Here is a 57,671-nt window from a genome sequence, read left to right on the forward strand (position 1 = left end):
AAATCCGTCCTGGCCTGGTAACTTTTTTGCTTCGATTCTTTGAGTCCGGCAAGCTCCCAGAGTTTCTGCCACGAGGTTACAATAGCAAAATCACGCGTTTACAGCGTTACACTTTCAGGCACCGTCGACCGGACCATAATCACCGCTACTATTGTAGTGAATCTGTGATCACCTGATTTCGCCAGAAACTCGCTCCATAGCGCTTCCTCCATTGGCGGCTAATATTCGTCTTTCCACCGCCGCTGCCTCTATTTCTCTGCCGGACTTTCTGTAGAATTCGGCGACATTATTTAAACTTACGATCACATTGGGATGCGTCCGGCCAAGAGCTCTCTCCAGGATGGACAGGGAACGGATAAAGAGCGGCTCGGCCCCCGCGTATTGTCCCTGGGCCTCATAAAGTTTCGCAAGATTATTCAGGCTCAAGGCCACATGCGGATGATCAGGCCCAAGCGCTTTCTCCCAGATCGCCAGCGAGCGCTCAAAGAGCGGTATAGCCGCCTCGTATTTGCCCTCGGCATAATAAAGTTTCGCCAGGTTATTCAGAGCTGTTGCCACATTTGGGTGGTCGGATCCAAGTGCTTCCTCGCTGATCGCCAGCGAACGCTTTAAAAGTGGCTCGGCCAGGGTGAAGTCGCCGTCAGCGATATATAGCTCCGCAAGATTGTTCAGACCTTGGGCGACACTGGGATGATCGGGCCCGACCGCCCGCTCCCAGATCGCCAGCGAACGCTTGTAAAGCGGCTCGGCTCTGGCGTAGCTGCCCTGCGCGCGATAGAGTCCCGCAAGGTTATTCAGGCTAATGGCCACATCAGGATGATCGGGTCCGGCGGATTGTTCCCAGATTGCGAGGGAGCGTTGATATAACGGTTCGGCTTCCGCATAATGCCCCTGGATCTTGTAGAGTAGCGCAAGATTATTGAGACTCGTGGCCACATCCGTATGGCCGGGCCCAAGTGTTTTTTCCCAGATTGCCAGCGAACGTTTGTAGAGCGACTCGGCCTGCGCATATCGTCCTTCGACGCGATAAAGCTCCGCCAGATTGTTCATCCCTTTAGCCACTGTGGGGCTATCGGGCCCAAGCGCCTTTTCCCAGATTGCCAGCGAACGCGTGTAGAGCGGCTCCGCTTGCGCGTACTCACCCTGACCATGAAAGATTAAGCCGAGATTGTTCAATGTCTGGGCCACATTGGGATGATCGGGGCCCCATTCCCTTTGAGCGATATCAAGCGCTCTTTTAACCAGCGCTACCGCCTGGTCGTATTGACCATTCTGATAGAGTGACCTCGCTTCGGCGTTGAGACTTGCCCATTCCCCATTCTGGGCATGGATAAGAGATGAGAAAGCTAATAGAAAAGAAATAATGACGAACGGAATGACACGCGCTTTCATTTCACCGGACTACCAGGCTGTGGCAGAGACCAGCGGCGTATTTAATCTCCGCAAAGATCTCCGGTAAAGAATAATCAAGCACGAGAGAATCATTAATTCGAGGGAATCTAGAGGGATCAGCAGATTCGTGTTTTAATCTTCCACCATCCTTCCGGGATGGTGGAAGTAAAAAAAGCGTGCTGACTATTTCTTGCTTACGGAAATTTATGCGACAGAACCCATAAAGCCCCCGTTAACAAGACGCCGTCTTGCCATAAAGCCTATCAGGCCCAGTCCCGCCAGCAGCATGGTATAGGTTTCCGGTTCAGGAACCACCGCGACAGTAGCAAATCCCGGCACATCGGTGAGTATCGTTCGCCCATTGAGTGCCTGAATCTCACGTGCATCACCATTGGGAAAAAGCGAACTGAAAGCATTAATTTGAGCCGCGGACATATCTAGCGGTTGCGCCAGGTCAACCCATTTTACGCCCTCCGAGAATGGAGGCGTTGTGAGTGATCCATCGTAGCGAAAGGAGTTCAGATTATCCGGAATCAGCGCATTCAAATTGAAGTGATCGACTGTGAGCGTATCCGTTACGGTCTGCGGCAAGTTAGAGAAAATCGGGTCAAGCGCCTGATTGAATGCCCCCTCCTCGACCCATCTGCCTACGACAAGCAAGTTATTTTTGGAATCGGCAAATACCATATGCATCTCCATGGGAAATTTATAGCCGTTCTCCAAATGCTCCGCAGGTGCATGAAAGTGGAACTGGGACAACCTGTACGTATCACCGCCAACCGTCACCGATCCGGCACCTGGATCAACAAGATTGGCTCTGGCGGCGGTTTTGTCCACGCCAGGCGAGCCATTATTGATTACCTTCAGCTGAGTATCGGAATTCAACGTAAATAAAAGAGGAGATAAGTTTTTGACAAAAGTTGTGTTATTCGTGGTGATGTTAATGGGGCTTTGTGCCTCCATCGCAGCCAGATTATCCGCCAGCGTATCTGCCTGCGCGGCAGGTAATGTGCAGAAAAAAACAGCGGAAACCAGTGCAGCCGATTGTGTCAATTTAAAATAAAATGATTTATTCATAAGAAAGTCCTCGTAAGATTATGACATTCGATATGGAAGGACAGAAATGACGTTATGCAATCCAAAAATAACATGCGAACTGTGAAAAAAGCGTCGTCTTAATGTAAAAAATTCGTTAACCCTTCCGGTTATACGGAGATATCATTATTTCTCCATATATATCAGTAATATGTCGGATGAATATCATGATGGCGGTGTGCTTCATTCCGGATTCCAATTATCAAAAGCTCCCATTGGAACCGGATTTCAGCGGATTGCGTTATTGGAGAGATGGGTTTCTTGGAGGAATGAGCCGCAGCATGGGCCCGACATCGGCTTCTTATGCCATTGATGTCATAGTCAGTGCCGCGGCGCGGCGTAACAGCGCATCAGATTCTCGACTCCGGGTTGTGCCAGCATCCATCTGGCGCGATGAGGGCCTCGGCTGCTTTGGGTCCCCAGCTCCCCCGTTTATAGGGAAGGGCCCGATGATGCGTTGTGAGAACGGGATCAAGCGTCGCCCAGGCAGCTTCTACCGCTTCCTGGCGTGTAAACAGAGCACCATCGCCGATCATGGCGTCATGCAATAGCCGCTCGTAAGGCGATTCATGCCCGAAGTGTTCTTCGACCAGGCAGAGTTCCCGCTGATCGCCAATAAATTCCTTGCCGGCGCGCTTGACCCGGGCGGCAATGGCAATGGCGGAGAGGGGAGAAAGCCGGAAACGCAAGTAATTGGCGCTGCAATTTTCCGGTCCCGAATCGGCGAAAAGCCGTTGCGGGGGCGGCTTCAGTTGGACAATAACTTCCGCTGCCGTCTCTGCGAGAAATTTCCCCGAGCGCAAGTACCACGGAACGCCTTCCCAGCGCCAGGAGTCAATGAAAAGGCGCAAAGCGCAAAACGTCTCGACGTCGGAATCCTTGGCAACACCCGCTTCCTTGCGATAACCGGCATACTGTCCACGCACCACGTCGTCTGATATTACCGGGCGCATGGCCTGAAGAATATTGGCTTTCTCGCCCTGAACCGATCCAAAACCCCTGTAGGAAGGGGGCTCCATGGCGAGCAGCGCGACGATCTGGAAAAGATGATTCTGTATCACGTCGCGAAGGCAGCCCGCGGATTCGTAAAATCCACCGCGGCCCTCCACGCCAAAATTCTCGGCGAGCGTTATCTGGACGCTGGCTACGTAGTTCCGATTCCATATCGGCTCAAGGAATGAATTGGCGAATCGGAAATAGAGAATGTTCATGATCGCCTCCTTTCCGAGAAAGTGATCGATGCGAAAGATCGCGTTTTCTGGAAATACCGAGCGCGCGACGCGATTGAGCTCGCGCGCTGAGGCCAGGTCGCGTCCGAATGGCTTTTCAACGACTACTCGCGCATGATCCGCTAAACGGGCGGCGCCGAGGCCTTCTATGACAGTCGCGAAAAGAGAAGGCGGAATAGCGAGATAATGCGCCGGGCGCCGGGCATCACCCAGCGCCGCCTTGATAGTCTTGAACGTCTCCGGGCTATTGTAATCTCCACTTACATACCGGAGCAGGGAAAGCAGGTGATTCAGCGCATTCTGGTCATCAATTTCTCCGGCCTTCCTGATGGCCGCAGCCGCTTTGTCGCGGAGTTGCGCGACGCTATAATTCGAAGAGGCCACGCCGACCACGGGCACATTGAGAGAACCCTGCTTCGCCATCGCATAAAGCGCCGGAAAGATTTTTTTCTGGGCAAGGTCACCCGTTATCCCGAACAGCACCAACGCATCGGATGGGACCGCACTGCCGCCCGCCTCTTCCATCTCACCCTCCCGCTTTTTTCTCGCCATGGCCGCCAAATTGCTTCCTCATGGCAGAGAGCAGCCGGTCTGCATAGTCGGCATTGCCACGGGACTCAAAGCGGCTGAAAAGCGCGGCGCTAATCACTGGCACAGGCACACCTTCGTCGACTGCAGCCAGCGTTGTCCAGCGTCCCTCGCCGGAATCCGAGACGCGTCCCGAAAATTCGGTGAGTTCGGCATCGTCAATCAAAGCCTCGGCTGTCAGATCGAGCAGCCAGGACGCCACGACGCTGCCTCGCCGCCAGACTTCGGCGATTTCCGGCAAATCCAGCTCATATTGGTAAAATTCGGGATTGCGCATCGGCGTTGTCTCCGCATCCATGTCTTGCACCCGTTTGCCGGCATTGGCGCTATGCAGGATATTCAAACCCTCGGCATAAGCCGCCATGAGACCATATTCGATCCCATTATGGACCATCTTGACGAAATGACCCGCGCCATGCGGTCCGCAGTGCAAGTAGCCCTGCTCCGCCGTGCCATCGCTGTCTTGGCGGCCAGGCGTGCGTGGAGCCGCGTCAATGCCCGGTGCGAGGGCAGCAAAAATCGGGTCGAGGTGATCGACGATTTCTTTTTCACCTCCGATCATCAAACAATATCCACGCTCAAGGCCAGCGATGCCACCGCTTGTCCCGACATCGACGTAATGGATTCCGCGTGAACGCATCTCGGCGCCACGCCTGATATCGTCGTGGTAATAAGAGTTGCCTCCGTCAATAATGATGTCACCCGCCTCAACCAGCGACGCAATTTTCGAAAGAATCTCATCAACCAGTGCCGCGGGAACCATTAACCATATGACGCGCGGTGTAGCCAGACGAGCAACCAACTCCTCAAGCGAGGATGTTCCGACGGCACCTTGCGACCGTGAAGTCTGGACGGCTTCAGCGCGAGGATCGTAAACCACACACTCGTTTCCGGCCTTCATCAGACGTCCCACCATGTTAATACCCATGCGCCCCAAGCCGATCATCCCCAGTTGCATCTTGACCTCCTGTTTAAGAATTGAATTTAAGTGGCACTAGCGCAGAAGCAAAGGTCGGAAGAATCCATTAGGGAACTTCCGGGTGTTCCCACTCCCCAAGGTTGCCGGCAATGTGCTCTATAAGGGGCCTATTCAGAGATTCCGTAGTGTGGAATACATATAGCAGCGCATGATTGCAATCAGATTACTGGGTGTACGGGGTCTGCCACCCATTCGTTATCTGAGGTGGTCTAGACATTCGTCGCCGTAGCAAGCGCGTCAGCAACTATTGTCTGTGCTTCCTCAAGAATACGGTGCAGATGATCGACACCACTGAAACTCTCGGCATAAACTTTGTAGATGTCTTCGGTACCGGACGGACGCGCTGCAAACCACCCATTCCTGGCTATCACCTTAATACCGCCAATAGGGGCATCATTGCCCGGTGCGTGGGTGAGAACGGTCTCAATTTTTTCGCCCGCCAAGTCTGCGGAACGTATTTGTTGTGGCGAAAGCCTGGCCAGAATCTTTTTTTGTTCCGGAGTGGCTGGCGCGTCAACACGTTCAGAGACGGATTTGCCAAACTCGCGCTCCAACTCCTGGTATAGCTCACCGGGATCACGGCCCATGCGCGCGGTAATTTCCGCCGACAGCAATGCCGGCGTGATTCCATCCTTATCCGTCGTCCAAGCCGTGCCGTCGAGGCGAAGGAAAGATGCGCCCGCACTTTCTTCGCCGCAGAAGCCGAGGAAGCCTTCGTGCAGACCCTCCACAAACCACTTGAAGCCGACTGGCACCTCATAGAGCCGTCGACCAAGTTTTGCGGTGATACGATCGATCATCTGGCTGCTCACTACCGTTTTGCCCACCGCTACGTTACCGTTCCACGCCGGGCGATGCTGAAAAAGGTAGTGAGTGCTGACGGATAGATAATGATCCGCCGGCAGCAGGCCCATACTCCGGGTAACGATCCCGTGCCGGTCATGATCGGTGTCGCAGGCGAAGGCGATGTCGAACTGATCTTTCAGATCAATCAGCCCATGCATGGCGTAAGGGGAGGATGGGTCCATGCGAATCCGGCCGTCCCAATCCAGTGTCATGAAGCGGAAAGTCGGATCGACGGCCTCATTGACAACGGTCAGATTCAACCCATAGCGTTCCGCGATCGCACCCCAGTAGTGTACGCCGGCACCGCCGAGTGGATCCACCCCCATGCGGATATTCGCGCCACGTATGGCATCCATATCAATGACCTGGCCGAGGTCATTGACGTAGGTATTGAGAAAGTCATACCGATGCGTTGTAGGGGCATGCAACGCCTCCTCGAAACGTTGCCTTTTCACCCCGTCGAGTCCGTTCTTCAAAAACTCATTGGACATGGATTCGATCAAGGCAGTAATCTCGACACCCGCCGGGCCGCCGTGGGGCGGATTGTATTTAAAACCACCGCTTTCGGGTGGGTTGTGGGAAGGGGTAATAACTATACCGTCGGAGAGTCCTTTCGTCCGCCCGCGGTTATAAGTCAATATTGCGTGAGAAACCGCCGGAGTGGGCGTATATTCCCCATTGGTGGACAGCATGACCTCGACCCCATTCGCGGCCAGTACCTCAAGTGCACTGGCATATGCCGGTTCGGAAAGAGCGTGTGTGTCGATACCCAGGAATAACGGACCATTAATATCCTGCTGTTTACGGTACTGACAAATAGATTGCGTGGCGGCAAGCACGTGCCATTCATTAAAGCTTGTTTCAAAGGCCGAGCCGCGATGCCCCGAAGTGCCGAATGCAACTCTTTGCGCCGGCACCGACCAGTCGGGGATTTGCGTGTAGTAGGCGGTAACAAGTCTGGGTACATTCAGCAGCATTGATGACTGGGCGAGTTTTCCCGCAAGGAAGCTGACTTTCCTGGTTGTCTTTTGATTTAGGATCATGCTATCTCACTGTGACGGTACCGGAAGCAAAATTGCGTGGGTGAATTTTACCTGTTCAGGTTTGGCTGCTTTGACGCGTGCCGACTTTCATGACGGCGCTCCCTTGAGTTTACCGTAACGCCGCATCAGTGCGTTTGTCGAACTATCATGTGTCAATAGCGGCTCGCTTGGACTTTCCAGTTCCTGGACAATGCGCTGAGCGAGTGCTTTACCAAGTTCAACACCCCATTGATCAAATGAATCTATATTCCAGATCGCCCCTTGCGTAAAAACGCTATGTTCATAGAGCGCAACCAACGTTCCAAGCGTATGGGGTGTCAGACGCTCGGCCAGGATGGTGTTGGTCGGACGATTACCTTCAAAGCTCCGATGCGGGCACAGCCAGTCCGGCGTACCCTCGGCTTTTACTTCATCCATGGTTTTGCCGAACGCCAATGCTTCGGTCTGGGCGAACAGATTTGCCATCAGCAGGTTGTGATGATTATCCAGGGGATTCAGGGTCTGGCAGAAACCGATGAAGTCGCAAGGGATCAGGCGCGTACCCTGATGGATAAGTTGATAGAATGAGTGCTGACCGTTGGTGCCGGGTTCCCCCCAGATGATGGGTGATGTTTGATAGTTAACACGCGAGCCATCGAGTGTCACGTGTTTGCCATTGCTCTCCATTGTCAATTGCTGCAGATACGCCGGAAAGCGCTTGAGATACTGATCATAAGGCAGTACAGCTATCGTCTGGCTATGGAAGAAGTTGTTGTACCAGATCGCAAGCAGCCCCATGAGGACGGGCAAATTTTTGTCAAATGGCGCAGTGCGGAAGTGCTGATCCATTGCGTGAAAGCCCGCCAGCATGGCGCGAAAATTTTCGGATCCGATGGCAATCATGGTTGAAAGGCCAATTGCCGAGTCCATTGAATAACGTCCGCCTACCCAGTCCCAGAAACCGAACATATTGGCGGGATCAATGCCAAAATTCGATACTTCCTTGACATTGGTCGAGACCGCGACGAAGTGCTTGCGTACGGCGCGGACATCATTGAGTTTATCCAGCGTCCATTGACGGGCCGCGTGCGCGTTAGCAAGTGTTTCGGTCGTGGTAAATGTTTTCGAACAGACAATGAACAATGTTTCTTCGGGGTCGATGCCGGTTGTGGCTTCCTTGAAGTCCGTACCATCCACGTTGGATATAAAGCGGAAGACCATGTCACGCAAGCTGTAATGACGCAGTGCTTCATAGGCCATTACCGGCCCCAGGTCGGAACCGCCAATCCCGATATTGATGATATTGCGAATACGCTTGCCCGTGTATCCCTGCCACTGGCCGCTACGCAATTGATCAGCAAAAGCGGCCATCTGATTCAGCACCGCATGCACCGCAGGTACGATATTGAGCCCATCGACAACAATCAGTTCACTTTCGGGTGCGCGCAAGGCGGTGTGAAGCGCGGCACGCTGTTCCGTCGAATTGATTTGCTGGCCGCTGAACATGGCATCAATGCGTTTACGCAAACCGCATTCCCCGGCCAGCTGCACAAGCAGGCGCAGCGTTTCGCCGGTGATTCTATTTTTTGAGTAGTCAAGGTAAATGCCCGCGGCTTCTGCCGTGAGGTACTCGCCCCGCTTGGGATCATCAGCAAAAAGCTGACGCAAATGCAAATCCTTGATTACGTGGTAATGTGCTTCGAGTGCCTTCCAGGCGGGGTGCTCCGTCAGGGACATAGCCGCTACTCCCTCGCTGCGCATGCCTGCCGCATCAGTCGTGCTTTCATCGTTCGCGCTCCTGTCGGCATGGCTTGTTAGATCAAAGCCGGTAAAATTGCGATTCATACGTACATAAAGAGTTCCATGCACCCCATACTACTCACACCTACTTCATCCAAGCTTCGACAGCATGGAACAACGGTCTTAAAATCATAGTTCATCCAGAACCGGTTTGCTCAGAAGATTTCCGGTCTCACACTATCCCGCCGGAAGCAACGGGAGATTAAAAATATAGCACAGCAAGCATTAGGGAAATGTTAAGTAGTCGTGAGCAATTTTTAAAAGCCATGTGATAGGCCACCCGTTTGACGTCATGATTTACACCTGTCATGCATGCCCACAAACAGAGGGGTGCAGGGGTGCTCTAGCCCGTATATTTCACCGAAGGCTGGCGGCACAAACTGGATCGCAACGTTCTCATCAAATGCCATGATTCATAACGCCACGACAATTTTCAGGCCAGTTTGGTGAAAGATCCGGGCTACGTAGCGGCTTCCGTCGTTTTTTTTCTTTTTATCAGGCGCCACAGCCACATAACATAACCAGAAAGGGCATAAAGAAGGAATAGGCAAAATAGCACAACGGGAGGGTGGCTGGGAATCAGCACAAAGAAGAACAGCGCCAGAAACAGAACGGTAATGAAGGGTACGCTCTTGCGCAGATTAATTGCTTTGCCGCTGTAATAGGGGAGATTGCTGACCATTGTCAGTCCGGCAAACAGTGTGATACCCCACGCGAGCCATCGGATATCCGGCCCTGCTATTTCGAAGTCCAGCATTACCCAAACCAGTCCTGCAATCAGAGCGGCCGCAGCCGGAGTGGGCAGGCCTTGAAAAAATCGCTTGTCCACTATCTCTATGTTGGTGTTGAAACGTGCGAGACGCAACGCAGCACAGACACAGTAAATAAAAGCAGCAATCCAGCCCCACTTACCCATGCCCTTCAGGGCCCATTCGTATATCACCAGCGCGGGGGCAGCACCGAACGAAACCATGTCGGACAGGCTATCGTATTCCGCACCAAACTCGCTCTGGGTGTGTGTCAGCCGCGCTACCCGGCCATCCAGCCCATCCAGCACCATCGCAATGAAAATTGATACTGCGGAGTGTTCAAAACGACCGTTCATCGCCTGTACGATGGCGTAAAAGCCGGCAAACAATGCGGCGGTGGTGAATAAGTTGGGTAGTAAGTAAATGCCCCGCCGGCGCAATTTTGATTTGAGCATGAGACGTGGCAAATGAGGATCATGCATTATATGTGCAATACCGAAGAAGACCGATGCATGGTAAACGGTTATCTGCCGCTGGTAAACAGTAGTGAAATGAATAAACTAATATACCGGCAGCCAGGGAAGATGAGCGGCCCCACATCCGTGCGGATGCATGCGTGCTGTTGCGCGGATATTTCTAACCTAAATCCGGCAGCCGTAGCGAAATCATCCAAAGGGTGAAGGTAGAATGAGGTAAGAAACCATTGCTAGGCAAGTCGCTTAGTTGGCAAATGAGCTAAAAAAAAGCGATCAACCACCAAGCGCTTACGGTTCATTCCAGTCCGGCGATTCCGACGCGAAAATTATAACGACGGAGCATGGCGCCATCCGCCGGGCCACGATTCGAAGAGACGGAAGCCACCCATAAAACAAATAATGGGGGGCCTGCGGCGCTCGCTCCATAGCGTCCCGCTCCCGCTCATCTTCCGCTTTCCATCAATCCCTAATTCTTTGCCTGGTCAACCAGCTTGTTCTTCTTGATCCACGGCATCATATCGCGCAGTTTCGCACCAACCGTTTCTATCTGATGAGCGGATGCGAGGCGGCGGCTGGCTTTAAGCATGGGTGCGCCAGCGCGGTTCTCCAGAATGAACTCGCGGGCGTATTGACCTATCTGGATTTCATGAAGAATCTTGCGCATTTCAGCACGGGTTGCATCGGTAACAATACGTGAACCGCGCGAAATATCGCCATACTCGGCATTATTGGAGATGGAATAACGCATGTTGGCGATACCGCCCTCATAGATTAGATCCACAATCAGCTTGACTTCATGCAGGCACTCAAAATAGGCCATTTCCGGCGCATACCCTGCTTCAACCAGGGTTTCAAACCCCGCCTGAATCAAAGCGGTAAGACCGCCACACAGTACTACCTGCTCACCGAACAAGTCGGTTTCGGTTTCTTCGCGGAAGTTGGTTTCAATCACACCTCCCCGAGTTCCCCCATTTGCCGCGGCATAGGAAAGCGCCAGTTCGCGCGCTCTGCCAGACGTATTCTGGTGCACGGCAATGAGTGAGGGCACGCCACCGCCCTGCAGGTAGGTTGAACGCACCAAATGACCAGGTCCCTTGGGCGCAATCATGATGACGTCGAGATCCTCGCGAGGCGACACCTGACCATAATGGATATTGAAGCCATGCGCAAACGCAAGCGTGGCCCCCTTCTTGAGATGGGGTTCAATCTCCGAGCTGTAAACGGCGGCGATCTCCTCATCCGGCAGCAGTACCATCACGACATCCGCTTCCTTCACGGCTTCCGCTACTTCCTTGACGGTCAGGCCGGCCTTCTCTGCCTTGCTCCAGGATGCTCCGTTCCTGCGCAGGCCGACGGTAACTGTCACACCGGAGTCGCTCAGGTTATTGGCATGAGCGTGGCCTTGCGAGCCATAACCCAGAATGGTTACCTTCTTGTCCTTGATGAGCGACAAATCGGCATCTTTATCATAGTAAACGTTCATAATTTCCTTTCCGCCCAAATTAGAAGAGTGCCAAGAACTGGCGGGTGAGCACCCCGCTGCCCCATAGATCAAAAAAGATACTGTTATATTTTTAGTATTCGTTCACCACGACCGATGCCGGAGGCTCCGGTACGCACCGTTTCCAGAATCGTGCTACGCTCCATGGCTTCAACAAACGCGTCAAGCTTGGAGCCGGTGCCGGTCAGTTCGATGGTGTAGGATTTATCGGTAACGTCAATAATCCGGCCACGGAAAATATCGGCCATGCGCTTGATTTCTTCGCGATCGTTGCCGACGGCGCGCACCTTTATCAGCATCAGTTCGCGCTCGATGTGAACACCGTCACTCAAATCCACCACTTTGACCACTTCGATAAGCTTGTTCAATTGCTTGGTGATTTGCTCAATCACATCATCTGATCCAGCGGTAACCAGCGTCATGCGAGATAAAGTGGGATCTTCGGTGGCCGCCACGGTAAGCGACTCAATATTGTAGCCGCGGGAAGAGAACAAGCCGGCCACACGAGACAAAGCCCCCGCCTCGTTTTCCATCAACAGGGAAATGATATGTCGCATTTTTTAACCTAAGCCCGGCAGTGGTAGCGAACCCACCAAAAAAGTGGAAGTAAAGTGATGTAAAAAGTTATTGTGGATCATTTGCTAAAGTTGAAAAATGAGCGATCAGCTGCCAAAAGCTGCCAAAGGTAGGTTTATACCAGAATCATTTCAGAGAGGCCTTTGCCGCCAGGTACCATCGGGAAGACATTCTCGGTCTGGTCGGTAATGAAATCCATGAATACCAATCGGTCCTTGAGTTTAAACGCTTCCTTTAACGCACCTTCGACATCGCCGGGTTGTTCGATTTTCATGCCGACATGACCATAACTCTCGGCCAGTTTGACAAAATTCGGCAGTGCATCCATGTAAGATTCAGCATAGCGGTTACCATGGAAGAACTCCTGCCACTGACGCACCATTCCCATGTAGCGATTATTCAAATTAACGATCTTGAGGGGAAGGTTATATTGCTTGCAGGTGGACAGCTCCTGTATACACATCTGGATGCTGGCTTCGCCAGTCACGCAGGCTACCGCACCCTTAGGGTTGGCGAACTGCACCCCCATTGCTGCCGGAAGACCAAAGCCCATGGTTCCCAAGCCGCCGGAATTGATCCATCGGCGCGGCAAATCGAATTTGTAAAACTGCGCCGCCCACATCTGGTGCTGGCCGACATCCGAGGTAATGAAAGCGTTTCCCTTGGTCACTTTATAGAGTTTTTCAATCACCATCTGCGGCTTGATGATGGTGCTTGCACGATCATACTTGAGACAATCGCGCGCACGCCACAAATCAATCTGCGCCCACCATGCGTCAAGAGCGGATTGATCAAGCTTCTCTTTACCAGCCGTAAGTAATTTTATGAGTTCATCCAATACGTCGGAAATACTGCCGACAATGGGAACATCCACCTTCACGCGCTTGGAAATGGACGATGGGTCAATATCTATGTGTATGATCTTACGGTCTTCGTTGTAGAAATGCTTCGGGTTGCCGATCACACGGTCGTCGAAACGGGCGCCAACGGCCACTAGCACGTCGCAATGCTGCATGGCCATGTTGGCTTCGTAGGTACCATGCATTCCCAGCATCCCGACAAACTGTTTGTCGGTGGCGGGATATCCGCCCAGTCCCATCAATGTATTGGTGCAGGGAAAACCCAGCATGCGTACCAGATCAGTCAACCGTGTGGCGGCATCGCTCAAAATGACCCCGCCACCCGTGTACATCATCGGACGCTTGGCGCCCAATATGAGTTGTACCGCTTTTTTGATCTGCCCGGAATGCCCCTTGGTGACAGGATTGTAGGAGCGCATGCTGACCGTTTCCGGGTAAGTAAATCCGGTCTTCTGCTGGCTCACGTCTTTCGGTATGTCCACCAGTACCGGACCAGGGCGGCCGGTTGAAGCGATGTAGAACGCTTTCTTGATCGTAGTGGCGAGTTCGTTGATGTCTTTCACGAGAAAGTTATGTTTGACGCAGGGACGCGTGATGCCCACGGTATCGACTTCCTGGAATGCATCCAGCCCAATGGCATGAGTGGGCACCTGTCCGCTGATGATGACCAGCGGGATCGAATCCATATAGGCGGTGGCGATTCCGGTAACCGCATTAGTCACGCCAGGACCGGATGTTACCAATGCCACGCCTATTTTGTTGCTGGAGCGGGCGTAGCCGTCCGCCGCGTGCACGGCCGCTTGCTCATGACGCACCAAGACGTGCTTGACCTTATCCTGCTTGAACAACTCGTCGTAAATATACAGCACGGCTCCGCCGGGATAGCCAAATATATAATCCACCCCTTCTTTTTGCAAACAACGCACTGTAATTTCAGCGCCCGTTAATTCCGTGCTCATGCTTTCTTGGATCCTAATGTTGGGTGCCGGCAAAATGATAAATAAAACACTGAACAGTAACGGTTAGCTCATCGTTGGTCAACCCCTTGACAGCGGATCAAGCGGCATTGATGTTTACGCACGGACGCAATGGAGCGGGTCGTGCAAGTTAATCAAATAGATCTCCGCGATGAGGGTAGTGGAATCAAACCTCGCTTCTTTTTATTCCGTTTTTCTTATGTTTTCCGATGCGGGCATGCCGGCTTGGTGCAATCCGCGTAAAGTGCCAGTGAGTGCTCGTGTATGGTGAAGCCACGATCCTTGGCAATTCTAACTTGACGCTTCTCAATTTCCGCGTCATAGAATTCCTCTACGCGACCGCATTGCAGGCATACCAGATGGTCGTGGTGACTGCTGCTGGCAAGTTCAAACACCGCCTTGCCACTCTCAAAATGGTGGCGTTCAAGCAAACCCGCCTGCTCGAACTGTGTCAGCACCCGATAGACTGTGGCAAGACCGATATCCTCACCTTCACCGATAAGTGTTCTGTAAATATCTTCCGCCGATAGGTGCCGTACTGGACTGTTTTCGAACAGCCCCAGTATTCTAAGCCGCGGCAGCGTGGCCTTCAGGCCCATGGTTTTAAGATCATTCGGCTTGCTCATGGCTATATCCATCCTGTAAGTGATTTGCTGTATCATATAACGTTAAGTCTGCTTTGGAAACATACGCTGCCGCGATGCGCGCGAAAATACTCACGTTGCTTGTTTTGCAACTGCTCGCTGGATGTTCGTCTGTTCCATCTCTGGTCTACAAAATCGAGATTCAGCAGGGGAATGTTATTACCCAGGAAATGGTGGATAAACTAAAACCTGGCATGACCCGATCGCAAATACGCTTCGCGCTGGGTTCGCCAATGATTAGTGATGTTTTTCACGACAACCGGTGGGACTACGTTTATCGCCTTGAGCAAAAAGGTCATCTGGTTGAGCAACGGCAACTGACGGTGTTTTTCGAGGATGATAAAGTAGTGCGTGTGGGTGGCAGCTTTGCACCCACACTCGCTTTTGCTCCAACTCAACCCGTTGATCCAACCAGATCCATGGCTAACGTGGAAAGCGGCACTCCAGCCCCGGTTGATGCCACTGCGCTACGGGAGCCGGAGATGTCCAGCTTAAGGCAGGCACCTCCTTCGCAGGCCGCGATCCTGCCTCAGCCGGTAGATGAGGTGATCAAACCCATCGCTAACGAAGGCAATGGTCCCGCTTTGAGTGCTATTTCGCCAGGCGATATTCCGGCTTCAAGCAGTGTTCCGGCATCCAGCGATTCTTCGATGGTGAGCAAGGCTCCAGTTTCATCGGAACCGAAGCCGGTAGTTTCCAGGCAAACGCCATCGCAAGCGGGAGACAGGGGAAGTAGAGAAGCGGATCAGCCGAAAGAGTAGAGGTTAACCTGGCTAATCCAAGTTCGGTGGCTGGCCGCTCATTTTCGCTCATTTCTCATTTGTCTGGCTCGGTACGATGATTCACAGAAACTTCAGAATATAGATGACGACATTGAATATTGCCATTACCGGAAGTTCGGGCCGCATGGGGCGTGCTCTGCTGGAAGCGGTTGCGCGGACGCCGGACATGCGGTTGTCTGCTGCCCTTGAGCGGGAGGGGAGCCCTTATCTCAAGAAGGACGCCGGAGAGCTGATTGGCGCGCCATGCAACATTACCATTACCGATGATGTTTCCGCCGCGCTTCCCGGGAGCGATGTACTGATTGATTTCACTCGTCCTGAAGGAACCCTCGCGCATCTTGCGGTATGCCGCACGCTGGGCGTGAAAATGGTTATCGGTACCACGGGTTTTTCGACACAACAAAAGGAAGATCTCAAAGCGGCGTCAAGAGACATCTCCATCGTATTTGCGCCCAACATGAGCGTGGGTGTGAACGTGACGTTCAAGCTGCTGGAAGTGGCAGCCAAAGTGTTGAACGAAGGCTATGACATCGAAATCATAGAGGCGCACCATCGCCACAAGATCGATGCACCTTCCGGCACCGCGCTGCACATGGGTGAGGTAGTGGCACAGGCGCTTGGCAGAAATCTTTCGGAAGTCGCTGTTTATGGACGCGAAGGCAATACGGGTGAGCGAGCACCCGCCACCATCGGCTTTGCCACCGTGCGCGGAGGGGATATTGTAGGCGACCATACAGTGCTGTTTGCAGGGACCGGCGAGCGCATCGAAATTTCACATAAAGCGGGTAGTCGTGCGACCTTCGCCGAAGGGGCATTGCGTGCCGCCCGTTTTCTTGCGGACAAGCAAAGTGGTTTGTTTGATATGCAGGACGTGCTCGGGTTGCGCGGGTAGCTTCGGTTAACCCGGTTGGCAGATAAAACTGTCTAATGTTTTCCGGTTGATCGTACTGCCGCATTTCGTTGAAGGATGCGCCTTTTGGGCGTATAATCTCAGGTTCAGAGAAACGGGACAGGCGATAGCCTGTCCCGTTTTCCACGCCTTGTCAGTATTCCAGGAGCTACCCGTGTCACAACGCCCGCATGCCGTTCTCGCGCTCGCCGACGGCACCATTTTTCGCGGCATATCCATCGGCGTGGAAGGCATCAGCACGGGCGAAGTGGTGTTCAACACCGCTATGACCGGTTATCAGGAGATTCTGACTGATCCATCTTATTGCAGACAGATTGTCACACTGACTTATCCGCATATCGGTAATACGGGTACGAATCCCGACGACGTTGAATCCGGCAGGATTGAGCGGGTATATGCCGCCGGTCTGGTGATCCGTGATCTGCCTTTGCTCTCCAGCAATTGGCGGCAAACCCGGACTTTGCCGGAATATCTCAAGCAACAAGGCGTAGTGGCGATAGCGGATATTGATACCCGCAAGCTTACGCGCATCTTGCGGGAAAAGGGCGCGCAAGCCGGTTGTCTCATGACGGGCAATTTCAATGAAGCTGATGCGCTGGAGCATGCCAGAGAATTTCCCGGGCTGGTCGGAATGGATCTCGCCAAGGTGGTGAGTTGTGATCAGCCTTATGAATGGAACGAAGGTGAATGGGAACTGGGGTGCGGCTATCAAGTTCAGAAAAATTCGCGCTTTCATGTTGCCGCACTCGATTTTGGAATCAAGCGCAACATACTTCGCAAGCTGGCGCAGCGCGGCTGCAAGGTTACGGTACTTCCCGCGCAGACATCGGCGGATGAAATTCTGGCATTGCAACCCGATGGAGTGTTTCTTTCCAATGGGCCCGGTGATCCGGAGCCCTGTGATTACGCCATCGCCGCCACCAGGAAATTGCTTGAAAAGGAGGTGCCGATTTTTGGCGTTTGCATGGGACATCAATTGCTGGGACTGGCCAGTGGTGCCAGAACCATCAAAATGAAATTTGGCCATCACGGCGCCAACCATCCGGTGCAGGACCTGGATACGGGAAGAGTCATGATTTCCAGCCAGAATCACGGCTTTGCGGTAGATATCGAGACGCTGCCGAAGCATGCACGGGTTACGCATGTATCGTTGTTTGATGGCAGTCTGCAAGGATTTGAACTGATCGGCCAGCGTGCATTCTGCTTTCAGGGGCATCCCGAAGTCAGTCCCGGACCTCACGATCTGGATTATTTATTCGACAAATTTATCGGTTTGATGGAGGGGAAAAGGTGAGACGTGGATATGAAGCGTACGCAGGGTGCGCCGCTTTCACATTTTGCATTTCACCGTGCTATGCCTAAACGTACCGACATAAATTCCATCCTCATTATTGGTGCGGGGCCTATTATCATCGGCCAGGCGTGTGAGTTCGATTATTCCGGCGCGCAGGCGTGCAAGGCGCTGCGCGAGGAGGGTTATCGCGTCATCCTGGTGAATTCAAATCCCGCCACTATCATGACCGATCCCGAAATGGCCGATGCGACGTATATCGAGCCTATTATCTGGCCCATGCTGGAAAAAATCATTGCCGCCGAGCGTCCCGATGCGTTGCTGCCGACGATGGGTGGACAGACGGCGTTGAATTGCGCACTCGACCTGGCAAAGAATGGCGTGCTGAAAAAATATGGTGTCGAATTGATTGGCGCCTCGCGTGAGGCGATCGACAAGGCCGAGGATCGTGAAAAATTCAAACAGGCCATGAGCAGAATCGGGTTGGGTTCCGCGCGTTCCGCCATCGCGCACAGCCTGGAGGAGGCGTTGCAGGTACAAGCGATGGTGGGTTACCCCGCCATTATCCGTCCGTCATTTACCATGGGCGGTAGCGGCGGCGGCATTGCCTACAACCGCGAGGAATTTCTCGGCATTTGTGAGCGTGGGTTGGAGGCCTCGCCCACCAGGGAATTGCTGATTGAGGAATCGGTGATCGGCTGGAAAGAATTCGAGATGGAAGTGATACGTGACAAGAAAGATAACTGCATTATCGTTTGTACCATCGAAAACCTCGATCCAATGGGCGTTCATACGGGTGATTCCATCACTGTTGCGCCGTCTCAGACATTGACGGACAAAGAGTACCAGATCATGCGTGATGCATCGATCGCGGTGCTGCGCGAAATCGGTGTGGAAACTGGCGGCTCCAACGTACAGTTTGCGATTAATCCGCAAGATGGCCGTATGCTGGTTATCGAAATGAATCCGCGCGTGTCGCGCTCTTCCGCCCTGGCTTCGAAAGCAACCGGATTTCCCATTGCCAAGGTTGCGGCGAAACTTGCGGTAGGCTATACGCTGGATGAGCTCAGGAATGACATCACCGGCGGGGCGATGCCAGCCTCGTTCGAGCCGGCAATAGACTATGTCGTTACCAAGATACCGCGCTTCGCGTTTGAGAAATTTCCTCAGGCCAACGACCGTCTTACTACCCAGATGAAGTCAGTGGGCGAGGTCATGGCAATTGGGCGCACATTCCAGGAATCGTTGCAAAAAGCCCTGCGCGGACTGGAAATTGGCGTTAATGGACTGGACGAGAAAACAACCGATATTGAAATTATCGAAACCGAATTGAGCGATCCCGGCCCCGAGCGAATCTGGTATGTGGCTGATGCGTTTCGTTGCGGCATGGCATTGGATGAAATTCACAAACTTACCCACATTGATCCCTGGTTTTTGGCGCAGATCGACGATTTGGTGAAACAGGAGCAGTCTCTTGCCGGCAAGACGCTGGATACGCTTGATCCGCAGGCGCTGCGCAACCTGAAACGCAGCGGTTTCTCCGACCAGCGTCTGGCGAAGCTGATGAATACCACCCAGGTCGAAGTGCGCGCCAGGCGCCATCAACTCGATTTGCGTCCAGTATACAAGCGGGTTGATACCTGTGCTGCCGAGTTCGCTACCCGTACTGCTTACATGTACTCTACCTATGAGGAGGAATGCGAGGCGCTGCCCAGCGGCAGAAAAAAAATCATGGTGCTGGGTGGCGGGCCTAATCGCATCGGTCAGGGCATCGAATTCGATTACTGCTGCGTCCACGCGGCGCTGGCCTTAAGGGAGGACGGTTTTGAGACCATCATGGTCAACTGCAACCCCGAAACCGTTTCGACCGATTACGATACCTCCGACCGGCTATATTTTGAACCGTTGACCTTGGAGGACGTGCTGGAAATTGTCGCGGTGGAGAAGCCGCTGGGCGTCATTGTGCAATATGGCGGACAGACCCCGCTGAAACTCGCGCGCGATCTCGAGGCTAATGGGGTGCCCATCATTGGCACCAGCCCCGACATGATTGACTGCGCAGAAGATCGCGAGCGTTTTCAGAAGATGTTGCACCAGCTTGGGCTGAAGCAGCCATTAAATCGTACCGCGCGCAACCCGGAAGCGGCACTTGCCGCCGCAAATGAAATCGGATATCCGCTGGTAGTGCGCCCCAGCTATGTGCTGGGGGGGCGTGCCATGGAAATTATCCACGAGCAGATGTACCTGGAACGCTATATGCGCGAGGCGGTGAAGGTTTCGCACGATTCACCGGTGTTGCTGGATCGTTTTCTCAATGATGCCATTGAAGTGGATGTGGACGCGATTTGTGACGGAGAGGCCGTGCTGATTGGCGGCATCATGGAACACATTGAGCAGGCTGGTGTGCACTCGGGGGATTCCGCCTGTTCGCTGCCACCCTTCAGTCTTTCAACTGTCCTGCAGGATGAGTTGCGCCGCCAGACGTCAGCGATGGCGCGTGCACTTAAAGTGGTGGGATTGATGAACGTGCAATTCGCCATTCAGGATGATACGGTATACGTGCTGGAAGTCAATCCCAGGGCATCGCGCACGGTTCCTTTCGTGTCCAAGGCGACGGGATTGCAACTGGCAAAGATTTCCGCCCGCTGTATGACCGGGATGACGCTTGCCCGTCAAGGTGTCACCGGAGAGGTGATCCCGTCCTACTATTCAGTCAAAGAGGCGGTGTTTCCTTTTATCAAATTTCCTGGGGTGGACACCATACTCGGGCCCGAAATGAAATCGACGGGCGAGGTAATGGGCGTAGGACATACTTTTGCCGAAGCGTTCGTCAAGTCACAGTTGGCTGCTGGAGTCAAACTACCCAGCGCTGGCAAGGTCTTCATCAGCGTGCGCCAGTCGGACAAGCCCCGGGTGGTGGAAATCGCCCGCAATCTTGCGGAACTTGGATTCACCCTTTATGCTACTCGAGGTACCGCAACGGTGCTGATCGAAGCAGGACTGGTGGTAACGCCGGTAAACAAAATGGCGGAAGGGCGTCCCCATATCGTGGATATGATCAAAAATGGGGAAATGAATTTAATTATCAACACGGTGGAAGATAAGCGGAGTGCGATTCAGGATTCTTATTCGATCCGCCATGCCGTATTGCAGGCAAGGGTAACGTATTACACCACGCTGGCGGGTGCGCGCGCCGCGTGCATCGGTATGGCGAGCCTACGAGAGTTGCAGGCCTATCGCTTGCAGGAATTGCATGCAGCGGCGGTGCCGCCCGGTGCGGTTTAATGAAAAAAGCAATCGCCTGTCAATCGCACTGGATTCGTCATGCCGAAATCTTGCGAAATAGTCTGGACGATGACATCGTATACAATACAGGAAGGTGGTAATAGGCTATGAGTACAATTCCATTGACCGTGATTGGCGCGGGAAAACTGCGTGCCGAATTGCAAGAAATGAAAACCGTGCAGCGCCCCGCTGTCATCGCCGCCATTGCGGAAGCTCGTTCCCACGGGGATCTTTCAGAAAACGCCGAATACGAAGCAGCCAAGGAACGGCAAGGTTTTATCGAGGGACGCATTGCCGAATTGGAAAGTAAACTTTCCAATGCTCAAATCATCGATCCGGCGTTGCTGGATGCCAGTGGCGCTTGTGTATTTGGCGCAACGATCGATTTGCAGGACATCGCCAATGATACGGTAGTGACTTACCAGATTGTTGGCGACGATGAAGCCGATATAAAGGAGGGGAAAATCTCCATCAGCTCTCCCATTTCGCGTGCCCTGATTGGCAAGTATGCCGGAGATATAGCTGAGGTCCTTGCGCCCGGCGGGGTGCGGGAGTATGAGATTCTTGGTGTGAGATATATCTAATAAGCCTAATAAATTGGGCTCATCGGTTGCGGCCGCATGTCACGCTTGAAAGCTGCGTTTGGTTCGGCGTGATTCTCTTTTTTTACGGAATGCAGCGGTAGCCGGCTTTGCAATTTCGTCGGGTTTGGGACGATAGATTACCAGTATCTTGCCGATGTGCTGCACCGGCGCCGCTTCGAGGCGATGACACATTTCCTGGAGCAGCGCGTTCCTTATTTCCCGTCCATCGCTGAACACCCTGACTTTGATCAGTTCGTGACTTTTGAGTCCTTGATCCAACTCATGAATAACATTTTCCGACAAACCTTCCGCGCCTATCCGGACAATTGGCCGGATGGTATGGGCAAGCACCCGGAGCGCACGTCGATGATCCAGTGTAAGGGCTAGCATGAGATTTCTCGGAAACCGGCATTTTACGCGATGAAGCGCGCCAAAACCAGCAAAGCATGGATGAAAGAGCATGTGAATGATTTTTTTGTCCAGCAGGCAAAAAAAGAAGGTTATCGTTCACGTGCCGCGTATAAGTTGATTGAAATCGCCAGGCGTGATCATTTGCTCGGGCCAGGCATGACGGTGGTGGATCTGGGCGCGGCTCCCGGTGGCTGGTCGCAGGTGGCGGCGGAAAAGCTGGGCAGGAAGGGGAAAGTGATCGCGCTGGATCTCCTCGAAATGGCGCCGCTGCCGGGAGTGACGTTCATCAGGGGCGATTTCGGTGAAGCGTCCATTTTGGCGGAACTGAAAAAAGAATTGGGGAAGTATCCTCCTGATCTTGTAATTTCAGATATGTCACCTAATATAAGTGGCATAGGAGTGAGTGATCAGGCGCGCAGCATGTATTTAGCCGAGCTCGCGCTGGAGTTCTCCCTGGAACAATTGAACTCTGGCGGCAATTTTCTCGTCAAAGTGTTTCAGGGTTCCGGTTTTGAGGAGTTCCTAAGCGCGATGCGTGCCGGGTTCGGCAAGGTGGTAACACGAAAGCCGGAAGCGTCTCGTGGCCGCAGTAGTGAAATTTATTTGCTGGGCTTGGGTAAGCGGAGTTAAACCATTTTCATAGTTAGGCCAGATACGCCGCAGGAGATATATTTTACCGAAGCAAGGCGGCAGTGACGGCATTTATCCATGCTATTCGCTGTTATAAAACCTGAAATGGGTTTAGAATGAAATACTCAAGGATTTTGACGGCGCGAGCCAAGGAGCTATCTTGAACAATCTCATTAAAAACATGGCCATCTGGCTAGTGATTGCTTTGGTGCTGATGACAGTGTTCAACCAGTTCAGCACGCGGCAGACTGCGCAAGCTCCGATGGAATATTCTCAATTCATCGAGGAAGTGAAGCAGGGCAGAATCGCCAAGGTGACCATCGAAGGCCGCACGCTGAAAGGCACTAAATCCGATGGTAGACGATTCACTACCTACACACCCTCCGATCCTTGGATGGTCAGTGACTTGCTTAAGGCCGGCGTCATTATCGACGCCAAACCGGAAGAAGAGCCGTCGCTGCTGATGAATATTTTCGTTTCGTGGTTTCCGATGCTGTTACTGATCGGCGTGTGGATTTTCTTTATGCGTCAGATGCAGGGCGGGGGCCGGGGTGGTGGCGCGTTCTCATTCGGGAAGAGCAAGGCACGCATGCTTGATGAATCTACCAATCAAGTGACGTTTGCCGACGTAGCGGGTTGCGAGGAAGCCAAAGAGGAAGTTTCCGAGTTGGTCGATTTTTTGCGCGATCCCAGCAAATTTCAGAAGCTGGGGGGACGTATTCCCCGTGGCGTTCTAATGGTGGGGAATCCTGGCACCGGTAAAACGCTTCTGGCGCGTGCCATTGCAGGCGAGGCCAAAGTTCCGTTTTTCAGTATTTCCGGCTCCGATTTTGTGGAAATGTTCGTCGGGGTGGGTGCTGCAAGAGTACGAGACATGTTTGAGCAAGCGAAGAAGCATGCACCCTGCATTATTTTCATCGATGAGATTGATGCGGTTGGCCGTCAACGTGGTGCAGGCTTGGGCGGTGGTAACGATGAGCGTGAACAAACGCTGAATCAGCTGCTTGTAGAAATGGATGGTTTTGAAGGGGCCGTAGGGGTGATTGTCGTTGCGGCCACCAATCGGCCTGACGTGCTCGATCCGGCACTACTGCGCCCCGGTCGCTTCGATCGGCAGGTAACGGTACCGTTACCGGATATACGGGGACGCGAGCAGATATTGCATGTACATATGCGCAAGGTACCGATTGCGCCCGATGTGCATGCAGAAATCATCGCACGTGGCACGCCCGGGATGTCGGGTGCCGATCTCGCCAATCTGGTGAACGAGGCAGCACTGTTTGCGGCACGGAGTAGCAAGCGGCTCGTTGATATGGACGATTTCGAGCGTGCCAAGGATAAGATTTTCATGGGTGCGGAACGCCGTTCTGTGGTGATGCCGGAGCGCGAACGGCGCAATACGGCTTATCACGAATCTGGCCATGCGGTGGTGGCGCAACTGCTGCCTAAAACCGATCCGGTGCATAAAGTTTCCATTATTCCTCGCGGACGTGCGCTGGGCGTAACGATGCAATTGCCGACGGAAGACCGCTTCAGCATGGATCGCGAGGAGATCCTGCAGAACATTGCCGTGCTTTTTGGGGGACGTATCGCCGAGGAAGTGTTCATGGGGCAGATGACGACGGGTGCGTCCAACGACTTCGAGCGTGCCACCGAGATGGCCCGGCGCATGGTCACGCAATGGGGCATGTCCGATTCTCTGGGTCCAATGGTATATGGAGAGAACGAGGGAGAAGTCTTTCTCGGTCGCTCCGTTACGACGCACAAGAACGTAAGCGAAGCCACCATGCAGAAAGTGGACATAGAAATTCGTCGCATTATTGACGGACAATATGGCCTGGCACGCAAGCTGATCGAGGAAAACCGCGACAAGATCGAAGTCATGGCCAAAGCTCTGCTGGAATGGGAAACCATAGATTCCGATCAGATTGGCGACATTATGGAAGGTCGTGCGCCACGGCCGCCCAAACCCACCAAATCTGCGCCTCCGCCGCCGAAAGACAATACACCTCCGGCGGCACCGGCAACAACAGCGACTCCCGCTCAGGAAGTTTGAGTGTAGAGAGGATACGAAACAAATAAGGCGGGCTTGTCCCGCCTTATTTGTATGTATACTCAGTCAACCCTGGGTCTCCTCCCGTCAACGAACTCTTCGGTGTCCGCGGTCTTTTCCTTGAGGCAATTTCAAAATCTCGTTTCATCCCGCCCTCTGGTTATGGGGATCATCAATGTAACGCCAGATTCCTTTTCTGACGGTGGTTTGTTTGCTTCGACCGAGAGTGCTCTGCGCCACGCGGCGCAACTCATTGAAGAGGGTGCTGATTTGCTGGATGTTGGGGGTGAATCCACTCGTCCCGGCGGCACTCCAGTGAGTGTGCAAGAGGAACTGCATCGTATCATTCCGGTGGTGAAGGCCTTATCAAGCATGAACACGCCTGTTTCAGTGGATACATCCAAGCCGGAGGTGATGCGGGCAGCAATAGAGGCCGGCGCGATCATGATTAATGACGTGAATGCTCTGAGGGCGCCCGGTGCGCTCGAGGCGATTGCGGAAGGCGGTGTCGCGGTGTGCCTCATGCACATGCAGGGCGATCCGCTCAGCATGCAGGCTAATCCTCAGTATAATGACGTGGTAGCAGAGGTGAAGGACTTCTTGCGGCAGCGCCTGAACGCGGCGGAAGCTGCGGGCATACCATGCGAGAGATTGGTAATAGACCCTGGCTTCGGTTTCGGCAAGACACTGAGCCATAATATCGAATTACTGCGCCATCTCGATCAATTCATGGATATGGGTGTACCGGTGCTGGTGGGATTGTCGCGTAAATCCATGTTGGGAAAGATCACCGGCAATGAGGTGGGTGACCGGGTTCATGCCAGTGTTGCCGCAGCTTTACTGGCGAGAGCCAAGGGCGCTAGAATCCTGCGTGTACATGATGTCAAAGCGACTAGGGATGCGTTGGCGGTTTATGATGCGGTAAACATGGTTTAGCGTTTCAGGGATGCCGCCATTTAAAAACAGCCAGAAAATTGTCCCAATGCCTGCGTTATCCGATTGCATATGAAGATCATGTGTTCGCAAGGTAAAACACCGAGGTGAACGCCATGCGCGCCTCTCACTCAATTCTGACCACTTAAGGAATTTTTCGATGACCAGAAAATATTTTGGCACTGATGGAGTGCGTGGACGTGTAGGAGAAATACCCATCACGCCGGAATTCGTTATGCATCTCGGCTATTCTGCCGGCAAGGTTCTGGCTTCCTCCGACTGGCACTTATCCAAGGGTGAACGTCCGGCAGTACTGATCGGCAAGGATACGCGCATATCGGGATATATGCTGGAATCGGCACTGCAGGCGGGATTGTCCGCGGCCGGGGTGGATGTACTGTTATCCGGCCCCACTCCGACACCAGCAGTGGCTTATCTTACCCGTGCATTGCGTTTGCAGGCGGGGATTGTCATTTCCGCTTCACATAATCCGTTTGAGGATAACGGCATCAAGTTCTTTTCCGCCGCGGGCAGCAAATTGCCCGATGCTACGGAACATGAGATAGAGGCGGGATTAAATGCTCCCATCAAGTCGATGCCTTCGGCGCAGCTCGGCAAAGCACGGCGTGTCGATGATGCAAGAGGGCGTTATATCGAGTTCTGCAAAAGTACCTTTCCAAATCATCTCGATCTACGCGGCTTGCGCATCGTGATTGATTGCGCCCACGGGGCGGCATATCAAATTGCTGGGCACGTGCTGCATGAGCTGGGTGCGGATGTGGTTGCCATCGGGGTCCAGCCCGATGGTCTCAATATTAATCACGAATGCGGTGCAACCCATAGTGCCGCCCTGCGGGAAGCTGTCAGGCGGCATCGGGCCGATATCGGTATTGCACTGGACGGCGATGCCGATCGTGTAGTCATGGTCGATAATAAAGGTACCCTCTTTGACGGCGACCGGCTGATCTACATTATTGCCGCACACCGTCAGCAGAAGGGATTGCTCAAGGGGGGTGTGGCAGGGACTCTGATGACCAATCTCGCGGTCGAAAATGGTTTGAAGAAACTGAATATTCCCTTTGCCCGCGCTAATGTGGGTGATCGTTATGTATTGGAACTCATGCAGAAAGAAGGTTGGCAGCTGGGCGGTGAGGGCTCAGGCCATATTATTTGCACCGACAAGCACACCACGGGTGACGGCATTATTTCCGCGCTGCAAGTATTATATGCGCTGCGCGATACCGGCAAGACTTTGGCGGGGCTGACGCGCGGGGTAACGCTTTATCCGCAACAGTTAATCAACGTCAAGGTTCCCAAAGGATTCGATTCACGCGTCAATGTGGCGATCAAAATGGCGCAGGCGGAAGCTGAACGCGATCTGGACGGTAGCGGCCGCGTGCTGCTACGTGCATCAGGCACCGAGCCACTGATACGGGTAATGGTGGAAGGTGAATCTAAGCAGAAGGTTGAACATTGGGCGGAGAAGATTGCGGACGTTGTGCGGAGTGCCGCGGCGGATTAAGCAATTAAACAGTGGAAATGGCTGTTAATAAGATGTGCTCCCCGGAGCGTCGCAATTTTGTCACCCATATTTGCCTTTATGATCAAACCGTTCGATAGGCATAATCCATGAGTCGCAAATGCCGATTCGTGCCAATGTCGCAAAACGGTAATATGGGTGACTTAGTATGGTCATATTGCGTACCTGACGATATCTGATCAATTAAATGGAGAATGAAATGTTAAGATTGCCAACTGGAAAGGCGCTTGGGATATCGGCCGTACTGGGTATGTTAATCGGCGCTGCCGGCGTTGCAGGCGCCGCCGACGCGGTTGTCAAAATAGACGGCTCCAGCACCGTCTACCCCATAACCGAAGCGGTGGCGGAAGACTTTCAAATAGCCAAGAAAGGTAAAATTAGAGTAACGGTCGGTATTTCAGGTACAGGTGGCGGTTTCAAGAAATTTTGCCGTGGGGAAATCGATATTGCCAATGCGTCGCGTCCCATCCTGAAAAAAGAGATGGATGACTGCAAAGCAGCCGGCGTGCAATATGTCGAAATGCCAGTGGCGTTTGATGCGTTGACGGTGGTGGTAAATCCGAAAAATGATTGGACCAAAACCATCACTGTCGCAGAGTTAAAGAAAATCTGGGAGCCGGCTGCGCAGGGCAAAATCATGAGATGGAATCAAGTAAATCCGGCGTGGCCTGACGAGCCGATGAAACTCTATGGTGCGGGTGCGGATTCCGGCACTTTCGACTATTTTACGGAAGCCATCGTCGGCAAGGCTAAGTCGAGCCGTGGCGATTTTACCGCATCCGAGGACGATAACGTGCTGGTGCAGGGAGTGGCAAGCGACAAGAACGCACTCGGTTTTTTTGGTTACGCTTACTATGTCGAGAATCAGAAGAAGGTCAAAGCAGTCGCTGTTGATGGAGGCAAAAGCGGCGTCCTCCCATCCGCCAAAACAGTGGAAGATGGGAGCTATCAGCCCCTGTCTCGCCCAATTTTTATTTACGTCAACGTCAAGGCAGCTGAGAAACCTGAAGTCAAGGAGCTTGTCGAGTTTTATATGAACAATGCGGTAACACTGGTTAAAGAAGTTAAATTCTTCCCGCTACCTGCTCAAGCCTATAACACCAATCTGGAGCATCTCAGCAAAAAGAAGATTGGGACCGTATTCGGAGGCCAATCGGAAGTGGGTCTCAAGATCGAAGAGCTGCTCAAGCGTGAGGCCAGCTTTTAATTTCACATAGAACGATGGATTATCCAGCTTGGACCACCTCTGAATAAATTTGCGGATTTTGCCCGCAGTATGCACCACGGAAACCTATTCAGAGGTTCCGTAGCCTGAAAGTGATAGGTAAAGCAGGCGATCCAACAGGCGCAAAATTACCGGCCCGAGCGATGTTGTTTGGGTCTCCCCAAACTTTTCTTCTTAATCTTCTCTGGTTTATCAGAACCGGGCAGTTCCCTTGTGGAAATGTTCGTTTCGCATGCTTAATACAACCTGGCAGGCTTCTCAATACCGTCCTCGGTAGCAGTAAGACTGTATGCCACTTATCGGAGCATGCGGGAATCGCTGTTTTTCCGCATCAGCTAAAGAACCTCTTCCGGGGCTCTTGTGCGAGCGGCGCTGCATTGGTCATGATGTTCGTAGGTCTCGACCAGCCACTGATTGGTGCATTGAGTTGTCGCTCAATGAGAGCTATGGGAGAATGCGGCTTGCACAACACGAGTCGTGCGGAAAAAATGCTGGCTTCCGCAAATTTTGAGAATACTTGATAGCTTAGGCTACCCTTACGAAAGGAAGAAGTTGTGACTGTCATTCGTCTGCCGGATGGTTCGGAACGCAGGTATGAGCAACCGGTGACGGTGGGCGAAGTTGCGGCGTCGATCGGTGCGGGACTGGCTCGCGCCGCGCTGGCGGGAAAAGTGAATGGTAAATTGATGGACACATCCAGCCGCATCGAGACCGACAGCGATCTGGCCATTGTTACCGAGAAAGATCCGGAAGGGCTGGAAATCATTCGCCACTCCAGCGCGCATCTGCTGGCACATGCGGTGAAAGAATTATTTCCGGAAGCCCAGGTCACTATCGGTCCGGTGATCGAAGATGGATTTTATTACGATTTTTCCTACAAGCGTCCGTTTACGCCGGAAGATCTGGAGGCGATAGAGAAGCGCATGGCGGAAATCAGCGCGCGTAATCTGAAAGTAGAGCGCAAAGTGTGGGAGCGCTCTGAGGCCATTAATTTTTTCAAGAATCAGGGTGAGCATTACAAGGCTCAGATAATCGAAGCCATTCCTGGCGATGAAGATGTTTCACTCTATTCCCAGGGGAATTTTACCGACTTGTGTCGCGGACCGCATGTACCAACGACTTCAAGGCTCAAGGTATTCAAGTTGATGAAGTTGGCGGGCGCTTACTGGCGCGGGGACTCGCACAATGAAATGCTGCAACGGATTTATGGCACGGCCTGGACAAAAAAAGAGGATCAGGACGCCTATCTCCATCGTCTCGAGGAAGCGGAAAAACGCGATCATCGCAGGCTCGGCAAACAACTGGATTTATTTCATATTCAGGAAGAAGCGCCGGGCATGGTATTCTGGCATCCAAAAGGCTGGGTCATCTGGCAACAGGTGGAACAGTACATGCGGCAAGTGTTTCGCGATAATGACTACCTGGAAATCCGTACACCATCGGTGCTGGACAAAGGTTTGTGGGAGCGTTCCGGTCACTGGGAAAACTTTCGCGAGAACATGTTCATTACGCATTCGGAAGATCGTGACTTTGCCGTCAAGCCAATGAATTGTCCCGGTCACGTTCAAGTATTCAAGCAGGGATTAAAAAGTTACCGTGACTTGCCTTTGAGGCTGGCGGAATTTGGCTCGTGTCACCGGAATGAGCCATCGGGTGCGCTGCATGGTATCATGCGGGTACGCGCATTTACTCAGGATGATGCGCATATTTTCTGTGCCGAATCTCAGGTGCAGGATGAGGCGGTGCGATTTATTGACTTGTTACACAAGGTCTATACCGATTTCGGATTTAACGAGATCCTGGTGAAACTTTCAACCCGCCCGAAAAAGCGTGTTGGCTCGGAAGAACAGTGGGATAAGGCGGAAGCCGCATTGCAGTCGGCAATGAACCATAAAAAGCTCGATTGGGATTTGCAGCCCGGCGAAGGCGCTTTCTATGGACCCAAGATAGAATTTTCTCTTAAGGACAGCATCGGACGTGTGTGGCAGTGCGGTACGCTGCAACTGGATTTTTCCATGCCGGAGCGGTTAGGCGCTGAATACGTTGCCGAAGACAATTCCCGCCGCGTGCCGGTGATGCTCCATCGGGCGATCCTTGGTTCGCTGGAGCGCTTTATCGGCATTATCATCGAAAACCACGCAGGGGCGCTCCCGTTATGGCTTTCGCCGGATCAGGCGGTGGTGCTGAATATATCCGATGGACAAGCGGATTATGCCCGAAAAGTGGCCGATGAACTCAAGTACAATGGCATTCGAGTGCATGCGGACTTGAGAAATGAGAAAATAACTTATAAAATACGGGAGCATAGTTTACAAAAACTGCCCTATCAGATCATAGTGGGCGACAAGGAAGTGGCGGCGAAAATGGTTTCCGTGCGAACCCGCGAGGGTTCGAATCTCGGCCAGATGTCTTTGCAGACGTTGATTGAGCGGCTGAAAGCGGAAGCATCCATCAGAGCTGGCGCGGCTTGATTTATTAACAGACTTGGGGAACTACTATAGTTCAGGAAAAAGCAGCGCGTATCAATCTGGAGATTAATGCGCCGGAAGTGCGCTTGATTGGTGTGGAAGGAGAGCAGATAGGTGTAGTCTCTCTGGCGATCGCCAATAGCATGGCGGAGGAAGCCGAGGTGGATTTGGTCGAAATTGCGCCTACCGCCCAGCCACCGGTGTGCCGATTGATGGATTACGGCAAGTTTCGTTATCAGGAAAGCAAGAAAAAACACGAAGCCAAGCTCAAACAAAAACAAGTCCAGATCAAGGAAGTCAAGTTCCGGCCCAACACCGATGATGGCGATTACCATATCAAGCTGCGCAACCTGATCAGTTTCCTGGAAGAGGGTGACAAAGCTAAAATTACGTTGCGCTTTCGCGGCCGTGAAATGGCGCATCAGGAATTCGGTGTGCGCTTGCTGGAGCGGATAAGGGGTGATCTGGAGCCGCATGCGGTGGTGGAGCAGTTTCCCAGAATGGAGGGGCGGCAGATGGTAATGGTGTTGTCTCCCCGGAAAAAGGAAATAAAAGTAGCCAAGCCGAAGGAAAGCAAGCCGAAGGCGGAGACTGATGGCGCCACATCCGCAATGGATTCGGGTGCGGTACCATAGCGGCTGGAGGTCTGGAAGGTGACGTTAGCAGGGATTGTCGAGCTCTGCGTCGATAGCAGCAAGCCCGGCACAGATACGTGGCGGGTGAACAACAAGTGATTTCCGGGTCTTAAAAGCGTTCCAACAGGAAACACCCGGCGTCATATTAAAACAGGAGTCGTGTCATGCCAAAGATGAAAACCAAGAGTGGTGCGGCAAAGCGCTTTAAAGTGCGAGCCGGCGGCAGCGTTAAACGTTCGCAGGCATTCAAGCGCCACATACTTACCAAGAAAACCACGAAGAGCAAGCGCCAATTGCGTGGTACCGCTGGCGTTCATTGCAGCGATGTGGCGTCCGTGCGCGCCATGATGCCTTACGCTTAAGGAGAGACTGCCATGCCAAGAGTAAAACGTGGTGTAACGGCTCACGCCCGTCATAAGAAAGTGCTGAATCTGGCGAAGGGTTATCGCGGGCGCCGCAAAAACGTCTATCGCATTGCCAAGGAAGCGGTGATGAAAGCGGGACAGTATGCGTACCGTGATCGTCGCCAGAAGAAGCGTGAGTTTCGCGCCTTGTGGATCGCCCGTATCAATGCGGCTGCGCGCGAATGTGGCCTATCCTACAGCGTATTCATGAACGGTTTGAAGAAGGCCGCGATTGAAGTGGATCGCAAGGTGCTGGCTGATATTGCCGTATTTGATAAGCCGGCTTTCGTGAAAATAGTTGAACAAGCCAAGGCCAGCCTGGCCATATAGCCGGTCGTACCGAGAACCGCGAGGAGGCTAAAGGCAGATGCGCCTTGCCTCCTTTTTTCTTGTGGTAACTGAGCTCCCTATTGCGTTCTCATGAATAATCTGGATTCCCTCCTTAGTGAAGCTATTAGTCTGTTCAATGGCATAGATGATGCCATTGAGTTGGAGCAGGCCAAGGCATGCTATCTCGGCCGCAACGGCAGGCTAACCGAATTGCTGAAGGGATTGGGCAAGCTACCACCGGAAGAACGGCCTGCAATGGGTAGCCGCATCAACCAGGCAAAGGAAACGCTGGAAGCAGCACTTAAGCTCCGTCGTGATGCGATACAGGAAAAAAAGATGGAGGCGCAGCTGATCGGTGAGACACTGGATGTGACGCTGCCCGGCCGTGGCCTGGGAATGGGCGGCTTGCATCCGGTAACACTTACGCTGGAGCGTATCCAGTCATTATTTCGTTCGATTGGTTTTGTGGTGGCATCGGGCCCTGAGATCGAAACCGACTTCTACAATTTCACCGCACTTAACATTCCTGAAAATCATCCGGCAAGGGCGATGCACGACACTTTCTACGTCGACGATGGCAGTAGCGGGAATAATGAGCATCATGAGCATTTGCTGCGTACACATACTTCGCCGGTACAGATACGGTATATGCAAAACAATCAGCCGCCCTTAAAGGTAATCGCGCCCGGGCGGGTATATCGTTGCGACTCGGATCTGACGCATACCCCCATGTTTCATCAGGTAGAGGGTTTATGGGTGGATGAAAACGCCAATTTCGCGGCGCTAAAGGGTGTACTGGCGGATTTCATGCAACATTTTTTCGAGCGCGACGATTTGCCGGTGCGCTTCCGCGCTTCTTTCTTCCCGTTTACCGAGCCGTCTGCGGAAATGGATATTGGTTGCGTGATGTGCCGTAGTAGTGGTTGCCGTATATGCAGTTACACAGGCTGGCTGGAAGTCCTGGGTTGCGGCATGGTGCATCCTAACGTTTTTAAACATGCTCATATAGACAGCGAAAAATATATTGGCTTCGCTTTTGGCATGGGAGTGGAGCGGCTGGCGATGCTGAGGTATGGCGTGAACGATTTGCGCTTATTTTTCGAGAATGATTTGCGATTTCTTAAGCAGTTCAATTAGAGCGCTTCAGTCAATCGATCCAAATTCAATCCCGATTCCGGTAATCGCTGACTCTGTCATTGCCTCGGTTCTCAGAATAGGGTGGGCATAAAAATTTCGCTGCACTCTGTAGACGGATACTTGTGACACATTAAGGACTATTTTTCAGGCGCATGAGATTTTCATTAAACGAGACAGGCAACCGCACGGCGGACGCTCTCGTGGATTCAGATTGGTGGCAATACCCATAGAACATGAACCGTTTCTTTCGCGGCAAACCAGGCGCTCATGAAATTTTCTGAAAATTGGCTTCGTACTTTTGTTGATCCACCATTATCCACCCGTGATCTCGCCCATGCGTTGACCATGGCGGGTCTGGAAGTGGAAGCCATCGAGCCTGTCGCCCCGGCTTTCAACAAGGTGGTGGTGGCCGAAGTCCTGTCCGTGGAAAAACATCCGGATGCCGATCACCTCAATGTCTGCCAAGTGAACGCTGGCTCCACCGCGAGTAACGAGCCGCTACAAATCGTCTGTGGTGCGATGAATGTTCGTGCCGGTATAAAAGTGCCATGTGCTTTAGCTGGTGCGCAACTACCCAAGGTTGTCATTGAGCAGACGAGGATACGCGGGGTCGAATCCTCCGGCATGCTGTGCTCAGCCAGGGAGCTCGGTTTGGAAGAAACCGAGGCGGGTTTGTTGCTGCTCCCTGGCGATGCGCCAATAGGTGTGGATTTCCGCGATTATTATGAACTGGATGATACCCTTATTACACTCAAGCTGACACCCAACCGTGCCGATTGCCTGGGGCTATCCGGCATAGCGCGGGAAGTGGCGGCGATTACTTCCGGAATGCTTAAGCCGCTCGAAATCGAACCGGTTCAGGATCGGATCGAGGAAAGTCTGGCGGTATACGTGGATGCGCCAGATGCCTGTCCACTTTATTGTGGGCGAGTAGTACGTGAAATATCTCTTGATGTTCCCACGCCGCAATGGATGATTCGCCGCCTGGAGCGCAGCGGGATACGCACGATCAACGCAGTGGTGGACGTGACCAACTATGTCATGCTGGAAACCGGCCAGCCGCTTCATGCTTTCGACCTGGCCAGGATTACGGGCGGGCATACGGGTGCGGGGGCAATCCATGTGCGCTATGCCGGATCCGGCGAAATGCTCCAATTGCTGAATGGTGAAGACCTCGTTTTGCAGCCCGACATGCTGGTGATCGCCGATGAGGCCAAGCCGCTGGCGCTCGCAGGTATCATGGGCGGGAATGAAAGTGGCGTGCAGCAAGGTACAACCGGCCTGTTTCTGGAAAGCGCATTTTTCAGTCAGGAGGTGATCGCCGGTAAATCATTCCGCCTGGGCTTTAGTTCCGATTCGGCGCACCGTTTTGAACGCGGCGTGGACTTTGCCGCCACGCGCAATGCGATGGAACGCGCTACAAGTCTGGTGCTCGATATTTGTGGCGGCAGGGCGGGCCCGATTACTGAAGTCAGGGGTAAATTGCCGCAACGCAATCCGATTGATCTGCGGTTGGAACGGTCACGGAGAGTGCTGGGCATCACACTTGATGAGGCCACGGCCGCCACGCTATTACGGCGCCTGCAATTCAATTTTTCCTCTACGGCCGGCGTGGCTGGTGTATTTCGTGTAACGCCGCCGAGTTACCGTTTCGATCTCGCCATAGAAGAAGACCTGATTGAAGAATTGGCACGCATTTACGGATACAACCATATTCCAGCGGCGTTTCCCCATGCAAAGCTGGGCATGCTGCCCGCGTCTGAATCCGTACACGCATCGCCGCAGTTGCGGAAGATTCTGGTAGGACGAGACTACCAGGAAGTCATCAACTATGCTTTCGTGGATGTCTCATGGGAATTGGAGCTGGCGGGGGAGAAAACACCGATAGCATTGAAAAATCCGCTATCCAGTCAGATGGGGGTGATGCGTAGCAGCCTGCTTGGCGGCCTGATATCAAACTTGCAATTCAATCTTAACCGCAAGCAGGCCAGAGTGCGACTGTTCGAGATCGGGTGTTGCTTCGTGAGAGAAGGTGAAACTTATGCGCAACCGGAGAAACTGGCTGGACTTTGCTATGGAGACGCCGTAGCGGAACAGTGGGGAATGTCCGCTCGCAGAGTGGATTTTTATGATGTAAAGGCGGATATCGAGGCGCTCTTTTGGCCCGCACTGCCGAATTTTGAGGTAGTTTCCCATCCCACCCTGCATCCCGGTAAATCGGCCCGAATTCGTTTGGGTGAAAGAATCGCCGGCTATCTGGGAGAACTTCATCCCCGCTGGCAGCAAAAGCTTGGTTTGCCTGATTCCGCTGTATTGTTCGAATTGGATCTGGATATCCTGCTGACACGAAAGCTGCCGATGGCTGCGGAGATATCAAAATTTCCGCTAATACGACGCGATATCGCTGTGGTGGTGGAGGAGGATATTACCGTGCAGGCGATGCTGGATGGTATGCAAGCGGAAAAATCACCCATGATTCTGGAAATTTCCCTGTTCGACGTGTATCGCGGCAAGGGGATGGAAAATGGCGAAAAAAGTCTTGCATTCCGGGTGTTATTACAAGATACTCAAAAAACATTGACTGACGCGGAAGTAGACTTGGTCATGACAAAATTGATAAATATTCTGGAAAATCAGTTTGGCGCAAGGCTACGTAATTGAACCTGAATCCGGTAGTTGACCGCTCATTTAATAGACAGTGTTTTGATTCATCCCGTCCAATTACCGGTTTTAGGTTGAAAGAAAAGGAATGGCTGATTAGCCACATCCAGAAACGTAAATAAACAGATGAGGGAGAGTATGACCTTAACGAAGGCTGAGCTGGCGGATTTATTATTCGAGAAAGTTGGGTTTAACAAGCGAGAGGCGAAGGATATGGTGGAATCTTTCTATGAAGAAGTCCGCGCCGCGCTGCAGAATGGAGATGCTGTGAAACTTTCAGGGTTCGGCAATTTTCAATTGCGCGATAAGCGGCAACGCCCGGGCCGCAATCCCAAGACCGGCGAAGAAATACCAATTACCGCACGGCGTGTGGTGACTTTCCACGCCAGCCAGAAACTGAAGGCAATGGTTGAACAGAATCAGCATGGAAAACATAACGCCCAGTAGCGCTTTGATGCCCATTCCGGCGAAGCGCTATTTCACGATTGGCGAAGTTAGCGAGTTGTGTGGCGTCAAGCCGCATGTATTGCGCTATTGGGAGCAGGAATTCGCACAATTGAAGCCTGTCAAGCGACGGGGCAACCGCCGTTACTATCAGCATCATGAAGTACTGCTGGTTCGCCGTATTCGGGAATTACTTTACGAGCACGGTTTCACCATCCACGGTGCTCGCAGCCGCCTGGGACAGGGTATGGTCGAGCCGGTATCCGGTACTAATGCCACCGTAGCCTTGGCGTCTCTCCCGGCAGTCGATTTGACATTGTTGCGGCGCGAGATCAAAAGTGTTGTGTCACTGCTTCGATCTTAAAGGATCTCGGAATAAATCCTCCGCGGGTCCGTGCCCATTCACTTTTTAGCTTTGATTCTTTAAGTTCGGCAGGTCGCTAGCGACCATGGAACTGTCTGTTGCGATGCGATGAGCTCTTCAACGCGTGAATTCAGCGTGCACCACGGGCTACTGAATTACGCGCGGATGGCTACCGCTCTTCAACGCTTGAATAGCCTCTTTCTCATTTCTTACAATAATATTAGCCGGGCAGAAGAAATATCTGGAAAGCGCCCGTTGTGCATAGTGCTGGGATTTATCTTCGAGTTCCTCCCATTTCGATCCCCGCGCCCGTACCCAGGTCTTGTCGTCACGGCCAATGGCGTAAAGCCTTTTTTCAGTGATCTGGAATTTCAAAATTAATAGTTCCGCTCTCACATTCTCCCTCACGCCGTCGGTCGCACATCGCATACCTTCGTAGCTTATGTTCATTGCTCCTTCAGGTGATTTGATTACCAGAGTGTAGCGGACTATGTCATCTTCTCCCACCACGATGGAGGGGGCATCAATGTAATGAAGATTATTGCTGGCGGGGCCGGCGTCAAATGGCAGCAGATTCTCCGCTTTGGGGTAGGCAGGCAGTTGCACCTGCAGCTCAGCCCAGGATTTGCCGCCATCAAAATCACTATCGAATCCTTTCAGCACCTTCTGGGGGGCGCATGCTGCGAGCGGCAGGAAGCATAGCAACAGCAGAATATTTTTCATGATGAAGAATCAGTAGTGTCCGGCTAACTTTTTGAAGTGGGTATCTCTGAAAGTACGCCATGAATTTGGACAAGACGCCGTTTCATGCCACTTTACTATTATTTCATACCCCTTGCCCCGCCGCGCATCAATAGAGGTTCCTCACCCCCTGGCTTGTTTGCTATAATTTATACTTCGGGGCGTAGCGCAGCCTGGTAGCGTACTTGCATGGGGTGCAAGTGGTCGGAGGTTCAAATCCTCTCGCCCCGACCAATCAGATCCGCAAGTCGATTGTTAAGCGTATGCTTGCCCCCTGATAAGTCACGCAATCACCTGGGTATTGTTCGAATCGAATGCGCATATTGCTCAGTAACGACGACGGGTATTTTGCGCCAGGCCTTGCCTGTCTCGCGGAAGCACTTTCCGTGATTGCGGATATCATCGTGGTCGCACCGGAGCGCGACCGAAGTGGCGCCAGTAATTCACTTACGCTGGATCGCCCGCTCCATCTGCGCAAGTCCCATAATGGCTTTTACTACGTGAATGGCACCCCCACGGATTGCGTGCATCTGGCGGTTACGGGCATGCTGGACACATTGCCGGACATGGTCGTATCCGGCATTAATGATGGTGCCAACATGGGTGACGATACGGTTTATTCCGGAACCGTAGCCGCCGCTACCGAAGGTTTTTTGCTGGGCGTCCCCTCTATCGCTGTTTCCCTTGCCAGTTTGTCCGCCGGAAATTTTGCTACCGCCGCACGTGTTGCAACAGAAATGGTGCAACGTTTTGAAGGCGACAAACTCCACGGACCGGTATTACTCAACGTCAACGTACCCGATATTCCCTATGACGAGCTGCAAGGCATCGAGGTAACCCGGCTTGGCCGCCGCCATAAGGCCGAAGCGGTAGTCAAATCGCAAAGCCCACGGGGGGAAACAGTTTACTGGGTAGGTGCCGCAGGTCCCGCCCAGGATGCCGGAGAGGGTACAGACTTTCTTGCGATTGAGCGCAACCGGGTATCGGTAACACCGTTACAAATCGACCTGACCCGATATGGGCAGCTGGATGCGGTAAAACAGTGGTTGAAGTTGCAGTAAAGTATCTCAACGTTGTGTTCCATGGTGACAAACCCTCTGTTCAAGTTCAAGGTATTTTAGTTTGAACACTCATCATTCCGGAATCGGCATGACTTCCCAGCGTACCCGTGCGCGCATGATCGAGCGTCTGCGCAAGCAAGGTATCGTTGATGAAGTGGTTCTGGGGGCGATGAATGCCATTCCTCGTCATATTTTTATTGAAGAGGTTCTGGCAAATCGCGCCTATGATGATATCGCCTTGCCGATCAATTTTGGGCAGACCATTTCCAGTCCATTTATTGTGGCGCGTATGAGCGAATTGCTGCGCGCAGGTTCCAGTCTCGGTAAAGTATTGGAAATCGGCTCGGGCTGCGGCTATCAGACAGCCATACTGGCACAGCTTGCACGCGAGGTTTATTCGATCGAACGCATTGGACCGTTGCTGACCCGTGCCCGCGTTCGTCTACGGCAATTACATCTCGGTAATGTTCGTCTGAAGCATGCCGATGGTCTGCTCGGACTGCCGGAGTTCGCGCCGTTTGACGCCATCATTCTCACCGCCGCGGCTGCGCATATCCCTTCGTCATTGCTCGGGCAATTGGCGGTTGGCGGTAGAATGGTTTTTCCTAAAGGAAGTCAGGAGCAGTTTCTGTGCGTTATCGCACATAATTCGCAGGGTTACACTGAGACAATACTCGATGAGGTCAGGTTCGTACCCATGCTACCGGGTATCTTGAAAGGTTAAGCACGCATAACAAGAGATAAAGAATGACAAGTAAAGGAATCGAGCAGAATTTTCCGAACCCTGGCGAACTCCCTCTAACGATTATCATGAGTTCCATGCTTCCATCCCCCCAAGAGAGGTCTTTTTCTTCGGTACGCTATCATCCCTTTCTCATACTTTTACTGTTGATTGCGGGTTGTGAATCTACCCCGCACCGCGCACCGGTGATTGAGAGCGCCGCAGTAGAGTCTCAGGCGGGTAAAATAGGTGTAGGCGCGGAAGCGGAGCCGGCGGGGCGCTCCGAGTTCCATACCGTACAAAAGGGGGATACCCTCTACAGTATTGCGCGAAGCCGTGGCATTGATCAAAAGGATCTGGCGGAGTGGAATAACATCCAGGATCCTGGCGCTATCAATATCGGTCAACAACTCACATTATCTTCGCCATCCCGCCTGTCACAACCTTCCCTGTTCGCACTTCCTCAACCGGTGCAACCATCGGCGGCCGTAGCGGCTGCGCCTACTACCGTACCAGTACTCGAAGAAAAACCGGGGACTAATACCGATAAGCTTAAAGTCGAACCGAAGGCACTCAAGCTGCCGTATTCGGAACAAGCCGTAGCACAGTTGAAGGGATTGACGATCTCCCCCCCGATAGTGGTTGCGAAGATTGCTCCAATGACTGCTGAAAAAACGGTGGGTACCGAAATAAGTCCGGTGACACCCATAGCACCCCTGGCGCCCGCGACGGATGCTATCGATAATGTTGACCGTGTGGAATGGATCTGGCCGGCCAAAGGCAAGGTACTCGAGCCATTCTCGGAAAGTACCAAAGGGATCGATATCGCGGGTAATCCGGGGCAGTCGGTGGCAGCATCCGCGGCGGGCAAGGTGGTATATAGCGGTGCGGGCCTGCGCGGCTATGGCAAGCTCATTATCATCAAGCATAACAATACCTATCTCAGCGCTTATGCCCACAATGACAAAATTCTGGTGAAAGAAGGACAAACGGTGGCCAAAGGACAGAAAATCGCCGAAATGGGAAATACCGATACCACCATGGTAAAACTCCACTTTGAAATTCGCAAGAATGGAAAACCGGTGGACCCACTGAAATATTTACCGGAGTTATCCGGATGAGACAGCGCGACTATACTGACGATGACGAATCATTCGATGCAGACCCGGTAGAGCCGGATGAGGTAACACCTGACGTCGCCACAGAAAGAATCTCCAATGTTGGAAACGAAACGCTCAGCGACGTCCTGCTGACCGATGTCACCCAAATTTATTTCAACGAAATTGGTCATAATGCCCTGTTGAGCGCACGGGAGGAGGGAGTGCTGACACGCCTGGTCAGGCAGAACGATTTCGACGCGCGTCAGAAAATGATTGAATGCAACCTGCGGTTGGTGGTGAATATCGCCAAACACTATACCAACCATGGCGTTGCGCTACTGGATCTGATCGAAGAAGGCAACATGGGGATGATGCACGCGCTGGACAAATTTGACCCGGAACGCGGGTTCCGTTTTTCAACTTATGCCACGTGGTGGATACGCCAGAACATTGAACGCTGCATCATGAACCAGTCCCGCACGATTCGGCTGCCGGTGCATGTCATCAAGGATCTGAACATTATTCTGCAAGCGTCCCGCCATCTGGAAGCGCATACCGGCAAGGATCCCAAACCGGAAGATGTTGCGTATTTATTGGGGCGTCCGGTAAAGGAAGTACAGCGGATGCTGTCCTTGAACGCGAGCATGATGTCATTGGACGCGCCGCTCGATGTCGATCCGTTGCTGTGCATTGGCGATGTCATGGCGGATGATAACACTCCCGGTCCCGACCTCATGCTGGAGCAGTCCGAGATCAAGGATCGTTTGCGAGAGTGGCTTGGCCGGTTGAATGACAAACAACGATATATCATCGAGCAGCGTTACGGGCTCAATGGCAATGACATTCAGACACTGGAGCAATTGGCAAAGCATCTCGATCTTACCCGCGAGCGTGTACGGCAGATTCAGCTGGAAGCGCTGCAAACATTGCGCGTGATGTTGAGGGGCGATGGTGTATCAAGGGATGGGGTGTTTTAGAGGTGCGGGAGCTTGTGTTCACTTTAAGCCCGTCTCGAATCCGCTTGGAACACTTGGTCAAATAACTTGTGACATTTTCTTATGTTTAAAGTAAAATGTTACTATAATTGGTGTTCGTGCAACATCAGCCTGTATGATCAGGTCTTTTTAACCCATAGCCGCATCCGCTGGTCGCGGTGAATCTTGTATTTAAATCAATTATGAATATGTCACAACCCGAGTTTTTGGCACCTCATCCCGATCTTTGTACTGAGGAGGAGATTTCCTGGCTGGTCCATGCTTTTTATGCAAGAGCCAGAAAAGATCCATTGCTGGGCCCAATCTTTGAAGGACATGTTACCGACTGGGACGCGCATTTTGTGCAGATGACTAATTTCTGGTCAATGAAATTGCGGGGAACCAGCCATTTCCGGGGTGCTCCCATGCCCAAGCACGTAGCTCTGCCGGGACTTACTTCTGAATTGTTCGAACGGTGGCTGCAGCTTTTCCGGCAAACGACGAGCGAAATGGAAAATCCAGTTTTGCAATTCAACGCGGATACCCTGGCATTGCACATCGGCGGCAGGCTGTGGTTAAGATATCAGATGGAGCGTTATCCGGATAAGCAACTGGTTGATCTTCACGGAGCATAGTTGCACGGCCGGTAAGAGGCGCTTTGAAGGGCAATTTGCCGAACAGAAAGCGCCTATCCGAGCATTAGGGAGTGCAGGTTAACCTTGATCTTCCGCGGTCGGCTCCATGTATATCAGTTCCCAAAGATGTCCGTCCAGATCCTCGAAGCCATGTTGGTACATAAACCCATAGTCGCCCGAGTCCATGGGAGTGGCTCCGCCAGCAGCGACGGCTTTGCGAACCATATCATCGACTTCATCCCGGCTTTCGCATGTCAGGCAAACAAGAACCTCCGTGCTTTTCGTGGCATCACAAACTTCTTTGGGGGTAAAAGTCCCAAATTTTTCCCGGGTCAACAACATGACGAATATGTCCTCGCTTACGATCATGCAAGTGGCGGTTTCGTCAGTAAACTGGGCATTAAAAGTGAAGCCGAGTTTGGTAAAAAATGCGATAGACTTTTTGAGATTGCTTACGGGAAGATTCACGAAAATCTTGGTGGTCATGGTTTTTCCTCTCGAAAATTCATTGTACGATAAAGTATCCCGCAACACAGCGTTAACAATAGACTCACTTGCCGGCGTGCGCGCGGCAAGCGCCGGTAATCGTGTGAAACCGGGAAACCGGTATTATGCCCCATCAGGCGCAGTATCTTGTCAGGCGTTTGACCTTCGCCATTTTAATAATCCTTGCCGCACCTGATGCGTCTGATCAAAGTGGCAACACTTCGGTCGCTACGTTTTTCGCCGATAGTTTGCCGTCATGAATTGACGCCATTCGCCATCATCACCCAGCATATGTGACGTCAGTATCCGGTGGTTGGGATTCTTTATCTCAATGACGTCCTTGTATTTCGCCAGCTTCCCCTCTTCCGTGAAGGTTGGGCCTTCGGTGCTGAGCGTCAGCACCTTTTCCTCTGCGTCCAGTGAGCCGGCGTACACCCATAAGTGGGTCATCATCGATCCCACCCAGGTTCCCAGGTACTGTTTCTTCTGCGGATCATAGCCGAGTGTCATTAACATTGCCGCCATTTCTCCGCCAGGCATTTCGCCGCGGCCCTCGCACAGTATCCAGAGACCGCCGAGCGAACGCACGGTCTCCGATCCTGCAAATTTCTCCGGCGACTTGCCCGGTTCTGTCGGACACTCGCTTTCATAGGTCCATTCACCTACAAGCTTCTGCAGCCACTCATGTTCCTTCTGTGGTTCTACCTTCATGGTTGTCTCCTATGGTCTGGTAATTTATCAGTACTGCTTCGGTGGTCAATGTGCCCGGCCAGGGTTTTCACTTGACTACGTTTGACTACTTTTGCCGCTGCGGGCTAATCAGCCGGCAGGCCCGCGATCTCTATCACCGGCCGGATCTCGACTGTACCCTTGCGGGCCATGGGAATTCGTGCGGCGATGCCGATCGCCTCATCGAGATCTCCGGCGTCGATCAGGAAGTAACCGCCCAGCTGCTCACGTGTTTCTGCGAACGGACCATCCGTCACGAGCCGTTTGCCTTCGCGCATCCGCACGCTGGTTGCCAAAGCGGTGGGGTATAAGGGATTGGCGGCCAGATATTGTCCGTTCGATTTGATCTCATGTGCGAGCTGAGTGGATTCCACGTAGCATGCTTCCCGTTCAGACTCGCTCAATGCCGTTTCGTCACCATAAATCAGCAACATGTATTTCATGCGTGCCTCCATTGTAACGCTGTCCGGTTCGGGGCCGTGAAAGCGTGGAAATTTGCAATAGCCGGGGGCCATACTCCGGTTGAACGGAAGGCCAGGCGTGCCGTCGGCTCACGCCTTGTGCGCCGTGCAATGAGCCTCCATCCTGCTTTGGAGCTCGCTCGGATCAACAGCTTCGATATGTGTGGCGATGAGCCATTGATGGCCAAAAGGATCGGCCAGCTTGCCCATGCGGTCTCCCCAGAATTGATTTGCGAGAGGCATCGTTTCTTTAGCTCCCGCTTTGATTGCGTCGGAAAAAGTGGCGTCGGCATCGGTAACATAGAGATGCAGCGTTACTGGACTACCACCCAGTGTTTCAGGACACGTAGAAGCACATTCTGGATTCTCATCCGAAATCATGAATATCGAATCGCCGATTTTGAATTCGCCGTGGGCTATCTTTCCATCCGGCATATTAAGCCGGAATAACTCGGTGGCTCCAAAAGCTTTTTTGTAGAACTCAATTGCATCCGAAGCTCCCCGGACCGTCAAGTATGCGGTAAGCGTGTGGTAACCATTTGGTATGGGTTTGATTTTTGTGGCCATGGTCATTCTCCTTTCAAGGTTTAATGTTTAAAATTCCAGTTTGAGGTTCAAGGTTGCTTCCGCTTTGCCTGTGCACTGTTTAGTCGAAATGACGAGTACCGGATCGACATGCCTGCTGAAATTTCTTTATCTAAAGAAAAGCCGGGCAAAACGGGAAGGACGGCAGCCTGTTTTCACTGCCTTCTGTCTATTGCGGGGTGGCTGTAGCGCCACATCCAAGTGCACGGAGCGTACGTTCGTCCTCCGCAATGGGCCGCACTTCGACGCACCCGATCCGTGCCCCCGGGATTCGTGAGGCGATCTGTATCGCCTCGTTCAAATCCTTGGCCTCGATGACATAATAGCCCCCGAGTTGTTCCTTGGTCTCCACAAAGGGACCGTCGGTCGTCGTGACTTTACCCTTCCGCACCCGGACCGTAATCGCGGCATCAGGAGGCTGCAGCCGGTTGCAGCCGAGAAGGTGGCCGCTCTCCCTGATGGCTTCCGTGAATTCGGAGTATTCCTCATAGTGCTTTTCCGCTGCGGTTTCTGTCATCTGCTCCATGACCGTTTCGGCACAGATCAGGCATAGGTACTTCATGGGCAACACCTCCGGTTTGGCTTGGAAAACTGGTTGACATCCCATAGTCGTTTGGGAAAGACCAAATTCGACATCGGGAGCGTTGCGTGCAAGGGTGTTTTTGTTGTAGGGAGGCAGAATGATCCTAAATCCCGTAGTTGACCGCTCATTTAATAGATCAGTATTATGATTAATAACGATATTTCGTATTATTTAACTCCCACCTTTTGGGTGAGGCCGCTACGGGATGAATTGCACAGTTTTTGCGGCACATGGCTGCGTTGCAACTTCTTGGAATGGAACGACCATTCCGCGTCGTTGCGCCTTGCCCTGTACCCCAAAAACCGCACACTTCACCCCGTCCAACTACCGGATCTAGGATGATCGGACCGCCCTGCATAGTTCCGCAGACTAAGTAAGAGGCGGGAGCTGTTTTAACCCGGCAGTTCACGCAATCTGCGCTTAAGAAACCGCCGTTCGGGTTCCTGCCGGGCGAGTTCGTGGGCGCGCTCGTAGGAGGCTCGTGCTTCCGCCGCTCGCCCGAGCCGCCGGCACAAGTCAGCGCGTGCCGAGTGCGCCAGGTGGTAGTCAGCGAGATCACCCCGCATCAGGATGGCATCAATGAGCGCCAGACCTGGCAGGGGTCCGTCACGCATTGCCACCGCCACGGCGCGGTTCAGTTCGATCACAGGGGATGGGTCGATGCGCAGCAGTAAATCATAGAGTCTGGTGATTTCAGCCCAGTCTGTCGCCGCGGCGTTGGGCGCATTGGCGTGTACCGCCGCAATCGCGGCTTGCAGCGTGTATGGACCGAACCGCCGCGACGATAGCGTCCGCTCCACCAGCGCCGATCCTTCCGCAATGTAATGCCCGTTCCAGAGTGAACGATCCTGGTCGGCCAGCAGGATCAGATCACCGGTCGGCGCACTGCGCGCTGCGCGCCGCGATTCCTGCAGCAGCATCAGTGCCAGGAGTCCAAGCGCTTCGGGCTCAGGCAATAATTCAATCAACAGCCTGCCTACGCGAATCGCTTCACCCGAGAGATCGGACCGCATCAGCGCTTCCCCTGAAGATGCGGAGTAGCCTTCGTTGAATACCAGATAGATCACACGCAGGACGCTGTCCACTCGATCCGGTAGCTCGACCGGGGGAGGCACCTGGTAAGGAATGCGCGTGTCGCGGATTTTCGCCTTGGCGCGCACGATACGCTGGGCCAGCGTGGGCGCGGCGGTCAGGAAAGCGCGTGCAATCTCCTCGGTCGTCAGGCCGCATACTTCGCGCAAGGTGAGCGCCACCTGAGCGTCCGGAGACAGGGCCGGATGGCAGCAGGTGAAGATCAGCCTAAGCCGGTCGTCCTCGAGTCCTTCGCCGTCCAGTTCATCGCCACCATCGGCTGCCAGCCGTTCTTCCACGTCGTCCGGCAACGGCTCGAACCGGGCTCTTCTGCGTATGCCATCGATCGCTTTGAAACGGCCCGTTGAAACAAGCCATGCCTGAGGATTGGCCGGCACGCCTTCGCGCGGCCATTGCTCCAGCGCCGCCCTGAAGGCATCGTGCAGCGCTTCTTCGGCGACATCGAAGTCGCCAAGGAGGCGGATCAACGTGGCAAAGATATGGCGCGAGCGGGAACGGTAGATGGCGTCTACCGTCTCACGCACATGCTGGGTAGCCAGGGTATCCTTATGTTCAGGTATCAGAATCTCCCTGCTTGCTCCGTAGCATCATGGTCTTCGCAAAATAGAAATACTCCTCCGGCCTATGTGGATAGAGAGTTCTGGCGGGCGACAAAGCACAGTGCTTATGGGTCCGCTGGAAAAAATTATGACAAAGGTTCGTCGTTCAAGCCCAGGCTCTTCAGCTCAAGTCCCTCGATTTCCTGCAGCGATTTGCCCGCAATCCCCTGCAAGTCTCCATACATACCCACCGTTGCACCCATCACGCGCATAATTTGCTCTTCTCGCTTCGCCCATTGCTTCATTATTACCTTGCGCTCCTTGTCGAGATCGTCCTGCATGGTGGAAAACGCTTCGACGATCGCTTCGACACGCTGGCGGAAACGCGGCCCGGTGAGATACTGGTAGATCATCTCCGTTTTAGTTTGCAGACCTTCGGATGATTGCCGCGCCAGGGCAAGTTCCAGCAATGACTGGCGCAGGATAAGCGCCACCGGCAGTGCAGCGCGAGGATGTGTTACCCAGACACCCTCAACCATTTCGAAGGTTTCAACGCCTTTTGGCAATGTATGGCTTACCATTACGGCAATTTCCGCTTTGGCGGTACGCTGGTCTTCCCGCAATTTGGCTAGCCACATATCGCTCCAGTTTCGGGTGCGCTTGGTTTCCCACAGAATAGTGCCGCCGGGCTGCCCGTCCGTGCCGACGACGCGATGCAGTACATCCCCGCCGTAGTCGCCCTTGGGCACCGGTTCGATCGCATCGAAAGGGAACTTGGCACGCAGCAGGTTTTCAAGCGCCAGTTCCTGCACTTCTCCCTGAAGCTGCTGTGACCCCTGTTCGGCTCTGCGCTTCAGCTCTTCAATTTTTTGCTGCATGGATGCGATAGTCTGATCTTTCTCCATTACCTTGAGCTTAAGTCCCTCTTCCGCTTCCAGCCTGGCCTTCGCGCGCACTTCGCCGAGCCCATCCTGTATGCGTTTTTCCACGGTAAGTTCGAGTTCGCGCCTGGCATCGTCGAGCTCCCGCTGTTTTTTGGTGAGCTCGGCTTGCACTTTTTGTGCCGCGGCCAGCTTTTCGTCGCGGCCTTTGAGCACTTCCTGAAGTTCCGTGAGCTCGCGTGCCTTGTTTTCCAGCTCGGCGGCACTGGCAAGCTTTGCTTTTCTGGATTCTTCGGCAATCACATGAACACGTTCGGTATTCAACTGTGCGGCGACCCGATCGGCTATCTGGATATCCAGCGTGCGTCTCGCCTCCGTAACTTCTTTCTCCTTCTCTCGAATACCTTGTTCGCGCCTTGCGATCTCGTCATCCTTTCGCGAAAGCTGCTGTTCGAACTGTTTGCGCGTGGCGGCTATCAACGGCGCGGCAAGCGACTCGGTGAGCCGGATTTCGGTTTTGCAATGAGGGCAGGTAATAGTGGGTTCCGTCATAGTTGTTCCTGGGAGGGATTCACCACCCTCTGTCTCCATGAAAGCGGGTTGGTATTTCAGGTTATCCTAAATCCGGCGATGTAGCGAACTCACCAAGGTCGCGCGATGCGAAAATTCCTGGTGGATCCTGGCGTCGAGCTAAAAAATGAGGGGTCAACTACCGGATTTAGAATTATAGGTTAAACCGGGTGATAGGCACTTGCACTCATGCAGGGTTTAGTTTCTGCGCCGGTTCCAAGTGCGATGGCGCACATATTTTCGGATATACTTGCCTGGATAATTGCCGGATTGGCCGTATAGTCAATCACGCATCGACTCGTTCCCCTTTACATATTGTTTATATGGGTTCGATTCGTTTGTGTTTCCACACAAGAGCAATAGAACGGATATTTTTCATGTCACCACATAGGAGCGAAAAGATGAGCGATCAAAAAACTGGAAGTGTGCCCCACATTCTACCGCCGCTACCTTACGCGGATAACGCGTTGGACCCCGTCATTTCGGCCAACACGCTGAGCTTTCATTACGGCAAGCATCACAAGACTTATGTCGACAATCTGAACAAGCTGGTAGCGGGTACGGAGCTTGCGGATTTATCATTGGAGAAGGTCATTGCCGCCACAGCTGGCCAGGCGGATAAGGCCGGGGTTTTCAACAATGCGGCGCAAATCTGGAACCACACATTCTACTGGAATAGCCTGTCCCCCAAGGGGGGTGGTGAGCCTCCCGCGGCGTTGAAGAAAAAAATTGAGGCATCATTCGATACTGTGGAAGCGTGCAAGAAAGAACTGGCAACGGCGGCGGCGACCCAATTCGGCAGTGGCTGGGCGTGGCTGGTGCAGGATGGCGACAAGCTCAAGGTGGTCAAGACGAGCAATGCGGATTTGCCGTTGACCCATGGACTCAAGCCGCTACTGACCATCGACGTGTGGGAGCATGCCTACTACCTTGATTACCAGAACCGTCGCGTGGATTATGTCAACGCTGTACTCGACAAACTGATCAATTGGGGTTTTGCGGCGGATAACCATGGGTAGCACGCCCAACGCGCCGCTGTGACCGGGCAGATAACGGAACAACTGGAGATCATCAAGCGCGGCTGCGGCGAGCTCCTTGTGGAAGAGGAGCTCGCGCAAAAGCTTGCTTTGGATCGTCCACTCAGGATCAAGGCTGGATTTGACCCAACCGCGCCGGATTTGCACCTGGGTCACACTGTTCTGCTTAACAAGATGCGTCACCTGCAGGATTTAGGGCATCACGCCTTGTTCCTGATTGGCGATTTCACCGGAATGATCGGTGATCCCAGTGGTAAGAACACGACTCGTCCTGCCCTCACTCGGGAACAAGTGGTCGAGAATGCGCAATCCTACGCAAATCAGGTTTTCCGGATACTCAGGCCCGAGCAGACCGATGTCGTGTTTAATTCCACGTGGATGGACAAGCTCAATGCCGCCGATCTGATCAAGCTGGCGGCTACCCATACCGTTGCACGCATGCTGGAGCGGGACGATTTTGGCAAGCGCTATGAAAGTAACAAGCCCATAGCGATTCATGAATTTTTGTATCCGCTCATTCAAGGCTATGACTCGGTTGCACTCAGAGCGGATATCGAGCTGGGAGGCACCGACCAGAAATTCAACCTGCTGGTGGGACGGGAATTGCAAAAGTATTTCGGGCAATCGCCGCAGTGCATTCTCACCATGCCGCTTCTGGAAGGATTGGATGGCATCAATAAAATGTCCAAATCCTCCGGTAACTATATCGGCATCGCCGAGACCCCAACCGAGATATTCGGCAAGCTGATGTCTGTTTCCGATGAACTGATGTGGCGTTATATCGAGTTATTGTCGTTTGAGCCGATCAGTGTTATTCGCCAGTGGCAGCAGGAAGTGCGGGACGGGCGCAACCCGCGCGACATCAAGGTCCTGTTCGCTCAGGAGATTGTTGCGCGTTTTCACAGCAGGCACGATGCGGAAAGGGCATTGGCTGACTTCGAGGCGCGCTTCAGGCGTGGCACGATACCGGATGACATTCTTGAGAAAGTGCTGCATGCGGGAACCGAAGGATTACCCATTGCTCAAGTACTCAAGCAGGCCGGATTAACGGCCAGTACGACCGAAGCATTGCGCATGATCGAGCAGGGCGGTGTCAAATTAAATGGCGAAAAGGTTGGCGATAAAGCGCTCAGGCTCAGTCGCGGAGAGACCGCCGTGGTACAAGTAGGCAAGCGAAAATTCGCCAGGATAACCCTCGCCTGATAAAGAGTATGAGAAAGTTCCAGAAACTCCTTGACCCCCTGTCTGGTATCTGTATAATTCCGCCTTCGTTGTCTGGCCTGTAGTTTGTAGCAGGCATTGTTCTTTAAAAATTTACAGCCGATAGGTGTGGGCACTTGACCAGGACACCCGGAATTATTTTGTCTTTCGGGGCGAAATACCGGGTAGCTTAAGAGTCGAAGTGCTCGCACGATGTAAGTAGGTTCCGGGGGCTATCTCGATAGAAACCGGAATCGCAGTAACACGTCAAGCGAGAGTTTTACCAGTATTAAACTGAAGAGTTTGATCCTGGCTCAGATTGAACGCTGGCGGCATGCTTTACACATGCAAGTCGAACGGCAGCACGGGGGCAACCCTGGTGGCGAGTGGCGAACGGGTGAGTAATGCATCGGAACGTATCCTTAAGTGGGGGATAACGCATCGAAAGATGCGCTAATACCGCATAATCTCTGAGGAGAAAAGCAGGGGATCGCAAGACCTTGCGCTTTTGGAGCGGCCGATGTCTGATTAGCTAGTTGGTGAGGTAAAGGCTTACCAAGGCTTCGATCAGTAGCTGGTCTGAGAGGACGACCAGCCACACTGGGACTGAGACACGGCCCAGACTCCTACGGGAGGCAGCAGTGGGGAATTTTGGACAATGGGGGAAACCCTGATCCAGCCATGCCGCGTGAGTGAAGAAGGCCTTCGGGTTGTAAAGCTCTTTCAGCCGGAACGAAAAGGTTACGGTTAATACCCGTGACTAATGACGGTACCGGAAGAAGAAGCACCGGCTAACTACGTGCCAGCAGCCGCGGTAATACGTAGGGTGCGAGCGTTAATCGGAATTACTGGGCGTAAAGCGTGCGCAGGCGGTTTTGTAAGTCAGATGTGAAATCCCCGGGCTCAACCTGGGAACTGCGTTTGAAACTACAAGGCTAGAGTGTGGCAGAGGGGGGTGGAATTCCACGTGTAGCAGTGAAATGCGTAGAGATGTGGAGGAACACCGATGGCGAAGGCAGCCCCCTGGGTTAACACTGACGCTCAGGCACGAAAGCGTGGGGAGCAAACAGGATTAGATACCCTGGTAGTCCACGCCCTAAACGATGTCAACTAGTTGTCGGGTCTTAACGGACTTGGTAACGTAGCTAACGCGTGAAGTTGACCGCCTGGGGAGTACGGTCGCAAGATTAAAACTCAAAGGAATTGACGGGGACCCGCACAAGCGGTGGATTATGTGGATTAATTCGATGCAACGCGAAAAACCTTACCTACCCTTGACATGTACCGAAGCCCGCCGAGAGGTGAGTGTGCCCGAAAGGGAACGGTAACACAGGTGCTGCATGGCTGTCGTCAGCTCGTGTCGTGAGATGTTGGGTTAAGTCCCGCAACGAGCGCAACCCTTGTCATTAATTGCCATCATTCAGTTGGGCACTTTAATGAAACTGCCGGTGACAAACCGGAGGAAGGTGGGGATGACGTCAAGTCCTCATGGCCCTTATGGGTAGGGCTTCACACGTAATACAATGGCGCGTACAGAGGGTTGCCAACCCGCGAGGGGGAGCTAATCTCAGAAAGCGCGTCGTAGTCCGGATCGGAGTCTGCAACTCGACTCCGTGAAGTCGGAATCGCTAGTAATCGCGGATCAGCATGTCGCGGTGAATACGTTCCCGGGTCTTGTACACACCGCCCGTCACACCATGGGAGTGGGTTTCACCAGAAGCAGGTAGTCTAACCGCAAGGAGGGCGCTTGCCACGGTGAGATTCATGACTGGGGTGAAGTCGTAACAAGGTAGCCGTAGGGGAACCTGCGGCTGGATCACCTCCTTTCTAGAGAAAATTCCTGATCGAGTGTCCACAACCTATCGGTTGTTCTATAAAGCAGAGCTGGGGGCTCAGGCGTAGGGCTGGAAAAACGAGAAGCCCCGGCCCTTAATTTGAGCTCTGCTCAGGGTCTGTAGCTCAGTTGGTTAGAGCACACGCTTGATAAGCGTGGGGTCGGTGGTTCAAATCCACCCAGACCCACCAGCTAACGGGGGTGTAGCTCAGATGGGAGAGCACCTGCTTTGCAAGCAGGGGGTCATCGGTTCGATCCCGTTCACCTCCACCAATTCTGCGATTAAGAATGACGCATCTTTAGAAAATAGAAGTAAACGAAAGCGTTTACTTCTGGTTTTTAACCAGCGGCTGTATTTTGGGAATAACGGAAAGAAGTTGTGAGGTGCTCTGCACCAATTTTTGCTTCTTCATTCTGTTTTCCCTGCGTTCTTTAACAATTTGGAAGAAGTAAAATATTTCGTATTCAGCGAATGCGTGGCTTTTTTTGGCTCCGCGTTTGGGGGTGCGAAATAATGGGTTAGATTGTATCGACGCATTGTGTTTTTAGTCGGATGCAGTGCGAGCAAACACCTGTAACCAAATTGGTTTGGAATAGAGATTCAGAGTTGGACCGGGTTTTTGACCGGACTCAATCCTGATTTTTGGTTCCCGAGCCCTTAAGGTTATAGGATCAAGCGAATAAGTGCATGTGGTGGATGCCTTGGCGATTACAGGCGATGAAGGGCGTGGAAGCCTGCGAAAAGCTCCGGGGAGCTGGCAAACGAGCATTGATCCGGAGATGTCCGAATGGGGAAACCCGGCCCGCAAGGGTCAACCTTGACTGAATACATAGGTCAAGCGTGGCGAACCTGGCGAACTGAAACATCTAAGTAGCCAGAGGAAAAGAAATCAACCGAGATTCCCAAAGTAGTGGCGAGCGAAATGGGAACAGCCTCCAATTTTTAGCACTCGAACTAGCCGAGCCGTCTGGAAAGTCGGGCCATAGTGGGTGATAGCCCCGTAGGCGAAAGTTTGAGTGTGGAACTAGGATTGGGACAAGTAGGGCGGGACACGAGAAATCCTGTCTGAATATGGGGGGACCATCCTCCAAGGCTAAATACTCGTAATCGACCGATAGTGAACCAGTACCGTGAGGGAAAGGCGAAAAGAACCCCGGGAGGGGAGTGAAATAGACCCTGAAACCGCATGCATACAAACAGTGGGAGCGGACTTGTTCCGTGACTGCGTACCTTTTGTATAATGGGTCAGCGACTTACATTCAGTAGCAAGCTTAACCGAATAGGGGAAGCGCAGCGAAAGCGAGTCTTAATAGGGCGTTTAGTTGCTGGGTGTAGACCCGAAACCAGATGATCTACTCATGGCCAGGATGAAGCGGGGGTAACACCTCGTGGAGGTCCGAACCCACTAATGTTGAAAAATTAGGGGATGAGCTGTGGGTAGGGGTGAAAGGCTAAACAAATCTGGAAATAGCTGGTTCTCTCCGAAAACTATTTAGGTAGTGCCTCACGTATCACCTTCGGGGGTAGAGCACTGTTATGGCTAGGGGGCCGTTTAGGCCTACCAACCCATGGCAAACTCCGAATACCGAAGAGTGCGAGCGTGGGAGACAGACATCGGGTGCTAACGTCCGGTGTCGAAAGGGAAACAACCCAGACCCTCAGCTAAGGTCCCAAAGACACAGTTAAGTGGCAAACGAAGTGGGAAGGCTAAAACAGTCAGGAGGTTGGCTTAGAAGCAGCCATCCTTTAAAGAAAGCGTAATAGCTCACTGATCGAGTCGTCCTGCGCGGAAGATGTAACGGGGCTCAAACTGTGCACCGAAGCTAGGGATTTACACGCAAGTGTAGATGGTAGGAGAGCGTTCCGTAGGCCTGCGAAGGTGGCTTGAGAAGGCTGCTGGAGGTATCGGAAGTGCGAATGCTGACATGAGTAGCGATAAAGGGAGTGAAAGGCTCCCTCGCCGTAAGCCCAAGGTTTCCTGCGCAACGTTCATCGGCGCAGGGTGAGTCGGCCCCTAAGGTGAGGCAGAAATGCGTAGCTGATGGGAAACTGGTCAATATTCCAGTACCTTTGTTCAATGCGATGTGGGGACGGAGAAGGTTAACTCGGCCGGGTGTTGGATGTCCCGGTTCAAGCGTGTAGACGTGCTGCTCAGGCAAATCCGGGCGGCTTAGTTGAGGCGTGATAACGCAACGTCCTTCGGGACGCCAAGTGAGTGATACCCTGCTTCCAGGAAAAGCCACTAAGCTTCAGTTGAATGAAGACCGTACCGCAAACCGACACAGGTGGGCGGGATGAAAATTCCAAGGCGCTTGAGAGAACTCAGGAGAAGGAACTCGGCAAATTAACACCGTAACTTCGGGATAAGGTGTGCCCCCGGTACGTGTAGCGCCTCGCGCGTGAAGCGGAAGGGGGTTGCAAAGAAATGGTGGCTGCGACTGTTTAATAAAAACACAGCACTCTGCAAACACGAAAGTGGACGTATAGAGTGTGACGCCTGCCCGGTGCCGGAAGGTTAAGTGATGGGGTGCAAGCTCTTGATCGAAGCCCCGGTAAACGGCGGCCGTAACTATAACGGTCCTAAGGTAGCGAAATTCCTTGTCGGGTAAGTTCCGACCTGCACGAATGGCGTAACGATGGCCACACTGTCTCCTCCTGAGACTCAGCGAAGTTGAAATGTTTGTGAAGATGCAATCTCCCCGCGGCTAGACGGAAAGACCCCGTGCACCTTTACTGTAGCTTTACATTGGACTTTGACAATATCTGTGTAGGATAGGTGGGAGGCGTTGAAGTGGACTCGCTAGAGTTCATGGAGCCGACGTTGAAATACCACCCTGATGTTGTTGAGGTTCTAACCTAGGTCCATTATCTGGATCGGGGACCGTGTATGGTAGGCAGTTTGACTGGGGCGGTCTCCTCCCAAAGTGTAACGGAGGAGTACGAAGGTACGCTAGGTACGGTCGGAAATCGTGCTGATAGTGCAATGGCAAAAGCGTGCTTGACTGCGAGACTGACAAGTCGAGCAGATGCGAAAGCAGGTCATAGTGATCCGGTGGTTCTGTATGGAAGGGCCATCGCTCAACGGATAAAAGGTACGCCGGGGATAACAGGCTGATTCCTCCCAAGAGTTCATATCGACGGGGGAGTTTGGCACCTCGATGTCGGCTCATCACATCCTGGGGCTGTAGCCGGTCCCAAGGGTATGGCTGTTCGCCATTTAAAGTGGTACGTGAGCTGGGTTTAAAACGTCGTGAGACAGTTTGGTCCCTATCTGCCGTGGGCGTTGGAAGTTTGAGTGGACCTGCTCCTAGTACGAGAGGACCGGAGTGGACGCACCTCTGGTGTACCGGTTATGACGCCAGTCGTATCGCCGGGTAGCTAAGTGCGGAAGAGATAACCGCTGAAAGCATCTAAGCGGGAAACTCGCCTCAAGATGAGACTTCCCGGGGGTTAAACCTCCCTAAAGGTTCGTCGAAGACCACGACGTTGATAGGTCGGGTGTGGAAGCGCAGTAATGTGTTAAGCTAACCGATACTAATTGACCGTGAGGCTTGATCCTATAACCTTAAGTAGTAAGATATAAGGCATAAGGTGTGGAAAGTGGAGTGCAAGGGTGCAAGTCGACCCCGAAATTCCCTCAGATGCCGAATGAGGTGTTTGCCCGGTACAATCTTCCCAATTTACTTCTTCCAGAACGTGGCTCGCGATAAGACAACCAGGATCCATTGGTGTCCCGCTTGCCATGATTAAAGTTACGCTTGGCGGTCATAGCGCTTTGGACCCACCCCTTCCCATCCCGAACAGGGCCGTGAAACGAGGTCGCGCCGATGATAGTGTGCATTCGCATGCGAAAGTAGGTCACTGCCAGGCACCTATAATTAAAAAAGCCCTAACTCTTACGAGTTGGGGCTTTTTTATTGTATAAACGCACGAATGAAATCAAAGCGGAAGCAGGTATTTGAGTATGGCGAACTCCCTTAACTTAAGTCCGTCCGGTAGCGACTCGTCACAAAGGCGAGGTTGGTAGCGTAAAGAGTCTTGCGGAGCATCGTGCCAAACTGAAAAATAAGTGGTCAACCGCCGGATTCGGGTTCAATGCACCTGATTAGGGAACAGATCAAAACGAGAGGGCTTAATAAAAACCTGATCGCCTCGCACCAGCTGCAATTCACGAAAGCGCTCTTTTGTGATTTCGACCTGGATCAGCTCCTGTTCCGCGCTGTCGTCGCGAGTCAATTCAAGACGGACCACCGGGCCAACCGAAAGAATATGAAATACGTGCGCCGCAAGCGCCCCACCATCGTGAATCACCCGATCGACATGGATATCGTGAGGGCGCACATAGGCAACAGCGGGTAGCTCCTCGGCTTCGGCGTGTTCAGGCGCGTCGACTTCAATTTCGCCTATCCGGGCGCGTCCATGGTGCAACCGGCCATGGAACAGATTCACCTTGCCGAGAAACTCATAGACGAAGGGACTCGCGGGCTGCTCATAGACTTCATCCGGCGTGCCGATTTGCTCAATGCGGCCTTCATTCATCACCACTACGCGGTCTGCCACCTCTAGCGCCTCTTCCTGATCATGGGTAACGAACACGCTGGTAATATGCATTTCGTCATGAAGCCTGCGCAACCAGGAACGCAGTTCTTTGCGCACCTTGGCATCAAGGGCTCCAAAAGGTTCGTCCAGCAGTAGCACCTTTGGTTCCACCGCCAGTGCCCGTGCCAGGGCAACGCGCTGACGCTGGCCCCCGGAAAGTTGATGTGGATGCCGGTCAGCTAACCAGTCCAGCTGTACCAGCTTAAGCAAATTGTGCACGCGGTCGCGAATATCCGCGTCCGAAGGACGTACACTCTTTGCTCGTACACGCAATCCAAATGCAACATTCTCGAAAATTGTCATATTGCGGAACAGCGCGTAGTGCTGGAATACAAAGCCCACCTGCCGATCGCGTACATGTTGCTTGGTCGTATCCTCCCCCTGAAACAACACCTGGCCGGTATCCGCTACTTCCAACCCTGCGATCACGCGCAGCAGGGTGGTTTTTCCGGAACCCGAGGGGCCAAGCAGTGCCAACAATTCACCCGAATGCACTTCCAGGCTGACATCCCGCAGCGCGGCGAAAGTTCCGAATTGTTTGGAAAGACCGCGTATTTCAATGCTCATTGACATTCTCCTGATGCTGCTCATTTCTGGATTCAACGAATGTTTTCAGCGCGAGCGTCACCAATGCAAGCAATGCCAGAAGCGACGCTACAGCGAATGCAGCCGCGAAATTATATTCGTTATAAAGGATTTCGACGTGAAGCGGCAGGGTGTTGGTACTACCGCGGATGTGGCCGGAAACTACCGATACCGCGCCAAATTCGCCCATCGCCCGCGCATTGCAAAGAATGGTACCGTACAAAAGACCCCACTTGATGTTTGGAAGCGTGACGCGGAAAAAGATCTGCCAGCCGTTGGCGCCCAGCACCACCGCAGCCTCCTCCTCCTCGGTACCCTGTGCCTGCATCAGCGGAATCAATTCACGGGCGATAAAGGGAACCGTCACAAAAATCGTGGCTAGCACAATGCCGGGCACCGCGAATATGATCTTGATATCATTCTCCGCCAGCCATGG

Annotated in this window: 47 protein-coding genes, 3 tRNA genes and 3 rRNA genes (1 of these 53 cut by a window edge); 31 read left to right on the forward strand and 22 right to left on the reverse strand. The window is 53.0% G+C overall.

The features are described from left to right. Positions 1-168: 168 nt before the first annotated feature. The 11 genes from BLR00_RS04430 to fur form a co-directional block, all read right to left on the reverse strand. Positions 169-1,392 carry a tetratricopeptide repeat protein gene (locus BLR00_RS04430; protein ID WP_074631021.1) on the reverse strand — a complete coding sequence of 408 codons (1,224 nt, stop codon included), beginning with the start codon at positions 1,390-1,392 and terminating at the stop codon, positions 169-171. 204 nt (positions 1,393-1,596) lie between these two features. Then, positions 1,597-2,469 carry a carbonic anhydrase family protein gene (locus BLR00_RS04435; RefSeq protein WP_074631022.1) on the reverse strand — a complete coding sequence of 291 codons (873 nt, stop codon included), beginning with the start codon at positions 2,467-2,469 and terminating at the stop codon, positions 1,597-1,599. Between the two features lie 368 nt (positions 2,470-2,837). Beyond that, positions 2,838-4,268 (reverse strand): glucose-6-phosphate dehydrogenase, encoded by a 1,431-nt coding sequence (gene zwf, locus BLR00_RS04440; RefSeq protein ID WP_256324044.1) that lies wholly within the window; start codon positions 4,266-4,268, stop codon positions 2,838-2,840. Further along, entirely contained in the window at positions 4,243-5,262 is a 1,020-nt protein-coding gene (gene gnd, locus BLR00_RS04445) for a phosphogluconate dehydrogenase (NAD(+)-dependent, decarboxylating) (RefSeq protein ID WP_074631024.1), read from the reverse strand. Before gnd ends, zwf begins: the two co-directional genes overlap by 26 nt. A 230-nt stretch (positions 5,263-5,492) precedes the next feature. Then, a complete protein-coding gene (pgm, locus tag BLR00_RS04450; protein ID WP_074631025.1) occupies positions 5,493-7,172 on the reverse strand; it encodes a phosphoglucomutase (alpha-D-glucose-1,6-bisphosphate-dependent) in 1,680 nt (559 codons plus the stop codon). Between the two features lie 87 nt (positions 7,173-7,259). Continuing rightward, positions 7,260-8,996 carry a glucose-6-phosphate isomerase gene (gene pgi / locus BLR00_RS04455; RefSeq protein WP_256324045.1) on the reverse strand — a complete coding sequence of 579 codons (1,737 nt, stop codon included), beginning with the start codon at positions 8,994-8,996 and terminating at the stop codon, positions 7,260-7,262. Positions 8,997-9,411: 415 nt separating this feature from the next. Then, positions 9,412-10,155: a CDP-diacylglycerol--serine O-phosphatidyltransferase gene (pssA, locus tag BLR00_RS04460; RefSeq protein ID WP_254773393.1), complete on the reverse strand. Its 744-nt coding sequence runs from the start codon at positions 10,153-10,155 to the stop codon at positions 9,412-9,414. Positions 10,156-10,642: 487 nt separating this feature from the next. Beyond that, positions 10,643-11,659: a ketol-acid reductoisomerase gene (gene ilvC / locus BLR00_RS04465; RefSeq protein WP_074631027.1), complete on the reverse strand. Its 1,017-nt coding sequence runs from the start codon at positions 11,657-11,659 to the stop codon at positions 10,643-10,645. 83 nt (positions 11,660-11,742) lie between these two features. Then, complete coding sequence (gene ilvN, locus BLR00_RS04470) at positions 11,743-12,234, reverse strand: acetolactate synthase small subunit (protein WP_074631028.1); 492 nt, start codon at positions 12,232-12,234, stop codon at positions 11,743-11,745. Positions 12,235-12,368: 134 nt separating this feature from the next. Further along, positions 12,369-14,072 carry an acetolactate synthase 3 catalytic subunit gene (locus BLR00_RS04475; protein WP_074631029.1) on the reverse strand — a complete coding sequence of 568 codons (1,704 nt, stop codon included), beginning with the start codon at positions 14,070-14,072 and terminating at the stop codon, positions 12,369-12,371. Between the two features lie 215 nt (positions 14,073-14,287). Beyond that, positions 14,288-14,716: a ferric iron uptake transcriptional regulator gene (fur, locus tag BLR00_RS04480; protein WP_074631030.1), complete on the reverse strand. Its 429-nt coding sequence runs from the start codon at positions 14,714-14,716 to the stop codon at positions 14,288-14,290. Positions 14,717-14,790: 74 nt separating this feature from the next. Between fur and BLR00_RS04485 the strand changes: the two genes are divergently transcribed. From BLR00_RS04485 to greA, 5 genes are all read left to right on the forward strand, one after another. Beyond that, positions 14,791-15,495, forward strand: coding sequence for an outer membrane protein assembly factor BamE (locus BLR00_RS04485; RefSeq protein ID WP_074631031.1), 705 nt, complete (start codon positions 14,791-14,793; stop codon positions 15,493-15,495). Positions 15,496-15,598: 103 nt separating this feature from the next. Continuing rightward, positions 15,599-16,408, forward strand: coding sequence for a 4-hydroxy-tetrahydrodipicolinate reductase (dapB, locus tag BLR00_RS04490; protein WP_074631032.1), 810 nt, complete (start codon positions 15,599-15,601; stop codon positions 16,406-16,408). A gap of 172 nt (positions 16,409-16,580) precedes the next feature. Further along, complete coding sequence (gene carA / locus BLR00_RS04495) at positions 16,581-17,720, forward strand: glutamine-hydrolyzing carbamoyl-phosphate synthase small subunit (protein WP_176759936.1); 1,140 nt, start codon at positions 16,581-16,583, stop codon at positions 17,718-17,720. A 60-nt stretch (positions 17,721-17,780) separates the two neighbouring features. Then, on the forward strand, positions 17,781-21,002 hold the full coding sequence (carB, locus tag BLR00_RS04500; RefSeq protein WP_074634129.1) for a carbamoyl-phosphate synthase large subunit: 3,222 nt from the start codon (positions 17,781-17,783) through the stop codon (positions 21,000-21,002). A gap of 107 nt (positions 21,003-21,109) precedes the next feature. Beyond that, on the forward strand, positions 21,110-21,586 hold the full coding sequence (greA, locus tag BLR00_RS04505) for a transcription elongation factor GreA (RefSeq protein WP_074631034.1): 477 nt from the start codon (positions 21,110-21,112) through the stop codon (positions 21,584-21,586). Between the two features lie 39 nt (positions 21,587-21,625). On the opposite strand, the gene yhbY is transcribed toward greA, so the two are convergent. Continuing rightward, positions 21,626-21,976 (reverse strand): ribosome assembly RNA-binding protein YhbY, encoded by a 351-nt coding sequence (gene yhbY / locus BLR00_RS04510; protein WP_074631035.1) that lies wholly within the window; start codon positions 21,974-21,976, stop codon positions 21,626-21,628. Between the two features lie 30 nt (positions 21,977-22,006). Here yhbY and BLR00_RS04515 point away from each other — a divergent pair, with 30 nt between their 5' ends. From BLR00_RS04515 to BLR00_RS04575, 13 genes are all read left to right on the forward strand, one after another. Then, a complete protein-coding gene (locus BLR00_RS04515) occupies positions 22,007-22,627 on the forward strand; it encodes an RlmE family RNA methyltransferase (protein WP_074631036.1) in 621 nt (206 codons plus the stop codon). Between the two features lie 160 nt (positions 22,628-22,787). Continuing rightward, the gene (gene ftsH, locus BLR00_RS04520; RefSeq protein WP_074631037.1) at positions 22,788-24,683 is read left to right on the forward strand and encodes an ATP-dependent zinc metalloprotease FtsH; all 1,896 of its coding nucleotides are present in this window, start codon (positions 22,788-22,790) and stop codon (positions 24,681-24,683) included. A 159-nt stretch (positions 24,684-24,842) separates the two neighbouring features. After that, the gene (gene folP / locus BLR00_RS04525) at positions 24,843-25,616 is read left to right on the forward strand and encodes a dihydropteroate synthase (RefSeq protein ID WP_074631038.1); all 774 of its coding nucleotides are present in this window, start codon (positions 24,843-24,845) and stop codon (positions 25,614-25,616) included. 157 nt (positions 25,617-25,773) lie between these two features. Further along, positions 25,774-27,135, forward strand: coding sequence for a phosphoglucosamine mutase (glmM, locus tag BLR00_RS04530; protein ID WP_074631039.1), 1,362 nt, complete (start codon positions 25,774-25,776; stop codon positions 27,133-27,135). A gap of 268 nt (positions 27,136-27,403) precedes the next feature. Continuing rightward, the gene (locus BLR00_RS04535) at positions 27,404-28,360 is read left to right on the forward strand and encodes a PstS family phosphate ABC transporter substrate-binding protein (protein WP_371130395.1); all 957 of its coding nucleotides are present in this window, start codon (positions 27,404-27,406) and stop codon (positions 28,358-28,360) included. 572 nt (positions 28,361-28,932) lie between these two features. Then, positions 28,933-30,849, forward strand: a complete 1,917-nt coding sequence (gene thrS / locus BLR00_RS04540; protein ID WP_074631041.1) for a threonine--tRNA ligase — start codon at positions 28,933-28,935, stop codon at positions 30,847-30,849. A 77-nt stretch (positions 30,850-30,926) separates the two neighbouring features. Continuing rightward, complete coding sequence (infC, locus tag BLR00_RS04545) at positions 30,927-31,481, forward strand: translation initiation factor IF-3 (RefSeq protein WP_256324046.1); 555 nt, start codon at positions 30,927-30,929, stop codon at positions 31,479-31,481. 164 nt (positions 31,482-31,645) lie between these two features. Next, entirely contained in the window at positions 31,646-31,843 is a 198-nt protein-coding gene (rpmI, locus tag BLR00_RS04550; protein WP_041512338.1) for a 50S ribosomal protein L35, read from the forward strand. Positions 31,844-31,855: 12 nt separating this feature from the next. Continuing rightward, entirely contained in the window at positions 31,856-32,215 is a 360-nt protein-coding gene (gene rplT / locus BLR00_RS04555) for a 50S ribosomal protein L20 (RefSeq protein WP_074631043.1), read from the forward strand. A 90-nt stretch (positions 32,216-32,305) separates the two neighbouring features. Beyond that, the gene (pheS, locus tag BLR00_RS04560; protein ID WP_074631044.1) at positions 32,306-33,352 is read left to right on the forward strand and encodes a phenylalanine--tRNA ligase subunit alpha; all 1,047 of its coding nucleotides are present in this window, start codon (positions 32,306-32,308) and stop codon (positions 33,350-33,352) included. Between the two features lie 267 nt (positions 33,353-33,619). Then, positions 33,620-36,013, forward strand: coding sequence for a phenylalanine--tRNA ligase subunit beta (pheT, locus tag BLR00_RS04565; protein WP_074631045.1), 2,394 nt, complete (start codon positions 33,620-33,622; stop codon positions 36,011-36,013). 126 nt (positions 36,014-36,139) lie between these two features. Beyond that, positions 36,140-36,460 (forward strand): integration host factor subunit alpha, encoded by a 321-nt coding sequence (locus tag BLR00_RS04570; RefSeq protein ID WP_256324047.1) that lies wholly within the window; start codon positions 36,140-36,142, stop codon positions 36,458-36,460. After that, the gene (locus BLR00_RS04575) at positions 36,438-36,821 is read left to right on the forward strand and encodes a MerR family transcriptional regulator (protein WP_074631047.1); all 384 of its coding nucleotides are present in this window, start codon (positions 36,438-36,440) and stop codon (positions 36,819-36,821) included. The genes BLR00_RS04570 and BLR00_RS04575 overlap by 23 nt, the downstream gene beginning before the upstream one ends. 147 nt (positions 36,822-36,968) lie before the next feature. Here BLR00_RS04575 and BLR00_RS04580 read toward each other — a convergent pair whose 3' ends face one another. Further along, positions 36,969-37,544, reverse strand: a complete 576-nt coding sequence (locus tag BLR00_RS04580) for a CNP1-like family protein (RefSeq protein WP_074631048.1) — start codon at positions 37,542-37,544, stop codon at positions 36,969-36,971. A gap of 175 nt (positions 37,545-37,719) precedes the next feature. Here BLR00_RS04580 and BLR00_RS04585 point away from each other — a divergent pair. The 6 genes from BLR00_RS04585 to BLR00_RS04610 all read left to right on the forward strand — a co-directional run bounded on the left by BLR00_RS04585 (position 37,720) and on the right by BLR00_RS04610 (position 42,053). Then, a tRNA-Pro gene (locus BLR00_RS04585) sits at positions 37,720-37,796 on the forward strand. Between the two features lie 80 nt (positions 37,797-37,876). After that, positions 37,877-38,623: a 5'/3'-nucleotidase SurE gene (surE, locus tag BLR00_RS04590; RefSeq protein WP_074631049.1), complete on the forward strand. Its 747-nt coding sequence runs from the start codon at positions 37,877-37,879 to the stop codon at positions 38,621-38,623. Positions 38,624-38,684: 61 nt separating this feature from the next. Continuing rightward, positions 38,685-39,347, forward strand: a complete 663-nt coding sequence (locus tag BLR00_RS04595; RefSeq protein WP_074631050.1) for a protein-L-isoaspartate(D-aspartate) O-methyltransferase — start codon at positions 38,685-38,687, stop codon at positions 39,345-39,347. A gap of 23 nt (positions 39,348-39,370) precedes the next feature. Next, the gene (locus BLR00_RS04600; protein WP_256324048.1) at positions 39,371-40,465 is read left to right on the forward strand and encodes a peptidoglycan DD-metalloendopeptidase family protein; all 1,095 of its coding nucleotides are present in this window, start codon (positions 39,371-39,373) and stop codon (positions 40,463-40,465) included. Beyond that, on the forward strand, positions 40,462-41,421 hold the full coding sequence (rpoS, locus tag BLR00_RS04605; protein ID WP_074631052.1) for an RNA polymerase sigma factor RpoS: 960 nt from the start codon (positions 40,462-40,464) through the stop codon (positions 41,419-41,421). The genes BLR00_RS04600 and rpoS overlap by 4 nt, the downstream gene beginning before the upstream one ends. A 206-nt stretch (positions 41,422-41,627) precedes the next feature. Then, positions 41,628-42,053, forward strand: a complete 426-nt coding sequence (locus BLR00_RS04610; protein WP_074634130.1) for a group III truncated hemoglobin — start codon at positions 41,628-41,630, stop codon at positions 42,051-42,053. A 78-nt stretch (positions 42,054-42,131) separates the two neighbouring features. On the opposite strand, the gene BLR00_RS04615 is transcribed toward BLR00_RS04610, so the two are convergent. From BLR00_RS04615 to BLR00_RS04645, 7 genes are all read right to left on the reverse strand, one after another. Then, positions 42,132-42,539 (reverse strand): VOC family protein, encoded by a 408-nt coding sequence (locus BLR00_RS04615; RefSeq protein ID WP_074631053.1) that lies wholly within the window; start codon positions 42,537-42,539, stop codon positions 42,132-42,134. Positions 42,540-42,767: 228 nt separating this feature from the next. Continuing rightward, complete coding sequence (locus BLR00_RS04620) at positions 42,768-43,250, reverse strand: DUF1579 domain-containing protein (RefSeq protein ID WP_074631054.1); 483 nt, start codon at positions 43,248-43,250, stop codon at positions 42,768-42,770. Between the two features lie 104 nt (positions 43,251-43,354). After that, positions 43,355-43,711, reverse strand: a complete 357-nt coding sequence (locus BLR00_RS04625; protein ID WP_074634131.1) for a YciI family protein — start codon at positions 43,709-43,711, stop codon at positions 43,355-43,357. A gap of 108 nt (positions 43,712-43,819) precedes the next feature. Further along, positions 43,820-44,296: a VOC family protein gene (locus BLR00_RS04630; RefSeq protein ID WP_074631055.1), complete on the reverse strand. Its 477-nt coding sequence runs from the start codon at positions 44,294-44,296 to the stop codon at positions 43,820-43,822. 187 nt (positions 44,297-44,483) lie between these two features. Further along, positions 44,484-44,876, reverse strand: a complete 393-nt coding sequence (locus tag BLR00_RS04635) for a YciI family protein (protein WP_074631056.1) — start codon at positions 44,874-44,876, stop codon at positions 44,484-44,486. 413 nt (positions 44,877-45,289) lie between these two features. Beyond that, positions 45,290-46,513, reverse strand: coding sequence for an RNA polymerase sigma factor (locus tag BLR00_RS04640; protein WP_081346641.1), 1,224 nt, complete (start codon positions 46,511-46,513; stop codon positions 45,290-45,292). Between the two features lie 161 nt (positions 46,514-46,674). Beyond that, a complete protein-coding gene (locus BLR00_RS04645) occupies positions 46,675-47,961 on the reverse strand; it encodes a DUF2130 domain-containing protein (protein ID WP_074631058.1) in 1,287 nt (428 codons plus the stop codon). A 419-nt stretch (positions 47,962-48,380) separates the two neighbouring features. Here BLR00_RS04645 and BLR00_RS04650 point away from each other — a divergent pair, with 419 nt between their 5' ends. The 7 genes from BLR00_RS04650 to rrf all read left to right on the forward strand — a co-directional run bounded on the left by BLR00_RS04650 (position 48,381) and on the right by rrf (position 55,921). After that, positions 48,381-48,998 (forward strand): superoxide dismutase, encoded by a 618-nt coding sequence (locus tag BLR00_RS04650; RefSeq protein ID WP_074631059.1) that lies wholly within the window; start codon positions 48,381-48,383, stop codon positions 48,996-48,998. An 18-nt stretch (positions 48,999-49,016) separates the two neighbouring features. Next, the gene (gene tyrS / locus BLR00_RS04655) at positions 49,017-50,219 is read left to right on the forward strand and encodes a tyrosine--tRNA ligase (RefSeq protein WP_074631060.1); all 1,203 of its coding nucleotides are present in this window, start codon (positions 49,017-49,019) and stop codon (positions 50,217-50,219) included. 288 nt (positions 50,220-50,507) lie between these two features. Next, positions 50,508-52,043, forward strand: a 16S ribosomal RNA gene (locus BLR00_RS04660). A 121-nt stretch (positions 52,044-52,164) separates the two neighbouring features. Then, a tRNA-Ile gene (locus tag BLR00_RS04665) sits at positions 52,165-52,241 on the forward strand. A gap of 6 nt (positions 52,242-52,247) precedes the next feature. Continuing rightward, a tRNA-Ala gene (locus BLR00_RS04670) sits at positions 52,248-52,323 on the forward strand. 397 nt (positions 52,324-52,720) lie between these two features. Further along, positions 52,721-55,610, forward strand: a 23S ribosomal RNA gene (locus BLR00_RS04675). A 198-nt stretch (positions 55,611-55,808) separates the two neighbouring features. Further along, positions 55,809-55,921, forward strand: a 5S ribosomal RNA gene (gene rrf, locus BLR00_RS04680). The 16S, 23S and 5S rRNA genes sit together here with 2 tRNA genes alongside, the layout of an rRNA operon. Before the next feature lie 222 nt (positions 55,922-56,143). Here the strand turns inward: rrf and BLR00_RS04685 are convergent. Continuing rightward, positions 56,144-57,217: a sulfate/molybdate ABC transporter ATP-binding protein gene (locus BLR00_RS04685; protein ID WP_074631061.1), complete on the reverse strand. Its 1,074-nt coding sequence runs from the start codon at positions 57,215-57,217 to the stop codon at positions 56,144-56,146. Beyond that, positions 57,207-57,671: the 3' portion of a sulfate ABC transporter permease subunit CysW gene (cysW, locus tag BLR00_RS04690; protein ID WP_074631062.1), read on the reverse strand. Its footprint extends 414 nt past the window's final position; the window shows 465 of its 879 coding nt (coding positions 415-879); the start codon falls outside the window, past its right edge; its stop codon occupies positions 57,207-57,209. Before cysW ends, BLR00_RS04685 begins: the two co-directional genes overlap by 11 nt.

The organism is Nitrosospira multiformis (genome assembly GCF_900103165.1).
GTDB lineage: Bacteria > Pseudomonadota > Gammaproteobacteria > Burkholderiales > Nitrosomonadaceae > Nitrosospira > Nitrosospira multiformis_D.

Excerpts from the sequence above, each read along its gene's own strand:
- BLR00_RS04430 (WP_074631021.1), bottom strand. The coding sequence starts at position 1,392 with ATGAAAGCGCGTGTCATTCCGTTCGTCATTATTTCTTTTCTATTAGCT.
- BLR00_RS04435 (WP_074631022.1), bottom strand. The coding sequence starts at position 2,469 with ATGAATAAATCATTTTATTTTAAATTGACACAATCGGCTGCACTGGTT.
- zwf (WP_256324044.1), bottom strand. The coding sequence starts at position 4,268 with ATGGCGAGAAAAAAGCGGGAGGGTGAGATGGAAGAGGCGGGCGGCAGT.
- gnd (WP_074631024.1), bottom strand. The coding sequence starts at position 5,262 with ATGCAACTGGGGATGATCGGCTTGGGGCGCATGGGTATTAACATGGTG.
- pgm (WP_074631025.1), bottom strand. The coding sequence starts at position 7,172 with ATGATCCTAAATCAAAAGACAACCAGGAAAGTCAGCTTCCTTGCGGGA.
- pgi (WP_256324045.1), bottom strand. The coding sequence starts at position 8,996 with ATGAATCGCAATTTTACCGGCTTTGATCTAACAAGCCATGCCGACAGG.
- pssA (WP_254773393.1), bottom strand. The coding sequence starts at position 10,155 with ATGCTCAAATCAAAATTGCGCCGGCGGGGCATTTACTTACTACCCAAC.
- ilvC (WP_074631027.1), bottom strand. The coding sequence starts at position 11,659 with ATGAACGTTTACTATGATAAAGATGCCGATTTGTCGCTCATCAAGGAC.
- ilvN (WP_074631028.1), bottom strand. The coding sequence starts at position 12,234 with ATGCGACATATCATTTCCCTGTTGATGGAAAACGAGGCGGGGGCTTTG.
- BLR00_RS04475 (WP_074631029.1), bottom strand. The coding sequence starts at position 14,072 with ATGAGCACGGAATTAACGGGCGCTGAAATTACAGTGCGTTGTTTGCAA.
- fur (WP_074631030.1), bottom strand. The coding sequence starts at position 14,716 with ATGAGCAAGCCGAATGATCTTAAAACCATGGGCCTGAAGGCCACGCTG.
- BLR00_RS04485 (WP_074631031.1), top strand. The coding sequence starts at position 14,791 with ATGCGCGCGAAAATACTCACGTTGCTTGTTTTGCAACTGCTCGCTGGA.
- dapB (WP_074631032.1), top strand. The coding sequence starts at position 15,599 with ATGACGACATTGAATATTGCCATTACCGGAAGTTCGGGCCGCATGGGG.
- carB (WP_074634129.1), top strand. The coding sequence starts at position 17,781 with ATGCCTAAACGTACCGACATAAATTCCATCCTCATTATTGGTGCGGGG.
- greA (WP_074631034.1), top strand. The coding sequence starts at position 21,110 with ATGAGTACAATTCCATTGACCGTGATTGGCGCGGGAAAACTGCGTGCC.
- yhbY (WP_074631035.1), bottom strand. The coding sequence starts at position 21,976 with ATGCTAGCCCTTACACTGGATCATCGACGTGCGCTCCGGGTGCTTGCC.
- BLR00_RS04515 (WP_074631036.1), top strand. The coding sequence starts at position 22,007 with ATGAAGCGCGCCAAAACCAGCAAAGCATGGATGAAAGAGCATGTGAAT.
- folP (WP_074631038.1), top strand. The coding sequence starts at position 24,843 with ATGGGGATCATCAATGTAACGCCAGATTCCTTTTCTGACGGTGGTTTG.
- glmM (WP_074631039.1), top strand. The coding sequence starts at position 25,774 with ATGACCAGAAAATATTTTGGCACTGATGGAGTGCGTGGACGTGTAGGA.
- BLR00_RS04535 (WP_371130395.1), top strand. The coding sequence starts at position 27,404 with ATGTTAATCGGCGCTGCCGGCGTTGCAGGCGCCGCCGACGCGGTTGTC.
- rpmI (WP_041512338.1), top strand. The coding sequence starts at position 31,646 with ATGCCAAAGATGAAAACCAAGAGTGGTGCGGCAAAGCGCTTTAAAGTG.
- rplT (WP_074631043.1), top strand. The coding sequence starts at position 31,856 with ATGCCAAGAGTAAAACGTGGTGTAACGGCTCACGCCCGTCATAAGAAA.
- pheS (WP_074631044.1), top strand. The coding sequence starts at position 32,306 with ATGAATAATCTGGATTCCCTCCTTAGTGAAGCTATTAGTCTGTTCAAT.
- pheT (WP_074631045.1), top strand. The coding sequence starts at position 33,620 with ATGAAATTTTCTGAAAATTGGCTTCGTACTTTTGTTGATCCACCATTA.
- BLR00_RS04570 (WP_256324047.1), top strand. The coding sequence starts at position 36,140 with ATGAGGGAGAGTATGACCTTAACGAAGGCTGAGCTGGCGGATTTATTA.
- BLR00_RS04575 (WP_074631047.1), top strand. The coding sequence starts at position 36,438 with ATGGAAAACATAACGCCCAGTAGCGCTTTGATGCCCATTCCGGCGAAG.
- BLR00_RS04580 (WP_074631048.1), bottom strand. The coding sequence starts at position 37,544 with ATGAAAAATATTCTGCTGTTGCTATGCTTCCTGCCGCTCGCAGCATGC.
- surE (WP_074631049.1), top strand. The coding sequence starts at position 37,877 with ATGCGCATATTGCTCAGTAACGACGACGGGTATTTTGCGCCAGGCCTT.
- BLR00_RS04600 (WP_256324048.1), top strand. The coding sequence starts at position 39,371 with ATGACAAGTAAAGGAATCGAGCAGAATTTTCCGAACCCTGGCGAACTC.
- rpoS (WP_074631052.1), top strand. The coding sequence starts at position 40,462 with ATGAGACAGCGCGACTATACTGACGATGACGAATCATTCGATGCAGAC.
- BLR00_RS04610 (WP_074634130.1), top strand. The coding sequence starts at position 41,628 with ATGTCACAACCCGAGTTTTTGGCACCTCATCCCGATCTTTGTACTGAG.
- BLR00_RS04615 (WP_074631053.1), bottom strand. The coding sequence starts at position 42,539 with ATGACCACCAAGATTTTCGTGAATCTTCCCGTAAGCAATCTCAAAAAG.
- BLR00_RS04620 (WP_074631054.1), bottom strand. The coding sequence starts at position 43,250 with ATGAAGGTAGAACCACAGAAGGAACATGAGTGGCTGCAGAAGCTTGTA.
- BLR00_RS04625 (WP_074634131.1), bottom strand. The coding sequence starts at position 43,711 with ATGAAATACATGTTGCTGATTTATGGTGACGAAACGGCATTGAGCGAG.
- BLR00_RS04630 (WP_074631055.1), bottom strand. The coding sequence starts at position 44,296 with ATGGCCACAAAAATCAAACCCATACCAAATGGTTACCACACGCTTACC.
- BLR00_RS04635 (WP_074631056.1), bottom strand. The coding sequence starts at position 44,876 with ATGAAGTACCTATGCCTGATCTGTGCCGAAACGGTCATGGAGCAGATG.
- BLR00_RS04645 (WP_074631058.1), bottom strand. The coding sequence starts at position 47,961 with ATGACGGAACCCACTATTACCTGCCCTCATTGCAAAACCGAAATCCGG.
- BLR00_RS04650 (WP_074631059.1), top strand. The coding sequence starts at position 48,381 with ATGAGCGATCAAAAAACTGGAAGTGTGCCCCACATTCTACCGCCGCTA.
- BLR00_RS04685 (WP_074631061.1), bottom strand. The coding sequence starts at position 57,217 with ATGAGCATTGAAATACGCGGTCTTTCCAAACAATTCGGAACTTTCGCC.